The organism is Bacteroides sp. AM32-11AC (assembly GCF_003603515.1).
In the GTDB taxonomy this organism is placed as follows: Bacteria; Bacteroidota; Bacteroidia; order Bacteroidales; family Bacteroidaceae; genus Bacteroides; species Bacteroides uniformis.
The window spans coordinates 110,135-167,805 of the sequence record NZ_QTNH01000001.1 but is presented as its reverse complement, the minus strand read 5'-3'; the positions used below and the strand labels follow the sequence as shown (position 1 = coordinate 167,805).

Below are 57,671 nucleotides of genomic sequence, written 5' to 3'. Positions count from 1 at the left end.
TGTGCTCGGCCTGCTGATTGGCGGATTGAGCAGTGGTTTCGTGCTTGCCATCTTCATGGCAAATGCCGGTGGTGCATGGGATAATGCCAAAAAGTATGTGGAAGAAGGCAACTTTGGCGGCAAAGGCAGTGAAGTCCACAAGGCTACAGTTGTGGGTGACACCGTAGGAGACCCGTTCAAGGACACATCCGGTCCGAGCTTGAATATCCTAATCAAGCTGATGAGCATGGTAGCCATTGTGATGGCAGGGCTTACGGTTGCGTGGAGTCTGTTCTAAAAAGAGTTTTTCCCCGTATCCCACCAAAGGCGGGTGGCGCCGTTATCTGCGCCACCCAGTTTTTCCGTGAGGGTGGCGTATTGTGCCGGGTCGGCAGTGGCGGCGTCCGTCGAGAACGGAAGGCGGCGGATCATGATATCCGTATCAATCACTTTTCCGGTGTTGCTTTGGACCTTGAAAAGTTTGGGGTATCCGGTACGGCGTTGCTCAGCCCATGCCTCATAACTTTCGGGCCAGCATGCCAGCCACTTCTGGGTAATAATCTTTTCGAGTTTCGTCTCTATGTCTGCATCTTCTTCCCATTTGGGGGATATGGTAATCAAGGCTTTCATGTCCTTGCCTACCTTGCCGCCCGAGACTACATCTTTATAATCGGCAGGGGTTTTGTCGCTTTCCAGATATTCGGAGGCACCAGCACAGTCCCACTGTGTAAATGAAGTACTTACCCCGTATTCATAGCATGTGCGGGGATTCTCTTTGGTATAGCCACGGAGGGCTGCTTCGGCCCTGAGCAGCCAGACTTCTGCCGCACTCATCAATACGGCTCCGGTCTTTTCGCCGATGGTACTTGTGTTGAGGGAAGAGCAAAAACTGTAAATGTTGGCGTCACCGTCTTTCATGGGTAACCCGATGGGAATGCCTAACAACTGTTTTTGATAACCTTCGAGAAGGGCGGTGTTATACCATTTCTTGCCACGCGGGTCCTCATAACCGTTGACAATGGATTCCATCGAGGCATTCATGTAGACTTCACCCCAACCGGCAACGGCACACAAAGGATTGATATAGTTCTTGCCCATTACAGCGATGGTTTCCCTTGCACCTTCCAGTACACCTTGATTGTCATTCAGTGCTTTGGTTGCTTGGTCTTTGGCAAGTGTTGCATCTACATTGGAGATGCGCATGGCAAGGCGCAAACGTAGTGAGTTGGCAAACTTTAACCACTCCTTCAAGGTCTTGCCGTTGGTCAGCATATCATACTCTTTGAATTTGTTGTTGTCACCGCCCTCGTCCAGGTATTCCCTTATCAATTGCTGCCCTTCGTCCAGGTCTGCAAAGAAGCGTGTATAGGCTTCTTGCTGTCCGTAAACCCGGGGTGTCTCACCCAGTTGATGGTAGACCAGCGGACCGTATGTATCGGCAATGCGGTGCATCAGTTCCACTTTCAAAATTTCGGTAATGCCGAGGTAGCCTTTCAAGTTGTCATTGCCATAAAAGTTCTTTTCTGCCTTCTGCACCTCCGTGTAGACATATCCGTAAGTACATTGCCATGCGGCATTGGTCCAGCCTGAGTTCAGGTTGTAGCAGGCGTTGGATTTCATGAATTTAGGAATAGGGTCCATGAAGTAGCCGGAGAACATGTCATGGTTCAGGGATTGTGTCATCTGCCATACCCAATTTAAGCCAACAGAACCTATATTGAAGTAGATACCCGACTGTATGGGTTCGAATGGAGCAGTTAGGTTCTGGAAATCTATTTCCTTTTTGTCGTCCGAGAAACCTCCCTTGATTTCGTTGTCGTTCTCAAAACCGCCGGTGCAAGCTGCAAGCAGCAATATGCTATGGCAGAAAAGGAATATGATGCACTTGTTTTTCATAAGGTATTCATTTTAAAAGGTTAATCTTAGGTTAAAGCCGATATTCCGGGTAGTAGGCATGCCAAACACGTCTACTCCTTGATTGTTGTTGCCTACGGACATTACTGCATCGGGGTCGAACGGTGCTTCCTTCTTTAAGAAACACAAGTTGCGCGCTGCCAATGATACGTCGATTCCCTTTATGAATCTACTGTTTTCCAGTATCGTTTTCGGGAAAGAATAGCTCAGTGATACTTCACGGAGTCTGATGCAGGTTGCGTCGTACATATAATATTCGGAGATGGCATTTCTGCCGCCTACTGCGCTGTAAAATGCTCTCGGGTCGTTGAACTTCTGTCCCTGGTATTCTACATATCCCCGGGTGCGGGCATCTTCGGTGACTTTGGTCACGCCGTTGGCATCCAACTCAGACTGTGTCAGTGACATGACTTCGCCGCCAAAGCGGAAATCTATCAGGAAATAGAGCTCCAGGTTCTTGTAGGTAAGTGTGTTGCTCCATCCCATGGTGAAGTCAGGATTGGCATTCCCAAGCAAATCCTTGTTTCCGGTATTTCCTAAAGGCCTTTTGCTGGTTTCATCAACCATGATGCTGCCATCCTCGTTACGGCGGAAAGCATTTCCATAAATATCCCCCAGGCTGCCTCCTTCTTTGACGCGCATCTGATAGCCTGCGTTGAAACCTTCTTCGTAGTAGGAAAATTCTGGATAGTCAGGATGCAGGGTCACTACTTTGTTCTTGTTGGCGGACATGTTGATGAGACTCTTCCACGAAAAGTTTCTGTATAGTAGCGGAGTGGCGTCTACCGTCAGCTCAAAACCCTGGTTACGTATTTTTCCGGCATTGACATACCGGTATTTATAGGTGGAGCCCGTAGGATTGTCCATTCTCAACAACTGGTTCTTGGTATTGGTCTGATACCAAGTGAAGTCTATCCCGAAGCGGTGATGGAAGAAGCGCCATTCTGTACCGAATTCGATGGAGCTGCTGATTTCCGGTTTCAGGTCACCGCGCTGTTCTACGGTATTTACATTGATACTGCCGCCTACCATGATGATGTCTACCGGATTGGTGATTCCTATCGGGAGGTCATTACCGACTTCCGCCCATGAAGCGCGCACTTTTGCAAAACTTATCCATTTGGGCAGGGAGCAGGTTTTGTTAAGAATCCAGGTAGCTCCTATGGAGGGATAGAAGAATCCGGTATTCTTGCTGTCTGTGTGGGCTAATGTGGATGACCAGTCGTTACGTGCGGTAATGTCCAAGTATAGTAGTCCTTTCCAGCCCCACTGCATGGTGGCAAATACTGATTGGAGCGTGCGTTTGCTGTCGATGCTCTGATTTACGGCTGCTTTGGAGTCCATCACTACATTGGGGACGGTAAATACATTCGGTTTGTAGAGGGAAGCAAGCCTTGAGTCTATCGTCAGTGAATTGACTTTACTCATGTTGATGCTGGCTCCCAGTGCCGTATTGAGGGAAAAGTCATCAAATTCCTTGTTGAACAAGACCATTGCGTCACCGTAGACTTGGATTTCCTGGCTGTCCGACCAGATGTAACGTCCGTTTTCCTTGTCCTCGTATTTGCCGGCGATGTTGGGAGCTGTAGTGGCATACATCTTATTGTCGAATTTATCACTGATATAATCCACATTACCCCGTACCTGCAGGTTGAAGTAGTCCGTAATGTGCAGATTGGCTCTGGCCGATGCCACAGCGCGATAACGCTTGTAGCCACTGAGCACGCGGTTTTTCAGCCAGTAGGGATTCTGTCCCCATTCACTGACGGTACCATCTCCATTCTTTTCAATCCAGTTTTGTGTCATCATATTGCGGTCGGCATTCCACGTTTCAAAGTTTTCTCTGTAAGTGCTCATGTCTACGCCACGTGGGAAACTGTACAAGCTGACCAGCGGATTCAGATAATAGCCGCCGGTAGCAGGGGAGTTCTTGACGGTTTGGGTCATTAGTGTTGCAATGCCGTCCAGTTTCAGCTTGTTGTTGAAGAGGCTGGCCGTTTCGTGTAGGTTCAGGTTATTCTTCTGTAGTTTGTTATTGTCCACAATTCCTTTAGCCGTGGTGTTGGCGTATGAGAAATAAGTTTGTACCTTTTCATTTCCGGTAGTGATAGCCAGCGAATTGAAAGTGGTGATGCCATTGCTGAAGAACTCGCCTATGTTGTCATAGTCCGTTACATTGCCTTTTGTACCCCAGCTTGCCGTACCGCCATCTTCGTTCCGGCCGTATGTATTTTGGAATTCGGGGGTACTGATGGCGTGACTTACGGTCAGGTTGGAGGAGAATGTAACGCGCTGCAGTCCGGCCTTTCCCTTTTTAGTGGTGATCAGAATGACGCCATTAGCTGCCTGCGAACCATAAAGCGCGGCGGCAGAAGAACCTTTCAGGATGTTGATGCTTTTTATGTCGTCCGGATTCAAGTTGGAAATCCCGTCACCGGCATCACGGTTCAATCCATCGTAGTTACCGCCGATTACGGTGGAGGTGGATTCTGTTGAGCTGTTCAGCATAGGAACACCGTCAATTACGTACAAGGGCTGGTTGTTGCCGCTGGCAAATGCAGAGCGTGCACCGCGAATGACGACTTTGGCAGAACCTCCTAAATTGGCGGTTTTATTGATTTGTACTCCGGCCGTCTTTCCTGCCAGTGTATTAATCATGTTCGGCTCTTTGGCACGGGTCAGCTCATTGCTGCTTATCTGTTGGGTAGAATAGGTCAATGAGGACATTTTCTTCTGGATACCCATGGCGGTTACCACTACTTGCTCCAGGGCGAGGTTCTTTTCTTCCATCCGGATGTGGAGATTATTTCTACCGTTCAGGGCAATGGTTTGCGGCTCATAACTGATGTAGGATACGACAATAGTGGCATAAGGAGGGATATTCATACTAAATTCTCCTTCGGTATTGGTGATAACACCATTGGCGGTCCCTTTTTCAAGAATGTTGGCACCGATAATCGGTTCGCCTTTGGAGTCCGTCACCTTTCCTCTTACAATAGCCATTTCCTGCAGAGTGTTTGTCTTATCCTCAGCACTCCTGCTGTTTTTGGTTAAAACGATGTTTTTGCCTTCCATCACATACTTGATGTCTGTCCCTTTGAACATTTGGTCAAGTACTTCGGAAACAGTTTGGTTGCTTGCATTGATGTCGACGGTACGGCGTACATCGACGTTCTGTTTGTTATATACAAATAAGTATTCTGTTTGCGATTCAATTTGCTCGAGAACTTGCCCTACCCTCAGCCGGGCATTTTGAATGCTGACCCTGGCATTCTGAGAGTAGCAGTTCCCGCTGTACACCTGAAATATAACAAGCAGGAGAAGGAATAATGTGATTTTCATAGGTTTGCAATAATTGCTTAAAATCTAATTTTTTTAGATAAAAAAGCCTCATCAACAAAATTTTTCTCATATCTTTGTCACTGTGTTAAGTTAATAAATTGATTAAGGTCGATTTTTGACTGTTTCGGATCGGAAAGTATGGGGGTACTTTCCGATCTTTTTTTCTTACTCATATATAACAATTGAATCCTTTTCTTCGTTGATGCGGAACTTGAAAGGATGGTCTTTCGAGATGGTCCGCAGTATATGTTCGATGCCGTCCTGCTCTCTGAACTTGCCGGTAAAGCTGCCGTAGTTCAGCAGTTGAGGACTGGCAACGGTTATCTTTACATTATAGTATTTCTCCAGTCTACCGAGGATACCGCTGAATGGAGCGTCGTCAAAACAGTATAGTCCCTCTTTCCAGCGTAGATATTCATAGGAAGGAAGGACGGCCTTTCTACATTTTCCGTTTTCATTGAGAAATACCTCGTCTTTCTGCAACCTGGTGATTATCTGGCTGCTGTTGGCCGGATAGATATCGACGATACCTTCCACCAATGTGGTTCCGAACTCATGGCTCCCACTGTAGGCACAGACGTTGAAACTCGTTCCTACAACTTTTACCTTGTTCGTTTCTGTATGTACATAGAATGGGATATTCTTGTTTTTGGCTACTTCAAAGTAGGCCTCTCCGTCCAATTCCACATTTCGTTCGTTGCGTCCGAAGTTGGCGGCATATTTCATGGTGGACTTGGAGTTCAGCCATACGCGTGTTCCATCGGCGAGGATAATTTGGGCCCGTTGTCCGGCAGGCACAGTGACTGTTTGCAACTGCACCTCCTTGTTATATAAAAAGTCGGAGGTGATGAAATAACCGGCAATGGCGACAATGGTGACGGCGGCTATACGGGCCGCCCAGCGGAGCATCGGCATGATGTGCACCGTTTTCTTTTCATTGTTTCCCTGCTTGTCCGAGAACAAGGAAATGTCGTATATCATGCGCTCTTTCAGGAAGATGTCCCGGTTTTCATCCGAGGCGTCTATCCAGTCGAGTATCATCTTTTCTTCTTCAACGGAAGTAATACCTTTGAAATATTTATATAATAGCTCTTGGTTCATTGTCAATAATTTATTTCTTTTCTAAAACGTGCTCTTTTTACCTTTTGTATATATAACCGGAAAGTGGGCGGTAACCCTATTCCGTAGAAGCATTTTTTAGGATATTAATATTATGAGTATGGTAACAAGATAATCTTTCAGTCTCAGCCGGAGAATCCGCAGCACTTTGGTGATGTGTGCCTCTACGGTTTTAAGTGATATGTCCAGACTATCGGCAATCTGCTTGTTTGCCAGGTTCTGGTATCGGCTCAACATGAATATCTTCCGGCTTTGCTCGGGCATTTCCTGTAAGGTCTTATTTACGATATGCTGTATTTCCGTGTTGAATATCTGGTCCGGTTCGCAGGCTTTCAAGGTGGAGATGCGTAAGTCCAGTTCGCGCAGGTTGTGGCTGCTGATGGTTTCTTCCGCTCGCAGACGCACCTGCTTGTGCTCGAGTACGTGCAGGGCTTTGTTCTTTATGATGGTCAGCAGCAGGGCATGCAGGTTACTGTTTTCTTCCCAGCGGTCTCGGTTTTCCCATAAGGCAATCATGGATTCCATCACAACGTCTTCCGCTTCTGCTTTATCCCTGAGATAAGAATAAGCAAAAGCCAAAAACTTTTCTTGGTTTTCCTGGAAAAAGCGTGAGAAAAGATTCATAGTATGTAGGCTCCTTAAACCGGACATTAATTGAGGTTCTTTATGGAATATAAGGCTTTACATAGCAAAAAAACATAATCTTTTTGGAATATGCAAGCATTATGCCTTGTTTTTTCAGAGCCATTTCTGGCAGTATTGACAAAAAGAAAGCCTGATGGGGTTCCACCAGGCTTTATATACTTAAAGAATAAGAAATTTCTTATTTCTTTTCCGGTCTTTCTTGTCTTTCCGGTCTCGGAAGCAATACTTTGCGTGACAGCTTAAATTTTCCGGTCTTCGGGTCGATGTCGAGAAGTTTTACGTCAATTTCATCACCTTCCTTGATACCGGCTTCTTCTACTGTTTCCAGACGTTTCCAGTCGATTTCGGAGATATGGAGCAAGCCGTCCTTACCCGGCAGGAATTCAACGAATGCACCGTAAGGCATAATGGAGCGTACCTTGCCTTTGTAGACTTCGCCTACTTCGGGGACAGCTACAATCCCTTTGATGATACGCATAGCATCATCGATGCTCTTCTTGTTGGTACCGGCGATTTCGATTCTACCGATGTTGTCCACTTCTTCAATAGTAATGGTAGCACCGGTTTCTTCCTGCATACCTTGGATAATCTTTCCACCAGGGCCGATGACAGCACCGATGAATTCCTTGGGAATGGTCATTGTCTCGATACGCGGAGCGTGAGGTTTCAGGTCTTCGCGAGGCTCGGCAATGCACTCGGTGATTTTGCCCAAGATATATTCACGGCCTTCTTTAGCCTGCAGCAATGCCTTTTCGAGGATTTCGTATGACAGACCGTCCACTTTGATGTCCATCTGAGTGGCGGTGATACCGTCTTTTGTTCCGGTCACCTTGAAGTCCATGTCGCCCAAGTGGTCCTCATCACCGAGGATATCGGACAATACGGCATATTTGTCTTCGCCTGCATTCTTAATCAATCCCATGGCGATACCTGATACCGGTTTCTTGATTTTCACACCTGCATCCATCAATGCCAGAGTTCCGGCACATACGGTAGCCATGGAAGAAGAACCGTTTGATTCGAGGATATCGGATACCACGCGTACTACATACGGATAGTTTGCAGGAATCTGACCCTTCAATGCACGCCATGCCAGATGGCCGTGGCCGATTTCACGACGGCCTACACCGCGCTGTGCCTTGGCTTCGCCCGTAGAGAACGGAGGGAAGTTGTAGTGCAGAAGGAAACGTTCTTTTCCGTGTTCCAATACGTCGTCGATAATCTTCTCGTCCAACTTGGTGCCTAAAGTCACAGTAGACAAAGACTGTGTTTCGCCACGTGTAAAGATAGCGGAACCGTGAGGGCCGGGCAGGTAGCTGGTCTCACACCAGATAGGACGGATTTCGGTCGTCTTACGTCCGTCAAGGCGCTTGCCTTCGTCCAGAATGGAACGGCGCATCGCCTCTTTTTCCACATCGTGATAGTAACGGTCGATGAGGGCTGCCTTTTCTTCCAGTTCTTCTTCGGAGAACTGTGCCTTGAATTCTTCGCGGATGGCATCGAAAGCATCCATGCGTTCGTGCTTGTTCTTGTTTCCGGAAGCGGCAATGGCATAAGCCTTGTCGTAGCAAGCGTCGTGAACGGCCTTACGGAGTTCTTCGTCGTTCACTTCGTGGCAATATTCGCGTTTCACGGTAGAGCCTACTTCTTCTGCCAGTTCCATCTGTGCCTTGCACTGAATCTTAATGGCTTCGTGTGCGGCCTTCATCGCTTCCAGCAAGTCCTGCTCGGAAACCTCGTCCATTTCGCCTTCCACCATCATGATGTTTTCATAAGTGGCGCCCACCATCAAGTCCATATCGGCTTGTTCTAGTTGTTCGAAGGTAGGGTTGATGACGAATTGTCCGTTGATGCGTGCTACGCGTACTTCGGAAATAGGTCCGTTGAAGGGGATATCTGAAACTGCAAGTGCGGCAGAAGCTGCGAGTCCGGCCAGAGCGTCGGGCATATCTACGCCGTCTGCTGAGAAAAGAATGATGTTTACGTATACCTCTGCATGGAAATTATCAGGGAATAAGGGGCGGAGAGCACGGTCAACGAGGCGGCAAGTGAGGATTTCGTAGTCAGAAGCGCGTCCTTCGCGCTTTGTGAAACCGCCGGGGAAACGTCCGAATGCGGAGAATTTTTCTTTGTACTCTACCTGTAATGGCATGAAATCTGTTCCGGGAACTGCGTCCTTGGCGGCACAAACAGTAGCTAAAAGCATGGTGTTGCCCATACGAAGCATTACAGAACCGTCTGCCTGTTTTGCCAGCTTTCCCGTTTCGAGCGTGATGGTTCTGCCATCAGGAAGCTCGATCGTCTTAACAATTGGGTTAATCATAAAAAATGTTTTATATCTAATTTTCTTTCAAAATTCGTGCAAAGATACATAATTTATTCATGTAAAATGGTGGGAATGAGATAAAAAGTTTGTATTTTGTTGTTTTTTGCAGTTTTCTATATGGAAGAACGAGGGAAAATGCTTTGACTGAACTTGAAAAGAAGTATATTTGCAGGCACGTTTGCAAAACAAAACTGAAGATACGATATGAAGAAAATCTTTTTTATGGCACTTGCTGCAATAGCATTGGGTGCATGTAATTCCGAACCGAAATTCAAAGTAGAGGGTGAAGTGTCTGGTGCCGACGGCAAGATGCTTTATTTGGAAGCCTCGGCATTGGAAGGTATTGTTCCTTTGGATTCTGTAAAGCTGGAAGGGGATGGCTCTTTCCACTTCGAGCAGGTACGTCCGGTGTCTCCGGAATTTTACCGTCTGCGGGTAGACGACAAGGTTATTAATTTCTCGGTAGATTCGACGGAAACGGTTTTGGTAAAGGCACCTTATACCGATTTCGCCACTGCCTATACAGTGGAAGGTTCTCCGAATAGCTCGAAGATAAAGGACTTGACGCTGAAGCAGATGAAGCTTCAGGATAATGTGAATGCATTGCTGCAGTCGGTGCAGGCACATAAGATAGGTGCCGATGTTTTTGAGGACAGCCTTGCCTCTTTATTGAAGAACTATAAGGATGAAGTGAAAATCAGCTATATTTTTGCCGCTCCCAATACGGCTGCTGCCTATTTCGCCTTGTTCCAGAAGTTGAATAATTATTTGATTTTCGACCCTCTGAACAATAAGGAAGACATTAAGTGTTTTGCAGCCGTGGCAACCAGCCTAAACAATTATTATCCGGATGCCGACCGCTCCAAGAACCTCTACAATATTGTGATAAAGGGAATGAAGAATACCCGTACTCCGCAGCAGAAGGTGGTGGAAATCCCAGAAGAGGCAATTTCCGAAACCGGCATCATCGACATTAACCTGCGTGACATGAAGGGCAATACACGTAAGTTGAGCGAACTGAAGGGCAAGGCTGTTATTGTGGACTTCACTGTTTATCAGAGTGCCGTTTCTGCTACACATAATTATATGTTGCGCGACTTGTACGACAAGTATGCCGCCCAGGGATTGGAAATCTATCAGGTTTCTCTGGATGCAGACGAGCACTATTGGAAAACAACTGCCGACAATCTGCCTTGGATTTGTGTGCGCGACGGCAATGGAATTTATTCGTCTATAGCGGCTTCTTATAATGTGAAGAATGTGCCTTCTGTGTTCCTGGTCAACAAGAACAATGAGTTGAGTGCCCGTGGAGAGAGCATTAAAGACCTGGAGGCGGCAGTGAAAGCATTGCTGTAACATGTTATAAATAAGAAGTTTTCGTTTAAATATGTTATAAAGCAGCCTTTTATGCTTGACACGCATTGTATAAAAGGCTATCTTTGCAAAGGAAAATCGGAAAGAGGGTTCCAGCATGCTGACCATGTTGGAATTCTTTTTTGTTTATAGTACCATTAAAAACTAACATAACATTTAAGGAGGAAAAAGTATGGCTTATATGTCAGAAGACGGCTACAAGAAATTGATGGCCGAATTGAAACACCTGGAGACGGTGGAACGTCCCAAAATATCGGCTGCCATTGCCGAAGCGCGTGACAAAGGTGATTTGTCGGAAAATGCAGAGTATGACGCTGCCAAGGAAGCTCAAGGTATGCTTGAGATGAAAATTAACAACTTGAAGCTGACCATTGCCGACGCTAAGATTATTGATGAGTCGAAGTTGAAAACCGATTCTGTACAGATTCTCAATAAGGTAGAGCTTAAGAACGTGAAGAATGGCATGAAGATGGTTTATACTATCGTTTCCGAAAGTGAAGCCAATCTGAAGGAAGGAAAGATTTCCGTCAATACTCCGATTGCACAAGGTCTGCTTGGCAAGAAAGTAGGTGACATCGCAGAAATTAAAGTTCCGCAGGGCATGATTAACCTGGAAGTAGTGAACATATCCTTTTAAAGGAAGGCAGGTCCGCATACGGGCTTGCCTTATTTTATAATTTATAGCTATGGCAACAATATTCAGTAGAATTATCGCAGGTGAAATACCTTGCTACAAGGTGGCGGAGGATGACAGATTCTTTGCGTTCCTTGACATCAATCCGTTGGTAAAAGGTCATACATTGGTCATTCCCAAGCAGGAAGTGGATTATATCTTCGATTTGAACGATGAGGATTTGGCGGCGATGCATGTTTTCGCCAAGAGAGTGGCACTTGCCATCGGCAAGGCCTTTCCGTGTAGAAAGGTAGGAGAAGCGGTATTGGGGCTGGAAGTGCCTCATGCGCACATACATTTGATTCCTATGCAGAACGAAAAAGATATGCTTTTCTCCAATCCCAAACTGAAACTGACGGACGAAGAATTCAAGGCTGTGGCAGAAGCTATCCGTGCAGTGCTTTAATCGGTTTATTTTCCTCCCCTAAATAAACGGAAGCGGGAGTTGGACTTCATCCAGCTCCCGCTATTTTTTTGCCTTCGGCACCTATCCTTTAATTTTTAATTTAAATGTATTCCTCTCCCAGTTTTATCTGGGCATCATTCACATATTTGCGGATGGTATGTTCTTCATCTTTCTTGCAAATCAGTAATACATTGTCCGACTCGGCTATGAGATAACCTTCCAAACCGTCGATAACTGCAAGTTTGTTGTCGGGCAGCACCACGATATTGTCTTTGCTATTATAGATGAGGGATTTACATTTTAAGGCTACATTGCCTGCTTCATCTTTGGGAGACAAATCATACAAAGACCCCCAGGTTCCTAAATCAGACCAGCCGAAATCGCCTAATGACACATATACATTGTCTGCCTTTTCCATGATGCCGAAGTCTATGGAGACATTGGGGCAAGCAGGGAAGTTCTCATCAATGAATTGTTTCTCTTGGACTGTTCCATACACATCTTTGCCGGGGGCCAGTTTGGAAGTCAGCTCGGGCAGCAGGGCTTCGTTTGCCTTGATGATGGTATTTACGTTCCACATGAACAGACCAGAGTTCCAATAGAATTCTCCACTTTCCACGAATACTTTTGCCAGTTCCAGTTCGGGCTTTTCAGTGAAGGTTTTTACCTTGTAGAAATTATCACCGGCGGCTTCGGCTATTTGTATATAGCCATATCCGGTTTCCGGACGGTTGGGCTTGATGCCGAGTGTCAGCAGATTGTCCGATTGGGAAACGAAGTCCAGCCCTTTTTCGATAGCTGCCAGAAATTCGCCTTCCTTCAGGATTAAGTGGTCCGAAGGAGCTACCACTATATTGGCGTTCGGATTCAAGGCGCGGATATGATAGGAAGCCCACGCAATGCAGGGGGCTGTATTCCTGCGTGTCGGCTCCAGTAGAATCTGTTCGGGTTTAAGTTCGGGAAGCTGTTCTTTTACAAGGTCGGCATACAAGTCATTTGTTACGATAAGTATATTTTCCATGGGGATTACCTGCTTGAAGCGGTCGAAGGTTTGCTGCAGCAAGGAACGTCCTGTACCGAAGAAATCCAGAAACTGTTTTGGAAGTGTCTTGCGGCTGAATGGCCAGAAACGGCTGCCGATTCCTCCGCCCATAATTACACAGAAATTATCCTTATTGGTTACCATGCTATTGATTTTAAAAGTTTCTGCTAATGTACTGCATATTTTACAAACAAGGAATGATTCAAGCAGGTTTTATCGTTTTTTTCGCCTTTTTTTAGGAAAAGTATTGCAGGTTTAGAAAAAAGCTGTATCTTTGCACCGCATTTGAGAAGTCAAACATGCCCAGATGGCGGAATCGGTAGACGCGCTGGTCTCAAACACCAGTGGATTCACTTCCATCCCGGTTCGACCCCGGGTCTGGGTACGAAATAAAGAAGCGGGGAAAGTTTTAATGCTTTTCCCGCTTTCTTTTTATACTTATCTTTTATGCTCTTTGCTCATGGGAACAGATATCTGGCAAGAGATAGAAGTACTGAATCAAGAATTTGTGAGGCTTGGTATCAGTCAGTCGGTAGACTATGAAAAGTACTACCTCTATTCGCTTATTACCCATTCTACTGCTATTGAGGGCTCTACACTTACCGAATTGGATACCCAGTTGCTTTTTGATGAGGGGGTAACAGCCAAAGGAAAGCCGTTGGTCTATCATCTGATGAATGAGGATTTGAAGAAGGCATACGAACTCGCCAAAGAAGAAAGTGCACAAAATGCGGAAATTACGCCTGTTTTCTTACAAAAATTGAATGCTGCTCTAATGCGTACTACTGGGAGTGTATATAATGTAATGGGCGGTTCTTTTGATTCTTCTAAAGGTGAATTTCGTTTGTGCGGCGTTACTGCTGGGGTGGGCGGGTGTTCTTATATGAGCTATCCTAAAGTTCCCGCTAAAGTAGAAGAACTTTGTTCTATATTGAGAGAAAAGCAAAAGAATATGGAAACATTTCGGGAACGATATGAATTGAGTTTCAATGCTCATCTCAATTTGGTAACCGTTCATCCGTGGGTAGATGGCAATGGGAGAACGGCTCGTTTGTTGATGAACTATATCCAGTTCTGCCATCATCTTTTTCCGACGAAAATCTTTAAAGAAGATAGGGGCGACTATATTCTTTCTTTGCGGCAGTCGCAAGAAGATGAGAACAGTCAGCCTTTCTTGGACTTTATGGCAGCGCAGCTGAAAAAATCATTTGCGTCAGAGATTGAGAAATACAATACTGGACGTAAAAAAGGTTTTAATCTCATGTTTTGAAAAGCGACGATTCCTTCCTGATAAGCTCATATAGGCATTAGCTGATTGTGCTGTATCATCCTTTTGTATTGGGTTATTCTCAAAATATTCTCTTCTCGGCATTAAATACAAAATAATGGGTGTAAAATGCAAATTTATTTCGTAGATACTGTTTTCGCATTTATTTTTTTCTAAATTTGCAGTAGCTGGAATCTTATCTAACTATTTAATTATTAAATGTTTGCCAATTATGACAAAACATGTTCCTCTTTTTTTACCTCTCGGAAGTATTCGGTTACTGACGATATTCTTCTCTTTTTGTATAATCTTTGTTCATCCGGCATTGGCTGACAAAATGGCTGAAAGCCCCGAACTTTTCGATACTGCTTTCACCTTGCAGGAAAGGCTTGATATTCCCGACGGGTTTGTTCAAAGAGAGATGGTCTATATTTCCATTCTTTTAGGTACATTGGTGCTGTGCCTCTTCTTTTTCTTCATGCAGAGGCGGATGAAGAAATTGAGGGAAAGGGACCGGGAGAGGTATCTGCAACTGTTGGAAGGCATTCTTGATAATCTTCCCATTGCGGCAAAAGTGAAGGATGTGAATGATGGGATGCGCTATACTTTTTGGAATAAAAAGGCAGAGGAACTCTTTGAATGTTCGGCCAGAGAGGCTATAGGCAAGACGGATTTTGAAACAATGCCAGAGGCTGCGGCTTTAATTAGGAAGGAGGATGAAGAGTTGGTCAAGACGGGGATTCCACAAGAAGGTATACGACGTTTTTTTACCAAGAAGAACGAGGAGCGGTTTACCTTCCAGAACAATAATTTTATAAAGCTTTCTGATGGTCGCAAGTGGATTGTTTATACTGCTTGGGACATTACTGATTTGAAAATCATGGAGCGCAAGCTACGTCTGGCCAAAGAGGAGGCTGAGGAGTCCAACCGGATAAAATCGGCTTTCCTGGCCAATATGAGTCATGAGATACGTACTCCGCTCAATGCAATAGTTGGTTTTTCGAGTATTTTGGCCACGGAAGTGTCTGAGGAAGAACGGGTGGAGTATCTCGATATTATAGAGCGGAATAATGAACTGCTGTTGCAGCTCATCAATGACATTCTGGATTTGTCGAAGATAGAAGCCGGTACATTGGAGTATGTCTATGCTAACGTGGATATCAATAAAATGGTGTCCGAGATAGAGCAGGCTACAAGTATCAGGCTGACCAATAAAGACGTGCGTCTGGTCACGGTTACGCCATTGCCCGGTTTGCTGCTGTATACCGATCAGCGCAGAATTACTCAGGTATTCAATAACTTCATCAGTAATGCGCTGAAGTTTACTGCTGCCGGTAGTATTACCATTGGTTACGGAATGCCCGAAAATAGCTATATCCGTTTTTATGTCACCGATACCGGGACGGGGATATCATCTGAGAATGCGCAGGGGATTTTTAACCGCTTTGTGAAGCTGGATTCCTTTAAGCAAGGTACCGGACTGGGACTGGCCATTTCGCAAAACATTGTGAAGGAACTGAAAGGAGAGATAGGGGTGGAGTCACAGTTGAGCAAGGGCTCCACTTTCTGGTTCACGTTGCCTTTTTATAAGATGGACGCGCACCGTTCTATCTTTCCTTGATGCTGCAAGCTCAATCCAATGAAGGGACATCGATTGTCTGGCTTTCCTCGTTCCAGTTGTCAAGGGTGAATTCTCCGGATGATTCTTCGGAAAAGATGTCTCCCAGAGTGAGGGTCAGGGTCAGTTTGGAGTTTGCTTCCAAAGGTCCGTTCAATGTTTGCTTGAAACTTTTCACGTTTCCATTTTTCAGTATGATGCTCATCTGGAATTCCGGTTTCCCGAAAGAAGGGAAGAGCATGACGGTGGCGTTGCTCATTTGTGTACCGTCGACGGAACGGACCAGAGGGAAGGCTACTGTGCGTGGGCTTCCTTGAGGAGCGGCGGTGTAGAAATTCAGTTCTCCAGCAATATTGGTGATGCGCACCACCATGCTGTCGATGCTCGAACTGAGGATGCCGTTGTTCTTGTCCTTGATGATTACTTTCAGTCCGGTCACTACCCGTTTGAGGGATGCTTTCAGGTCCTCACTTCCAATGTTGGCAGGCTGGACGGCGTGTACCAGGTCGAATACCGGATAATAGGTTGTGTCCGCTTCCATTTTGAATAGGGAGAAGTGTTGCCGGGACATGTCTTCGCCTAAGATGTAGACCGGGTCCCTCATGAGAGGATGTGCATAAATCGGCTCCTCGTATTTAGGGGTTCCCCAATAAATCATGTTATAGAGACCTGCGGGTAAGGATAACTCTCGATTGACGCCATCGTTATAGAAAGCTCCGTCTTTAACTTGGTAGTAACCGTAAAAAGGTGTCAGCTTCCGGTTTATGTAGTTTCCATAATAAATAGAGGTGCCCGCCTTGCAGGGCATGATGGTCAGTATGCCGGTCAGCGGGCTTTGTCCGCTTTCTGTGGACACGTCCATCAAAAGTCGTGGTGATACCAACTCACTGCTTTTTTCTATCTGGGGCGGATTGTCATCGGCGCAGCTTGCCACGATTGCGGCAAGTACTGCAAATACTACTAATTTTTTCATTATCTGTTAAGCTTTAGGTTGTTCTTCCTTGAGAACGTTTTTAGAAAGAAATGGTTCTTTGTACTCCGGAGAAAGTATATTGGGGATGGAAAAGTGAGGTGAAACCAATCCCGGCATTGAGGGGAATGGAAAGAATAACCCCTCTTCAAAAGGCTTAGAGAAGGGATGGAAAACAAATTATACCTTTTTTAATAACATTTTAGAAGCCTTGATTAACGAAACCATATACTCTTCGTAACAATTTCTCGACATTCTTTTCTTGTTCCTCCATACATTTGCATCCGAGTTCTTTGGTATTAATTGAAGAACACAATGAATCTTTGATATTAACCATTAAATAATGTACAATGAGAAAAACATTCTTGGAAAAGTGCATAAATCTGCGTTTATGCCGTGTTGCATTGGTACTTTTGTTTCTTGTACCTGCAATCAGTAGCCTGCAGGCTAATCCTTCTCAAAACAAGACCATTTCGGGTGTTGTGACATCGGCTACGGATAGTGAGCCGTTGATAGGTGTCAGCGTGCAGGTGAGAGAAACCGCTACGGGTGGAATTACCGACATTGATGGCCGGTATTCGGTAAGTGCCCAACAAGGACAGACACTGGTGTTTTCTTACATCGGTTATCAATCACAGGAAATCAAGGTAGGTACTTCTTCCGTCATCAATGTGGTGCTGAAGGAGGACACGGAAATGTTGGATGAAGTGGTTGTAGTGGGCTATGGTGTCCAGAAGAAGAAATTGGTGACGGGTGCCACTGTTCAGGTGAAGGGTGACGAAATAGCCAAGATGAATACAACCAATCCCTTGCAGGCTATGCAGGGACAGACACCGGGTGTAAGTATTGCTTCGACTTCCGGTCAACCGGGTGCTGACATGAAAGTGAGTATCCGTGGTCTTGGTACCGTGGGAAATAGTGCTCCTCTTTATCTGATTGATGGTGTGGGTGGTGATATTTCTACTTTGAATCCTGCCGATATTGAAAGTATAGATGTACTGAAAGATGCGGCTAGTGCGGCTATCTACGGTTCGGCCGGTGCTAATGGTGTAGTGCTTATTACTACCAAGCAAGGGCGCGAAGGTAAAGCGCAGATTAGTTTCGATGCTTATTATGGAATACAGAATGTAGCTCGTAAGGCTAATATGCTGAATGCAAAAGAGTATATGGCCATTATGGATGAGCAGGCTTTGAATAGCGGACTTTCGGCTTACGATTGGAGCCAATACCAGTCTATTTACGATGCCAATGGCAATGTGTATGATACGGATTGGGTAGATACTATGTTCAAAGATAATGCCACAACGGAGAGCTATACGCTGGGTGTCACTGGTGGAAGCGCAACTTCCACTTATGCCCTTTCGTTAGGATATATGAGTCAGGAAGGTATTGTCGGCGGTTCGGATGTGTCTAACTATTCGCGTTACAATTTCCGTGTGAACAGCGAGCACAAACTTTTCAAGGATATTTTGAAAGTGGGCGAGCAGGTGAGTTTTGTATATAAGATGAATAACGGTATCAGTGTAGGCAACCAATATAATAATACCTTACGCGGTGCATTCGGAACATCGCCTATCGCTCCTGTCTATAGCGATAATAATCTTTATGATTCGCCTTACAATGACACCAGTACCAGTGACTGGAATAAAGGTGATGGAAACCCTTATGGTTTAATGATGACCGACAGCAACAATGAGAACAAAACGGCTACTTTTTCCGGTAATGTTTATGCTGAATTGCAGCCTGTCAAGAATTTGAAGATAAAGTCTGTATTCGGTGTGGTTTATGGTTCCAGCGAATACCGTAGTTTCAAGCCTCTCTACAAGTTCAGCCAATATATATATAATGAAGAACGTACTACCGTATCTCAAAATGCCAATCACTCTTTGGGTATGACATGGACCAATACGGCTTCTTATGACTGGACTATGGGAGAACATTCGTTCAACGCCTTGCTGGGTATGGAAGCCTATCGTTACGAGGGCACTTATATCGAAGCTAAAAATGGTATGTTGAAAGAAGGTTTTGATGATTGGGAGCATGCTTTTGTGGGCAACGGAACGGCCTCCGATTCGACCAACGGCTTGGGTGCCAGTGGCAATCCGCATACCGAGAGCCGCAAGGTGTCCTATTTCGGCCGATTGGGTTGGAACTGGAAAGAAACTTATATGGTCAATGCTACTTTGCGTGCAGACGGTTCGAGCAACTTTGCCAAAGGCAACCGTTTTGGTTACTTCCCTTCGGTATCGGCAGGATGGACCATTACTAACGAAAAATTCATGGAAAGTACGCAAAACTGGCTCGACTTCCTGAAAATACGTGCCAGCTGGGGACAAGTGGGTAATGCCAACATTGACGCATTCCAATATCTGGCTCCTATCAAGAGTACCAATACACACTATCTTTTCGGCAGCGGTTACGGCGACTCGGATGCTGCGGCACAGCTCGGAACCAACTGGGGAGCTTACCCTAGTCGTCTGGCTAATGCTGACATCAAGTGGGAGACTTCACAGCAGACCAATATCGGTCTTGATGCCCGATTCCTCAACAGTCGCCTGGGTGTTAATTTCGATTTCTACATTAAAGATACTAAAGACTGGCTCGTGGTGGCTCCTATTCTTGCTACTGCCGGAGCAGGTGCTCCTTATATTAATGGCGGTGGAGTGAAAAACACCGGTGTGGAACTCAATCTTACTTGGAATGACCAAATAGGCAAAGACTTTAGTTACAATATCGGTATCAACGGTGCCTACAATAAGAATAAGGTCGGAGAGATTCCTAACGACGATGGTATCATTCATGGCTCTACCAACCAGTTGTATGACAATACTCCTGAATTCTATCGTGCCGAGAATGGTAAGCCTATCGGTTATTTCTATGGTTTCAAGACAGCAGGCATATTCCAAAACAATCAAGAAATAGAGGATTGGATTAAGGCTGGTAACGGTGTGCTGCAAGCTGACGTACAACCAGGTGACGTGAAGTTTGTGGACATCAACCATGACGGACGGGTGAACGAGCTTGACAAGACCGATCTTGGTAACGGTATTCCTGATTTCACTATGGGCTTCAATCTCGGTTTCAACTGGAAAGGACTTGATTTCTCTGTAGTGGCCAACGGTGCTTTCGGACAGCAGATTGTCCAGAGCTATCGTAACCATACCTCCAAGCAAGCCAATTATACTACTGCAATTTTAGGACGTTGGACAGGAGAGGGAACCAGCAATCGCATACCTCGTGTCACAGACCAGAATCTCAACTGGCAGTTCTCAGACCTCTATGTGCAGGATGGTGATTACCTGCGAATCAGTAACATTACTTTGGGCTACGACTTTGCCAAGCTACTGAGATGTAAGGTCATCAGCCAGTGCCGTATCTATGCTCAGGTACAGAATGCGTTCACATTTACCAAATATGACGGCATGGATCCGGAAATAGGTTATGGTCCCGAAGGAGATAACGGACAAGGTTGGGTATCGGGCGTTGATTTAGGTTATTACCCCCGTCCCCGTACCGTATTGTTTGGTGTTAACTTGAAATTTTAAAATATAGACTGATATGAAGAAAAACAAAAATATATTTATGGCAAGTGTCCTGCTCCTGAGTTTGGGACTGGCTTCGTGTACCGACAGTTTTCTCGATGTTACGTCGAAGACTGAATCTTCAACCGGTACATTCTATAAGACTGAAAAAGATGCTTATCGTGCTCTGATAGGTTGTTATGATGGTTGGCGCCAGACTTCATCAGCCATGATGGTAGGGTTTTATATGGCTTCCGAGGTGATGAGTGCCGAGTGTTTTGGCGCTACCGGAAATGCCGATGGACGTGGCTATCAGGCCATTGACCGTTTTGACATCTCCCAATCGCCGGCTGACCTCAACCTATACGAAGGTGACTGGAAAAATTATTATGCGGGCGTCTATCGTTGCAACGAGCTGATAGCTCATGAAGAGCAGATTGTATGGAATGAATCGGATAGCAAACGTGGTATCTATATGGGCGAATGTCGTACGTTGCGTGCATTGCTTTATCTGGATATGGTTCGTTTATGGGGGAATATCCCACTCTTTCTGGAACCGGTAAACGAAAATCGCGCTCCTTCACCTGCCAAAGAGGTGTTCAGTGCCATATTTACTGACTTAAAATATGCTATCGAGAATATTCCCGGTGACGCTTATCCCAAGGCCGACTATACCAAGAACGACGGACATATTACAAAATATGCCGCCGAGGCTTTGCTGGCACGTGCCTATCTTTTCTATACCGGATATTACGGTGAAGAACCTGCAGAGGTGACTCGTGCCGAAGCTTTGGCTGCTGTAGAAGACGTAATCGCTTCAGGAGAATATGGTTTGGTACCGCAATTCAAAAATTTATGGCCGGCTTCTTCTGCAAAAGTGGCCGAAAAAGGAGACTATGAAACTTTGAAGGGTACATATGCCGGTGATGGAAACAAGGAAACCATTCTTGCGTTGAAATTTACCGCTACTCAGGATTATAACGGGAATAATGACTCCAACCGTTGGCAGGTGATGTTGGGTATGCGCCAGCTTAATGCTGCTCCCTATTGCAAGGGATGGGGCGCATTGACGGTAAATCCTGATTTTGTGGAAGCGTTTCCCACTGGTGACCTCCGCCGTTCGGCTTCTATCATTGATTTGGTAGGGGAAGGAATCACCGGTTCGGCCGACTTTACCACCAGTTTTAATGACTGGCGTGAATATACCGGCTATGCTGTGAAGAAGTATGCTCCCCTTTGCTATGCCGATGGAAGCCATGCCGGTAAGCAGGATGGTAGCGGTGACTTCCAGACACAGAACCGCCAAGACTACGTTATTATCCGTTATGCCGACGTATTGTTGATGGCCGCAGAACTGGGTAGCCCCAATGCGCAAACTTATTTCGACCAAGTGCGTAAGCGTGCTTATCAGGTTGATGACAACGGAACAGTATCGGCCAACTATCAAGCTAAGAGTGTGTCTCAACAAGCTATTATGGAAGAACGTCGTCTTGAATTTGCTTTTGAAAGCATTAATTATTGGGATCTCCTGCGTCAAGGTATAGACGTGGCAGCCGAGAAGCTCGCCTTGAATGGTGTCAAGGTGAAGAGTGGAGGCGCTGATGATGCAATAACCATACGGGCCGACCGTGTGAAAGCCACCAAAGGCTTGAGCCAGATTCCTTATAATCAAATTAACCTTTCACAGAGTGTACTTGTGCAGAATCCCGGATGGTGAGTACCATTAATAGAGTAAATAAAAAATAAAAACAATAAGATATGAGACTTAAATCATTCTTTTCCATATTGGCAGGAGCGGCTTTGATATTTTCCGCTTGCTCGCCCGAAGAGTACGAGATGGGGGCAAAAACCTATGTTTCCGATGATTTGGTGGAAGGTATCGCCTATACGGTGACCCCTGATGCCAATGATCCTAATACGATTCATCTGACTTCGCTCATCAAGGGAGCCACTCCCTTGTGGGTCACTCCAAGCGGTCCTTCTCAAAAGACCACTCTTGACTTGGCACTTCCTTTTGCCGGAGAATATAGCGTGACTTTCGGCGCTTCCACACCGGCAGGTCCGGTATATGGCGAACCATATACCTTCAAGGTAGAGACCAATAACTTTGCCATGCTCGAAGACCCTATCTGGGCTAACCTTGCAGGTGGAGTGGGCAAGAGCCGTAAGTGGGTTCCCATTGACAAGAACTTTGGTATTGGCCGTTGTTCGGGACCGGTGATGTACATGAGCCACACTGATGTGAAAAATGATGGAAGCAATATTACCGACCTTATGATTGGTAGCGCCAATTGGGCTCCCAACTGGGATCCGGGTATCCAATCGTGGCTCATTCCGGCAGACGACCCCTATTTCCAGTCGTACATCACTTTCGGCCTGGATGCTGTGAAAGGCTGTACGGTGGAACTTCATCGGGTGGCTGCTTCGGGCACGACGGATGCCACCGGAACTTTCAACTTGAATGTGTCTGACCCGAAACGCCCTGTCATATCTTTCTATGGCGGTACCTATTCATTGCATAACGAGGGTTTTGATGATGTCTGTTCCAACTATACCAACGACATCAAGATTATAGAATGTACTCCTTATCTGCTGCAGGTAGCTACGATGCGTACCAATAGCGAAGGTCCGTGGTGGCTGGTGTGGAACTTCATTTCCGAAGAGGCTTATAATGACCCCAGTATCATACCGACTGAAGATCCGGGTTTGCTTCAGCCTGCCGAAGTACAACAGCCTGCCATTGAAGATTTGGCAACCAAACTGTTCACTACTGAAATCAACGGTGTCACCTATGTGGGCAATGAGGCACGCTTCCTCATCAATGATGAAGAACCTTATGACTGGACATGGTGGAATGGTGGCTCTGCTGCTTGGGAAAGCGTAGTGAAGGGACAGTACGGTTCTTCATGGGCACCTGTGGCCGATGCTTCCATTGCCGACTATGAGCTGGTATTGAGCAGCACGGCCGATGGCTACAAATGGGATGACGGTACCAATGCCGGTAAGCTTGCCATTGAAGACGGCAAATTGAAATTTATGGATGCCGACGGCAATCCGGTTGAGATAACCGTCCTCACCGCTACCGGTGATAAGCGCACGGTGGAAGTGAAGGGAAGCGAGTTTACCGTAATGGCTTGCGATGTCACCAGCTCTTTCCAGATGGGTGTGCCTGCAACGACCAATGACAAGGGAGCCGTGGATTCTTATCTTTGTGCCAACCTCAACTACAAACCTATCGCTACCGGACCTACCGGGCCTACTGAAATCAAGGTAGACAACAGCAAGGTACAAATTCTTTTCGGTGACGGAAATCCCGATCGTTTGCGCTTGCAGTTCTACAATCCTTGGGGCGGTGGTGACGCGGGATGGCCGATCGACATCACGAAGGTGAAGTTGAAAAAGAACCAGAGGCTGAAGATACAGTACAAAGTGCTGAGTGGAATCACTTGGAACGAGGGCGCGACTCCTAAGACCGTGATTATGGACAATAACATCGGAAATGCTTGGGAAGATGACTGCTACAACCTGGCTCATGCCGTGGCCTTTGATACTGCCGAAGGAGCTGTACAGACTGTGTCCGTGACCAATACCACCGGTGCCACTGTGACTTACGAAGGAAGCAGTTGTATCTGTATCGGTATCCAGAATAAGGGACTTGCTACTGTGGCTGCCACCGAAGACGGACAGCCGGATGTGAAGGTTGAGATAATTTCGATGACCATTGAATAACCACTTAAATGAATTTAGTATATATGAAGACAAAGATATATTTAGGAATACTTTCACTTGTACTGGGTCTTTCGCTGGCTTCGTGCAGTGAAGATGACGACTATACTATCCACACCACCCCGATTCTGAACGAATCGTCGGTGGTGACGGGGTCGTCCGATGTGACCGCCACTACCGCTACACTCCATGCCACGCTCTCCGGGTTGGATGGCATGGATGCCGGAAGCTATAAGACCGGCTTCTTCTATGGTTTTGCGCAAGACAACCTGCCCGAGGACGTGCAGGCTGCTTATGACGGCAGCGCCTTCAGTGCTCAGTTGAACGGGTTGAACAATAACTCTACGCTCTATTATCAGGCTTATGTATGCTTGCAGGGTAAGGTGTATTACAAAGGTGAGGTGAAAAGCTTGCTCACCACCGATGCCAAGGTGGCTACTGCCGATGCCGCATCTGTCGACTTCGCCTCGGCTGTATTGGGTGGGACATTGACCGATGCTACGGCCGATGCTACTTGTGGTGTTGTTATCTCTACTTCATCCGATGTAGAAGCGGTTCGTGCAGGCCTTATAGTGAAGAGTGAGGAACTTAAGGACAGCTATTCATTCGTCCATGAAGGGTTGGTGCCCGAAACGCAATACTATTATGCGGCTTACCTCAATCTGGGTAGCGGCATTGTGTATGGTGAGGTGAAGAGCTTCACTACTCCTGCCTATGACTTCGATCTCGACAATGACCTTGTCGACCTGGGACTCTCCGTGATGTGGGCTCGCTTCAATGTGGGTGCCAAGAGCGAGACTGGACTGGGTGGCCTTTTCGGATTCGGTGACCTGACCGGATGCAACAATAGCATCGACCCTGCCGACTATGCTTCGGCCGATACTTATAAAACGGCTTCCGACTTGGCTTTCCGTGCATTTCAAGGGCGTGCCACACTGCCTACTGCCGATGATTTCGAGGAACTCTTCACGTTGTGCCAGAAAGAGTGGACTGAGCAGAATGGAGTGACAGGTTTCAAGTTCACCGGTCCTAATGGTAATTCCATCTTCCTGCCTGCAGCCGGTACGCGTGTGGCAAACGATGTGACGGCGCTGGGTACTGAAGGATATTACCTCACCGGTACTGTCAACTCTTCCAATACAGAATTTGCGGTAGGTTACCAGTTTGCAGCTTCTGTCAATCACCGTATCACTGCCGCAGTTTATCAAGGTATGGCTGTACGCGCTGTTTCCACAGCCAAGAACGTACCGTTCAACAAGGCTCTGCTCTATCAGAAGTGGTATCTTGACAATGGCCAGGACGGTAAGCAGCACGTGTTTGAAGGACCTTTCACGCAGTGGGGTGTTACGGACAACTGGAGTACAGTTTCCAACGGACAACCCAACATTGAACAGCAGATTCATTGGGAGATGGGTACGGATAATGGCTGGATAGGTTATACCTACGGAAAGGACTACGGCTATATGGAACTCAAGGAAGACGGTACGGTGAACATTCATCGCATTGCCGAAGACGGCACCGTGACCGATGAGACAGGTAAGTTTACGATTGACGAGGCGAACAAGGTGATTGACATCGATATAAACGTGCTTTGCGCCAATACTTCGATTGGTACAAAGAGCGGTAAGCTGAACATTCTGTCGTTGACTGCCGACGGCTTGCAGATTGCCCTGCCCGATGGCGACTATGGCTATTCGTTGAACTATTACAGCCAGGCCAAGGCCGATGCCGATGCGCAGGTTCCTGTATTGCTCAATATCGCCGATTCATCATGGGGAGGAAGTTGGGATGCACCGCTTGCAGCCATTTCACCCGAAGACTTGGCTGGACAGCACACGTTTGTTTTCGATGGAACTTGTACCGATGCTATGGTGTTTACGCTTGACTTTGCCGGTATGGCGAAGCGCTATCCCAATTCGTTTGTACGCATTGACGACATCAAGCTGGACGGTACTTCCATCCGGTTTGATGCCAACCGCTTCTATTATGGCGACATTGAAGGAAACGGCAAGTATCGTGTTCAGTTGTTCAATGCTTATGGGGCGGGTTCTGTAGGCAATGCTGTTCCTCTCAGTCCGTTCAGCAATGTAGAAAATCAAGGTACCGAGCCTGCCATCCATTTCAAGGAGAAGCTTGAGATTGTCTGCACCGTCATTACCGACGGTACCGGTGCAGGTATTTATACGCCCAATCTGGTTACTGTCAATCCGAATTGGGGAAGTGCATGGGGATATAACGCAGGAGCTACGTTCGAGGTGAAATACGAGAACTTCCAGTACAGCCTTGTGGCTTCTCAGTTCGACATTAAGTACGAATCTGCCGACTATGCGGCAGGTTCCATCATGACCTTCGTTGAAGTGGCTGACATTTACAAGTATTTCCCCGGTTTACATGCCACACTTGACAACCTCTATCTGGATGGCAAGGAAGTGACATTTGATGCATCCAAAGTGCTCGATGCCAATGAATCCCCGAAGTATCGTCTGGAACTTTGGAATTGCTATGGGGCAACAAAGGATAAAGGGTGCGCTTTCGGTACTCCTGATGGTGATGTTATCAAGGAACTTGGTTTCAGCAGTTCTATGGAAGTGAAGTTCACGTTCCACACTCTTTTCTCTGTTCCTGAATGGTAAGAGGGATAGACGGAAATATACTGGTTAGATAGGAAATCCGGGATGCAGGCCATCCCGGATTTTTTGTTTTGCCCTCACCGGTGTGCATCGTTCTGATATAGATTGAAGAACCATAGAGAGAATAAAATAAAGGAGGTGGTCCGTAAGGCGGCGCTTTGATAGCTCTTTGCCTTGTACTTTGTTCGGACGGGATGGGTACTTATTGCGATAAACATAGTGATTTTATGGTATCTCCACTAAAGTGGTCCGCCTTGTTCATAGTAGTGAACAAATCAGCCCACTTAGGTGAACAAACTTGTTCACCTAAGTGGGCCGTTCATGAATCTTTGTACTGAACCGGACAGACAAAAGGGCGGAAGCGGAGAAAAGCAGGGGCTTTCTCTAAGATTGGCTGCTATTTTCCTTCGTAATCAAAGTATTCAAAGTCTGCATATGCTTTTGAGGTTTGAGAACCGGAGACGGCATACAATCCCAGCATGATTCCCGTAAAGCCACCGGCAGTTTCTGTACTGATATAGCGCGTATTCATTCGGCCCAGTTCTTTGAAGTCCTTTCCGTTTGTGGCATACTCGAACGAATAGATTTCGTTGCTGCCTTTTACACGGAGTTGTACTTTCCCCTGGGGCAGAATAACTTCCTTTTCCGTATGGGTCAATTCATTCAATTGGTAGCGCAATACTACAGCTTGTTTCCCGTCTGCCAATTGCTTGACTAATAAATCGTAATGGGACGATTCGAACATGTAGACCGTCAGGCCGGCTTCGTCGCCACTGGCGGCTTTTTTCAGTTGCATGGAAGTGGTGGCTGTGAAGTCGATATGTTCTTGCCGGCGGCCGGCAAAAGTAGGACTGCCTTTCCCGTTGTTCAGGTTTACGGGGGTTGCTTTCAGACGGAGGTTACCGGAAGCAAAGGTATAGTTTTCCGGATGATAGTTTCTGATATGAACCCATTCGGGACCTAATTTGCCGTTTTTGAAATCGGTGCGTGCAGGCTTGGGGGCAAGAGGATGTTGCGGTAGGGTTGGCACATCCATTTGCAGGGCTATTGTGCCATCTCCGTTTACTACCGGCCAGGCATTCTTGTCCCAGCGCACGGGAGCAAGGAACGTTTCGCGTCCCAGCAGGTGATGGTTGCCGCTTTGCGGACGGAAAGCGAGACACACCATCCACCACGAACCGTCAGGGGCTTGTATCAGGTCGGCATGGCCGGTTCCTTGTATCGGGCTGTTTTGTGCATTCTTGTTGATGTGGGTCAGGATGGGATTGGCGGGATTCTCTTCGTACGGGCCGTCTATATCGCGGCTACGGGCTATTGTCACTTTGTGGCCGTATTCCGTGCCGCCTTCGGAAATCAGCAGATAATACCAGCCGTCTTTCTTGTAAATATGCGGCCCTTCAGGGTGCCGTCCGCCCGTGCCGTTCCAGATGCGTTTGGACTCGTTGAGTTGTTCGCCGGTTTTGGGGTTGATTTCGCACAGATAGATACCTACGCCCGGATTGCTGACGAGGTAACACTTGCCGTCTTCAAAATAGAGGGACGGGTCTATACCGCCTTGCTTGAGCCATACGGGTTCTGACCATTCGCCACGCGGGTCGGTAGTGTGTACAAGGAAGTTGCCTTTGTCGGACACGTTGGTGGTAATCATGTAGAATGTACCGCTGTTGTAGCGGATGGTAGGTGCATAGATTCCTCCCCATGGGCCGGCGTCGTGAAGCGGCAGTTGTGAGGGGCGCGTCAGGCAGTGTCCGATTTGTTCCCAGTTGATGAGGTCTTTGCTGTGGAACAACGGTACGCCCGGGAAATATTGGAAACTACTGTTGACCAGATAAAAGTCATCTCCTGCGCGGCAGATACTCGGGTCGGGATGGAAACCGGGAATAACGGGATTTTGATAACTTTGCCGGTTTTGTGAAAAGCAGGACAGGCTGAGCGCCAGTCCTAAAAGTAACATCATCTTTCTCATAAATACATTGTATTTTAAATAGTTTATCAGATATATGAATCAGGGTAGTTGAAGGAAGTGTTTATACACAAACATAAAGTATTCTTTCGGTTCAAGCAAGCCGGATGTGTCTGATGTCATTCAATGATAACTTTTGAGCCCTATTCGGAAACAAATGATACCGTTGCAGATAACATGGCATCGGTGTGTTTTCCGCCTTTTCCGCTACTTTTGCTCTCACTGATTTAACCATTATTTTTAATACGTAAAGACATGATGAAGAATATCATTGAAAAATTCCAAATTTGCCTGGTGCTGTCGGCACTGCTTTTCTCTTCTTTCGTTGCCGCATGTTCCGGCAATGATGATACTGTGACTCCAGAAATAACGATTCCCGCGAACATTCTGACGGATGGAATGACTTTCTCCAAGACCGGAGGAACAAGTACGCTGAACATCAAGTCGAACGTTGCATTGGAAGTTACCAGCAGTGCACCGGAGTGGTGTAAGGTTACTGCCGAAAGTTCTGCTTCGAGTAGTATTTTGAAGTATACCGTTATGGCAGAAGCCAATACGGACACGAGTGACCGTGAAGCCAAGGTAACGGTGAAAGCCGGAGGCAGCGAAGTAGGGAGCTTCACAGTGAAACAAACGGCTGCGGACGGATTAATCATATCCAACTCTACCTCTTTCGACCTGCCAGCTGCGGGAGGAGATGTTTCTGTGGTGGTGGAAACCAATGGTGACGTACAAGCCGTTTCCGATGTTTCTTGGATAAAGGCGGTCAATACCCGTGCCATGGAAGACAAGATTTTCAAGTTTACCGTCTCTCCCAATCCTCTGGGAGCGCGCGAAGGCCATATCACTTTTACTTTGGGTAGCCTGACGGAGACTGTGACCGTAAAACAGGCTGCGGGCGAGGTCGGCAATATGGGAAGCGACGCCAGGACACTTGCCGCCAAGATGTATGCAGGTATCAATATCGGCAACACGCTGGAAGCTTGTGATAACAAGAACAAGATAGCGAGCGAAACGTTATGGGGAAATCCTAAAGTGAGCGAGGCATATATCAAAGGGCTGAAGGCATTGGGATTTAATGCGGTGCGCATCCCTTGCGCGTGGGATTACTACATTGTGAATCCATCGACCTATGAGATAGATGCTGCATGGCTCGACCGGGTGAGCGAAGTGGTGGGCTACTGTGTAGCCAATGATATGTATGCCATTGTCAATATCCATTGGGATGGCGGTTGGCTTGAAGAGAGTATCACCCATGGTTACAGCAGCGAAGTAGATGCCAAGCAGAAAGCTATCTGGACACAGATTGCCAATAAACTGAATGCTTATGACGAACACCTGCTCTTTGCCGGATGTAACGAACCCGGACAGCAAGACCAGGGGAACGTTGGCACATCGGCCATAGATGTCATCTTGAAATACGAACAGACCTTCATTGATGCCGTGCGTGCCACCGGAGGAAATAATGCGAGCCGTTGTCTGATTGTGCAAGGTCCTTATACCAATATTGACAAGACGGTGAATGACTACACGATGCCCAAGGATGAGGTACCCGACCGTCTGATGGTGGAAGTTCACTTCTATGATCCCTATCAGTTCACCATGATGAACCATGACGAAACCTGGAGCAATGTATTCCTTTATTGGGGTAAGGATAATCATGTATCCGGTTCCATTCATAATGCCACCGGTTACGAAGAAGATTATGTGAAGCAGCAATTCCAGAAGATGAAAACGGCCTATGCAGATAAGGGAATTCCTGTGATTGTAGGCGAGTATAGTGCCATGAAGCGGGCAAAAGAAGACAAGATAGAGGGGACTTCTGAACTTGCCTATCCTGATATTGACCAGGAGATGCATAACAAGAGCCGCTCCTATTGGAATGAGGTAGTCACCCGAGAGGCGAAAAAACACGGTTGTGTCCCCTTCTATTGGGAAACCGGCGGTGACATGAACCGTGGTACGGGTACGGCGAAGGAGGCTTATGCCATTGAGGGCATCATGAAGGGAGCCGCAGCCGGTCAATACCCTTATTGATTGAGTGGTGGATAGAATAAAAGACAGTTTTTAAAAGTATCATACAAATAGGTTTTATAGGTTACAAGGATTGTTGATATAGTTTTTTTGATTGGTTACGGAGAAGTATGTCCGCGAGGGATATGCTTCTCCTTCTTTAAAAATCCTTGCCTTTTCTTGCTTTTCTGTTCGTTTTTCACTTCATTTGCAATAAAAATAACTTCCCTTAGCTCTGATAGTATGAAAAGACTGCAACTACTGCTCTTGTGGGTTTGGATGGTATGTTTCTCTGCTGCTTCACACGACTACATGTTTAAACATTTGGAAGTGAAAGACGGACTTTCCAATAATCAGGTTAATGCTATTTATAAAGATTCAAACGGATTCATGTGGTTTGGTACAGCTTCGGGGCTGAACCGCTATGATGGTTACAATATAAAGATTTATCGCAGCCAGAAAGATGACGAGAAATCTCTTCCCGATAGTTATGTCGAGGATATACAAGAAGATGCGTCCGGTAATTTGTGGATACGTACGGGAAGTGGGTATGCCATTTACAACTCGGCTTCCGATGTTTTTGACCGTAATGTGGAAGCTTGGATGTGGAACGTCGGTCTGACCGGAAATCCTTCGCTTATCTATATTGATAAGGAAAAGACTTTCTGGATCTATATTAATGGTAAAGGTGTTTACAGCTATAGAGAAGGACAGAAAAATGCCGTGGCAGTAAAGGAGGCGGATGAACTGCTTGCGAAAGCCGAAGTGTCCGACATGAAAGAATGCGGCGAAGGAATCCTGTTGGTTTTGAGTAACGGTATCTTGGTTTGTATAGATGAGGAAAAGCAAAATATCAAGTGGACCAATCCGGACATTGCCGAAGATTGCAGGGAAGTAAAGAATGCTACCTTTGATTTGTTTGTCGACCATAGTGGGCGGGCGTGGATATTCAGTGTGGAGGGGATGTGGATTTATAGCCTTTCTCGGAAGGTTTGGGAACAGCGTTCTCCCCGAACGGACACCTACAATACCGTACGTGCAGTGGCACAGGATAAATACGGATGTATATGGGTAGGCAGGGATCAGGATGGCGTTGAATTGATAGAACCGGCGGGACGGAAAATCCGTCTGGCGAACGATCCTAATAACGGGCGTACTCTGTCCAACAATACAATAACGGCTCTTTATGAAGATGAGGCCGGTACGATGTGGGTGGGAACCTACAAGAAGGGTGTCTCTTTCTATAATGAAAGTGTCTTCAAATTCGGCATTGCCGATGTAGGCGACATCAATTGTGTGGAGGACGGAGGCGGTGATATCGTATGGGTGGGGACCAACGACCGCGGGTTGATTCGCTGGAATAGCGTGACGGATGAACGTATGTTTTTTTCGCATACGGCAGATCCCCGCTCTATCTCGAGTGATGTCATAGTCTGCCTTCTTCGGGACAGTAGCGGCAGAGTGTGGGCTGGTACTTTCTGGGGTGGACTGAATTGCTATGATGGAAACCGCTTTATCCATTACCGGTCCCGTAAGGGAGACAGTAACTCGCTGGTCTATGACAATGTATGGGCATTGGCAGAAGATGCGGACAAAAATATCTGGATCGGTACGTTGGGGGGAGGATTGCAATGCCTGAATCCTCAGACGGGGATATTTACCACCTATTCTACAGGTAATTCAAACCTTGTGTCGGACTATATCTCATCCCTCTGCATCAGCTGTGACAATAATCTGGTTATCGGTACTTCGGCAGGGATGGCTTTCATGGACCTGAGGACCGGCGAGATTACAAATTTTGCAGGTACAAAATCGGGTAAGACCAGACTTTCCAACCAAAATATCAATCAAGTTTACGAAGATAGTCGCGGTTTGCTATGGATAGCCACGCGTGAAGGCTTGAATGTATATGACAGCAAACGGGATGAATTGTACGAAGTACCTATCAAGCCCGGTTTCTCCAAACTATTGATATTAGGTATTACGGAAGATGAAAACAAAAGTATATGGATCAGCACCGGAGGAGAACTGATAAACGTGGTGTTGTCCGTTGACAGCAAGACGGAGCAGCCCGTGTTCCGTTGCTATACCTATAATGACAAGGACGGGTTGCAGAGTTGTGACTTCAACCAGCGTTCCCTCAAACGACTGCATACGGGCGAGATTGTAGTGGGAGGACTGTATGGGCTGAATCGCTTCCAGCCGGGCAACATAAAGTATAACCGTACGTTGCCCAAGGTTATGTTTACCGGTTTCCAGTTGTTCAATGAAGACGTGAAGGTGGGCAAGGAGTATGCAGGACGTGTCATCTTGAAGGAAGCTTTGAATGAAACAGAAGAAGTTGTCTTGGCTTATAAGCAGAATGTGTTCACGGTGCTGTTCGCGTCGGACAATTTCGTGCTGCCCGAAAAGACACAGTATTTCTATAAATTGGAAGGGTTTAATGAGAACTGGCTGACGAGTATGTCCGATATGCATCGCGTTACCTATACCAATCTGGCTCCGGGGACTTATATCTTAAAAGTGAAGGCTACAAACAGTGACGGATATGCGGGCACTGAAGAGGCTTCTTTGAAGATTGTCATTCTTCCACCTTTCTGGATGACTCCGTGGGCATATATTGTTTATGCCCTTCTGATAGTAGGAGTTGTCTTCTTTTCACTGTATGTCGTACAACGAAGGGAACGCAATAAGTTCAGAATCCGCCAGATAGAGGAAGATGCGAAGAAGAAGGAGGAGTTGAGCCAGATGAAATTCCGCTTCTTTACGAATGTCAGCCATGAGTTGCGTACGCCGCTTACGCTGATTATATCGCCGATGGAAAGTATGATGAAGGAGATTACGGACGAAAAGCTGCATGGCAAGCTGCAACTGATGTACCGCAACGCACAGCGTTTGTTGAATCTGGTCAACCAATTGCTCGATTTCCGTAAGAATGAGATGGCAGGACTGCATCTCACCTTGTCCGAGGGAGATATAGTGGCGTATGTGCGTAGCATCTGTACTTCTTTCCTGATGCTTTCTGAAAAGAAACATGTACATCTGACATTTTTTTCGGCCATGGAATCGCTGAATATGTCATTCGACGAGGATAAAATTGGTAAAGTTGTGATGAATCTTCTATCCAATGCCTTCAAATTTACCCCGGACGGGGGACGTGTGGATGTGGCATTGGAAATGTCGAAAGAGATGTCCGGAAGATTGCTGATAAAGGTATCGGATACCGGTGTTGGCATTAGGGATGAAGACAAGGAGCGAATTTTTGAACGTTTCTATCAGGTGGAGCAGGAAGAACCGGAACACCAGTCAACGGGTAGCGGTATTGGCTTGAGCCTGGTACGCGACTTTGTGACGCTGCATGAGGGCACGGTGCGCGTTGTTGACAATGTGGGGTCCGGTAGTGTGTTCCTGATTGAGCTTCCGGTTAAACATGTGCATGTAAGTCCTTCCAAGCCTGCACCGCTTGCAGAAGAGGTGGAAGAGCATGAGGAACTTTTGCCGGATATGGAAGAGGAACCGCTTCCGGATGATTTGCCGGACGATATGGAGGAGGATAATGAAGATGAAAAAGAGAAGCCGTTGGCCCTGATTGTGGATGATAATGAAGATTTGGTTGCCTTCATGAAAGATAGTCTGAGCTTGTATTTCCGTATACAGTCAGCTTCTAATGGCCGGGAAGCTTGGCAGAAAATACCGGAACTGATGCCGGATGTTATTGTCAGCGACGTAATGATGCCCGAGATGGATGGAAATGAACTGTGTCGCTGGGTGAAGACCGATAAACGCACGAGTGACATTCCGATGATATTGCTCACTGCACGGCAGGCTGTGGAAGATAAAGTGGAGGGGTTGACCATCGGTGCAGATGATTATGTGACGAAACCTTTCAATGTGGAAATCCTTATTCTGCGTATGCGCAAGTTGATTGACCTGAGCAAGAAGCGCAAGGCAAAGTCGCTCATTGACCCCGAACCAAGTGAAATAGCCATTACTTCGTTGGATGAAAAGCTGGTGGAAAATGCCATCAAATATGTGGAGGCGAACATCGGTCGGTGTGACTTGTCCGTAGAAGAGTTGAGTCGGGGGTTGGGTATGAGCCGGGTACATCTTTACAAGAAACTCTTGCAGATAACCGGTAAGACACCTATTGAATTTATCCGTGTCATCCGTCTGAAAAGAGCGGCGCAGATGCTGCGCGAGAGTCAGCAAAATGTATCGGAGATAGCGTATCAGTTGGGCTTTAACAACCCCAAGTATTTCAGCAAATATTTCAAGGATGAATTCGGTGTTTTGCCCTCTGTTTATCAGGAAAGAGAGGGTAAATAACAAAAGATACCCCTTACGGAAACATATTGTCTTTTGGGGTAATCAAAAGCGCCCTTTTGTTTCAACATCGGGAGGACTCGTTTTTGAAGTAAACTTTCTATTTTTACATCGGAGAAAATTCACTTTAAAAACAGTAATATGAAATTGAAAAACACTTCAGTTTATTTGCTTGCCGGATGGATGCTCGCCGCATGTTCCGGAGGCGGATTCCAAAAGACCGAGAACGGTGTTGTTGTGGAAGTCAAGCAGCAGCAACCGACGGATGTGCGTAAAGTAAGATTAGAAGTAATGGGCGAGAAGCTCATTCATGTATCGGCTACTCCTGAGAAGGAATTTTCAAAGGAGCAGAGTCTCATTGTGATCCCTCAACAGAATAAGACCGACTTTAAGGTCGAAGAGCAGGGCGATGAAGTGACTGTCAAGACATCGGAATTATGTGCCATTGTGTCCAAGACAACGGGTGAGGTACGCTTCACGGATGCCGACGGCAAGCAGATTCTGGCTGAAGACTCTGACGGGCGGACCTTTACTCCAGTGGAAGTGGAAGGTACGAAAGGATATACAGTACGTCAGGTATTCCAGTCGGCAGGCAATGATGAGGCTTTCTATGGCTTGGGCCAGCACCAGGCAGATGAGTTCAACTATAAAGGTAAGAATGAGGAACTGTTCCAGTACAATACAAAGGTGTCTGTACCCTTCATCGTGTCTAATAAAAACTACGGTGTGCTTTGGGACAGCTATTCGCTCTGCCGTTTCGGTGACCCGCGTGACTACTCACAACTGGGTGATGTCTTCAAACTTTATGATAAAGAGGGCAAGGAAGGTGCTTTGACCGGTACATATATTCCGGGCAAGAAAGATGTGGAAACCCTTGTACGTCGTGAGGATTCTCTTTATTTTGAACATCTGGACCGTGCCGCACATCTGAGTAAGGTGATTAATTTGCCTGCGGGTTTCCCGTTCGGAGGGTCTGATGTAGTTTATGAGGGAGAAATAGAACCGGCAGAAAGCGGTTTATTCCGTTTCATCCTTTACTATGCAGGCTACATGAAAGTATATATTGATAATGAATTGGTGGTTCCCGAACGTTGGCGTACGGCTTGGAATCCTAACAGTTATAAGTTTGCTGTCAATCTGGAAGCGGGTAAGCGCGTTCCGTTGAAGATAGAGTGGAAGCCTGATGCCGGTGTTTCTTACTGCGGTCTGCGGGTATTGAGTCCGGTGGCTGATGAAGAACAGAACAAACTCTCTTGGTGGGGTGAAATGCAGAATGAAATAGACTACTACTTCGTTTATGGTGATGATATGGACGATGTGATTAGCGGCTACCGTACATTGACAGGTAAATCCCAGATTATGCCGAAATGGGCGATGGGTTACTGGCAGAGCCGTGAGAAGTACAATACGCGTGAGGAGGTTCTCTCCACCTTGAAGGAATTCCGTGAACGTCAGATTCCTATCGACAATATCGTAATCGACTGGCTGCACTGGAAGCAGAATGCATGGGGAAGCCATGAGTTCGACCCTGAACGTTTCCCCGACCCGAAAGGAATGGTCGACTCCATCCACGCCATGAACGGACGTCTGATGATTTCCGTATGGCCCAAGTTCTATGCTACGACCGAACACTTCAAGGAATTTGACGAAAAAGGTTGGATGTATCAGCAGGCTATCAAAGACAGCATCAAAGACTGGGTCGGTCCTGGCTATCTGGGCTCTTTCTATGACGCATACGATGCCGATGCACGCAAGCTCTTCTGGAAGCAGATGCAAGACCATTACTATCCTCTCGGCATAGATGCCTGGTGGATGGATGCCAGTGAACCGAATATACGCGACTGTACGGATTTGCAATACCGCAAGGACCTTTGCGGCCCGACGGCACTCGGCCCCTCTGCCAAGTTCTTCAATGCATACGCATTGATGAATGCTGAAGCTATCTATGACGGACAGCGCGGCGTGGAACCGGATAAACGCGTCTTCTTGTTGACACGTTCCGGCTTTGCAGGGTTGCAACGCTATTCTACTGCCACCTGGAGTGGTGACATCGCTACCCGTTGGGAAGATATGAAAGCACAAATCTCTGCCGGCTTGAACTTTGCTGTCAGCGGTATCCCTTATTGGACCATGGACATCGGTGGATTCTGTGTAGAGAACCGTTATGTGGCTGGTCAGATGGAATTCAACAAGACTGGACGTGAAAATGCTGATTATAAGGAATGGAGAGAGTTGAATACCCGTTGGTATCAGTTCGGTGCTTTCTGCCCGTTGTTCCGTGCACACGGCCAGTATCCGTACCGTGAGGTTTGGAATATCGCTCCGGCAGGACATCCGTGCTACAACTCCATCGTTTACTATACGAAGCTGCGTTACAACATGATGCCGTATATCTATTCTTTGGCTGGTATGACTTACTTCAATGATTATACCATCATGCGTCCGCTCGTAATGGACTTCACAGCTGATGCAAACGTCAACAATATAGGTGACCAGTTCATGTTCGGTTCTGCCCTAATGGTGGCTCCGGTTTACGAATATGGCGCACGCAGCCGCGAGGTTTATTTCCCGGCAAGCTGTGGTTGGTATGACTTCTACTCCGGCAAGTATGTGGATGGCGGCCAGAAGCTGACAGTAGATGCTCCTTATGAACGTATTCCGCTCTACGTATGCGAAGGTGCCATTGTACCTTATGGTCCGGACATGCAATACAGTGATGAAAAACCGGCTTCGGAAATCACCCTCTATGTTTATACGGGTAAGGACGGCGCATTTACGCTCTATGAGGATGAAGGTGTGAACTATAACTATGAGAAGGGACAATATGCCACTATACCGTTTGCCTATAACGATGCTGAGGGTACACTGGTTATCGGCGACCGTACGGGTGACTTCCCTGGTATGCTGAAGGAACGTACTTTCAATGTAGTGAAGGTAAGCAAAGACCAGCCGCAACCGTTCGACTTAAAGGCTAAAGGTACAACGGTGAAGTATGACGGAAAAGCACAAACCGTAAAATTATAATCAGAATGATAGACGACGGTGCCAGGGAGAGAAATCTTCCCGGTACCGATCTCGTCGTTCCTCGGTGCCGAATGATGCCTTCCCCGGTGCCAGGAACTTCCCTACTTCTGAATAGCTGTGAGAGAGGAATAGGCACTCGATAATCTTTTAGATATTTATTACTATGAATAAAATCATATTGTCTTTGGCCATCGGGCTGTCCCTGCTGGCCGGTTGCAATGCTCCTAAAGAGGTAGCTGGCGATGACCGTAGCTTGGATTTTACTGCCGACTGGGCCTTTCGCTTGGGAGACGATACGGCGGCAGCCCGTCCGGATTATAATGACGCAGACTGGCGGAAACTGAACTTGCCCCACGATTGGGCCATTGAAGGAGAATTCAGTAAAGACAATCCTTCGGGAACGGGTGGAGGTGCACTGCCTGGTGGTATAGGCTGGTATCGCAAGACTTTTACTGCCGATAAGGCCGATGAGGGCAAACGCTATCGCATAGATTTCGATGGTGCCTATATGAACTCCACCGTTTATATCAATGGCCATGAATTGGGGACACGTCCCTACGGGTACATCTCGTTCAGTTATGACCTGACTCCCTATATCAAGTGGGGAGTGGAGAATGTGTTGGCGGTTCGTGTGGACAATGCCGAACAGCCCAATTCGCGCTGGTATTCCGGTTGCGGCATCTACCGTAATGTATGGCTGACAAAGCTGAATCCAGCTCATATAGCGCAATGGGGTACCTATGTTACGGCAGAAGATGTGTCGAAGAACAGTGCCCAGTTGAAGATACGCACCAAACTACAGTACGATGCAGAAGCACAGATGGCCGATGTCGTCCTGCAATCCCGGTTAGTGGATGCTGACGGCAATGCGGTGGGTGAGGCTGTGTCGGAAGCGCAGTTGATGCCTCTTACTCCGGCAGAAGTGGAGCAGGAGATACACTTGAAGAATCCCCGTCTTTGGAGTATTGATACGCCCTATATGTATAGGGTAGAAAGCATCCTCAAGGATAAGCAGACCGGCGAGGTACTCGACCGTTACTATACTCCTACCGGCATCCGTACTTTCCGCTTCGATGCACAAAAAGGATTTATCCTGAATGGTGAACAAGTGAAGATAAATGGTGTCTGCATGCATCATGACTTGGGTTGCCTGGGAGCTGCGGTGAATACGCGCGCCATCGAGCGCCAGTTGGAGATTCTGAAAGAAATGGGTTGCAACGGCATCCGCTGCTCCCATAATCCTCCCGCACCGGAGTTGCTCGACCTTTGCGACCGTATGGGCTTCATCGTGATGAACGAAACCTTTGATATGTGGCGCAAGAAAAAGACCCGCCACGATTATTCACGCTATTTCAACGAATGGCACGAACGCGATTTGACTGACCTTATCGTGCGTGACCGCAATCATCCTTCCATCTTTATGTGGAGCATCGGCAACGAAGTGCTGGAGCAGTGGACGGATGCCAAAGCCGACACCTTGAGTCTGGAAGAGGCCAACCTGGTCTTGAACTTCGGCCACAGTGCGGATATGCTGGCAAAGGACGGAGAAATGTCCGTCAACTCACTGCTGACAAAGAAACTGGCGGATATGGTGAGAAAGCTCGATGCCACGCGCCCCGTGACGGCAGGCTGCAACGAGCCGAACCCGAACAATCATTTGTTCCGTTCCGGTGCGCTTGATATTATCGGCTTCAATTACCATGACGACTGGTTTGCAGGTGTTCCCGAGAACTTCCCCGGCAAGCCGTTCATCGTGACGGAAAGTGTTTCCGGCCTGATGACACGCGGTTACTACCGAATGCCGAGTGATTCGATGTTTGTCTGGCCCGAACGTTGGGACAAGCCTTTCTATGATGCCTCGTTCTCTTGCTCCTCCTACGACAACTGTCATGTTCCTTGGGGCAACCGTCACGAAGGTACTATGCGTCATGTGAAGAACAACGACTTTATCAGTGGACAATACGTCTGGACGGGCTTCGATTATATCGGTGAGCCTACTCCTTACGGTTGGCCGGCACGCAGCTCTTACTTTGGCATTATCGACTTGGCTGGCTTCCCGAAGGACGTCTACTATATGTATCAGTCCGAGTGGCGTCCGGACAAGGCGGTGTTGCATCTTTTCCCACATTGGAATTGGACGGAGGGACAAGACATAGATTTGTGGGCATATTATAACAATGCCGACGAAGTGGAGCTTTTCGTGAATGGAAAGTCGCAGGGTGTGCGCAACAAGGGAAAAGACGATTTCCACGTCATGTGGCGCGTGAAGTATGAGCCGGGTACGGTAAAGGCTGTTTCCCGCAAGGAAGGAAAGACTGTGGCCGAGCAGGAAATCCGGACAGCGGGTGAACCTGCACAGATTCGTCTCAGCCCTGACCGCAGTACCATTCAGGCAGATGGCAAAGACTTGAGTTTCATTACGGTTGAGATTCTGGACAAAGATGGAAATTTGTGTCCGAATGCCGAAAACGATGTGACCTTTGCCGTAGAAGGTGCCGGCTTCATAGCCGGAGTGGACAACGGAAGCCCTATTTCTATGGAGAAGTTCAAGGACAACCACCGCAAGGCTTTCTACGGGAAGTGCCTGGTGGTACTGCAGAACAACGGTGAACCGGGTGGTGTCAAGGTGACGGCTACGGCTGATGGACTGGAGAAGGCGACGACAACGATTAAAATTAAATGATAATTTAATGTGCCAATTAAGATATGAAGAATAAATTTTTAGCAACCCTATTATTGACATGCTCCATCAGTACCGTGTCTGCACAGACACCGGTCTATATGGACGATGCACAACCTATTGAAGCACGTGTAAAGGATGCTCTCAGCCGGATGACACTGGAAGAGAAGGTAGCCCTTTGCCATGCGCAGAGTAAATTCAGCAGTGCGGGTGTTCCGCGGCTCGGCATTCCCGAGCTTTGGATGAGCGACGGCCCTCACGGTGTCCGTGCCGAAATCAACTGGAATGACTGGGGATATGCCAACTGGACCAATGACAGCATTACCGCTTTCCCGGCCTTGACTTGTCTGGCCGCTACCTGGAATCCGGACATGTCTGCCAAGTATGGCAAGGCCATCGGTGAGGAAGCGCGCTATCGTGAAAAGGATGTGTTGCTGGGCCCCGGCGTCAACATCTACCGCACTCCGATGAACGGGCGTAATTTTGAATATATGGGCGAGGACCCTTATCTGGCCAGTGTGATGTGCGTACCTTACATCCAGGAGTTGCAGAAGAACGGAGTGGCAGCTTGTGTCAAGCACTATGCGCTGAACAACCAGGAACTGTGGCGCGGACATATTGATGTGAATCTTAGCGACCGTGTTCTGTATGAAATCTATCTGCCGGCATTCAAGGCTGCAGTAGAAGAGGGAGGTGCTTGGAGCATTATGGGCGCTTACAATAAGATTCGCGGCCAGCACGCCTGCCATAACGATTTCACACTGAACAAGATTCTGAAAGATGACTGGAAGTTCGACGGCTGTGTCATTACCGACTGGGGCGGTGCCCACGACACCTATGAAGCTGCCGTCAACGGTCTGGATATTGAAATGGGGTCTTACACCAACGGTCTGACGTCCGAGAGTGTATTTACCTATAACGATTATTACCTTGCCAGCCCTTACCTCCAGATGTTGAAGGATGGCAAAGTGCCGATGTCTACGATAGACGACAAGGCTTCCCGCATTCTTCGTCTGATATTCCGTACGGCGATGAACCGTCAGAAACCCTATGGTTCGGTAGCTACGGAAGAGCATTATGCCGCTGCCCGCGAGATAGGCAATGAGGGCATTGTGCTGTTGAAGAATGCTCCGGTGGTAAAGAAAGGTGCCCCGTTGCTGCCGATTGATGCAGCCAAGTATCAGAATATCCTGGTGGTGGGCGATAATGCCGTACGCTTGCTGAATCAGGGAGGAGGCTCTTCCGAACTGAAAGTGAAGGATATGGTATCTCCGCTGGATGGCTTGCGTGCCGTTTATGGTGATAAGGTAGCCTATGCGAAAGGCTATGCCGCCGGTCGTCCGATGTACGGCCGTGCAGATGAAATTCCGCAGAATGTGGTAGACTCACTCCGTGCAGAAGCCGTGGAAATGGCGAAAAAGGCAGACTTGGTGGTACTGGTAGGCGGATTGAACAAGAACCACTTCCAGGATTGTGAAGGCGGCGACCGTCTGGAATACGGCTTGCCTTTCGGGCAGGATGAACTGATTGAAGCTTTGCTGGGTGTAAACAAGAATCTCGTTCTGGTGCTTCTCAGCGGTAATGCGGTGGAAATGCCGTGGGTATCCCGGGTTCCTGCCATTGTGCAAGGTTGGTATTTAGGCTCCATGGGTGGCAAGTCTCTGGCTGACATCCTGAGTGGTGCGGTGAATCCAAGCGGAAAGTTGCCCTTCTCTTTCCCTGCCAAGTTGACGGATTGCGGTGCACATGCTTTTGATGAACTCAGTTATCCGGGCGACAGCATTAAGCAGGAGTATAAGGAAGATATTCTGGTGGGCTATCGTTGGCACGACACCAAGAAGGTTCCGGCACTCTTCCCCTTCGGTCATGGCTTGAGCTATACTACCTTTACATATGGCAAACCGGTGGCTTCTGCCAAGGCCATGGCTGCCGACGGTACGCTGACGCTGACGGTTGCCGTGAAGAATACGGGTAGCGTGGCCGGAAAAGAGATTGTACAGCTTTATATAGGCGATGATAAATGCAGTGTGCTTCGTCCTGTAAAGGAGTTGAAGCATTTTGCAAAGGTCGCTTTGGCGCCGGGAGAGGAGAAGAACGTGACTTTCACCCTTACTCCGGATGATTTGAAGTTCTACGATGAGGCTTCCGCAGCCTGGAAGTACGAACCGGGCAAGTTCAAGGCATACGTTTGCGCTTCGTCTGCCGACGTCCGTGGTGTAGTTCCGTTCGAAATGCAATAATCTTATAATCAGTGCGTAACCACTGCAAAATCAGTGCAACTATTTTGCAGTGGTACTGCATACCTTTTGCAGCGCTACTGCAATTGCTTTGCAGCGTCACTGCAAAAGGTATGCAGCAATGCTGCAAAGTGTATGCAGTAATGTTGCAAAATGTATGCGGTAAGTTTGTAGCCTGAAATCAGAATCAAAAAACAATATGAAGACACTTGCCACTCTATTTCTGCTTGCAGCCTCGTTGCTGCTTCGTGCTGCCGATACCCCTGCCGACAGTTGTAATCATCAGCTATACTATACATCGCCCGCCGCTATCTGGGAGGAGACTCTTCCTTTGGGCAACGGACGCTTGGGCATGATGCCCGACGGGGGCATTCTCCGTGAGCACATTGTGCTGAATGAAATATCATTATGGAGCGGAATGGAGGCGGATTATAGTAATCCGGATGCCTCGAAGAGTCTGCCTGCCATCCGGCAACTGCTGTTTGAGGGAAAGAACCGCGAAGCACAGGAGCTGATGTACAGCAGTTTCGTTCCGAAGAAGCAGGAGACTGACGGGAGATATGGAACCTATCAGGTATTGGGTGATTTGGATATAGATTTTACCTACAATTCTTCATTATCCATTCTCAATTCTCCATTAAACAACTATCGCCGTTGGCTCAACTTACGCGATGCGGTGGCATACACGGCTTTTAGGCTGGAAGATGTCGATTACCGCCGTGAGTATTTTGTTTCCCGTGACCGTGATGTCATGCTGATTCATCTGGTTGCCGGACGTGAAGGGACTCTGAACTTCTCTGCCCGTTTGAGCCGTGCAGAACATAGCCTGGTGACTGTCCAAGGGAACACCCTTTTGATGGACGGCATGTTGGAAAGCGGTAAACCCGGTTTGGACGGTATGAAATACCGTGTGGCGATGCAACTCGTGCAGAACGGTGGTGAATCATCTGTCAGCCCGGAAAATGGTATCTGCTTGAAGAACGGGCAGGAAGCCTGGTTGATACTTTCTGCCGCTACCTCCTATGCCGCTGCCGGTACCGACTTCCCGGGCGAACGCTATGCGGAAGTCTGCGACAGCTTGCTCCGTCCTTTCACCACCCCCGCTAATTCTCCATGTTCCATTCTCCATTCTTCATTATCCAACCATGTCACTGCCCACCGTTTCCTCTACGACCGTGTTTCCTTGACGCTTCCTGCCACGCCGGATGATACGCTCCCGACGAACGAGCGCATCCTCCGCTTCACACAGCAGGAGTCGCCGGCATTGGCTGCTCTGTACTATAACTACGGACGCTATCTGCTTATCAGCAGTACCCGTCCCGGCAGTCTGCCGCCCAATCTGCAAGGACTCTGGACAAATGGAGTATCGACTCCCTGGAACGGGGACTACCATACGAACATCAATATCCAGATGAACCACTGGCCCTTGGAGCAAGCCGGACTTTCCGAACTCTATCAGCCGTTGACAACGTTGATGGAGCGCCTTGTCCCTTCGGGAGAAGCAAGTGCGCGTACTTTCTATGGCGATGAGGCAGATGGCTGGGTGCTCCACATGATGACCAATGTATGGAATTACACCGCTCCCGGTGAACATCCTTCCTGGGGAGCGACCAATACCGGTGGTGCGTGGCTGTGTGCCCATCTGTGGGAACACTATCTGTATACGCAAGACAGGGATTATCTGCGTCGTATTTATCCCGTCTTGAAAGGTGCCGCCCGGTTCTTTAGTTCCACCACCGTGCAGGAGCCTTCTCATGGCTGGCTGGTAACTGCCCCCACTTCTTCTCCGGAAAATAGTTTCTATGTGCCGGGTGACAGCGTGACTCCCGTCAGCATCTGTATGGGTCCCACTATGGATGTGCAACTGCTCACCGAGCTTTATACCAATGTCATTGCCGCCGCCCGCCTGCTGGATTGTGATGCGGACTATGTGGCGAAGCTTGAGGCAGACCTGAAGAAGTTTCCGCCCATGCAAATCAGTAAGGAAGGATACTTGCAAGAATGGCTGGAAGATTATAAGGAAGTGGATGTGCACCACCGCCACGTTTCCCATCTCTACGGCCTGCATCCGGGAAACTTGATTTCGCCGGAGTCCACCCCCGAGCTTGCCGAAGCCTGCCGGATGACCTTGAACCGTCGTGGAGATGAGGGTACCGGTTGGAGCCGTGCTTGGAAGATAAACTTCTGGGCTCGTTTGGGTGACGGAAACCGTGCTTGGAAACTTTTCAAGAGTTTGCTGCATCCTGCTGTCGATGCTGCGACGGGAGGTCATGGTAGCGGCACTTTCCCTAATTTGTTCTGTTCGCATCCTCCTTTCCAGATTGATGGCAACTACGGTGGCGCGGCGGGAGTCGGCGAAATGCTGCTGCAAAGTCATGAAGGCTTTATCCATCTGCTTCCTGCCCTGCCGGATAGCTGGACTACCGGTAACTTCCGTGGAATGCGCGTACGCGGCGGTGCTTCCATAGACCTGGACTGGAAGGATGGACGGGCAACGAGGGCTGTTGTTACCGCTCTTGTTCCGGGTAAATTCATCCTAAAGATGCCCGCAGGCGCCGTTCGTGCCCAAGTGAAGATAGGAGGACGTACGCATACTTACAAAGAACCGGCATTTCCGTTGGATTTGAACAAGGGAGAGGCGGTGACCATACATTTCTTATAGGAACGTTCCCCTCCGACAAAATTATCAAGTTATTTGTCTTTCGCGTCCGAATGCTGTACATTTGCAGTGCATGTAGAACAAATATCTTAGATAATTATGAAAAATAGAGTACGTTTTTTCTTCTTGTTTCTCGGCTTGCTGGGAGCGTTGGCAGTTCATGCACAAATCAATGAGTTGCCACGTTCCACACCCGAGGCAGAAGGAGTCCCTTCCAAGGCTGTCACTGCCTTGTTTGATTCACTGATGGCATTGCCGAAAACAGACATCCACAGCGTGGTGGTGGTGCGTCACGGCAAGGTCATCGGAGAAATCTATCCGGCTCCGTTCGCGCCGGAATATCGCCATACCATGTATTCCTGCTCCAAAACCTTTGTCGGGGCTGCCGTAGGACTTGCCATTGCGGACAACCGCTTGCGTTTGACAGACCGCGTCGGTGCTTTCTTCCCGGAGCTTCTTCCGGATTCGGTTTCCACTAATCTGGCAGACATGACTGTCCGTGACCTGCTTACCATGACATCGGGTGTCACTCCCGACTGGAATATGCGCAACCTCACTCCCGACTGGATACGTACCTTCCTTGCCAAACCGGTGAAAACTCCGGGCAAGAAGTTTGAATATGATTCGATTAGTACCTATATGCTTTCTGCCATTGTGCAGAAGGTGACGGGCATGACCTTGCTGGATTATCTGAAGCAGAAGCTTTTCATCCCGATGCATATCACGGACGTTGCGTGGGAGATAAGCCCTGAAGGCATCAATACCGGTGGCTGGGGACTGCATATCCAGAGCGAGTCATTGGCAAAATTCGGATTGCTGCTGCTGAACCGGGGTGTTTGGGAAGGCAGGCAGTTGCTTCCGGCTTCCTGGGTGGAGCAGATGATGACCAGACAGATAGGAGATTATGGCTATCAGATGTGGCTTTGCGAATATCCGGGTGCTGTACGTGCTGACGGGGCTTTGGGACAATACATTCTGATTGTTCCGGATAAGGATATGGTAGTGGTCATTACCGAATGTACATTGATAGACGGTCGTCGGCAGCGTCGTCTGGTCTGGAACCGCTTGTTGCCGGAGACAGGTGACCAGGCATTAGTGCCCGGTAAGGACTACAAGCGCCTGCAGAAGAAACAGCGTTCTTATCAACTGCCGTTGGTGCAAGGAAAGGCTGCTTCCTCCCTTTCACAGAAATACGCAGGCAAGCGCATCCTGCTCGGAGAGAACAAATACGGATGGCAATCCATCGAACTGCAATTCAAGCAGCAAGAAGTAGTGATGACTGTGGTGGAGAAAGACGGAAAGACATACAGTCTTCCGTTTGGCTATAAGCAATGGTCGAAAGCGGCAATTGATGGCTATCCTCCGTATTCGGTTGCTGCAAAGGGGCGTTTTAAGGGTATAGAAGGCCCTTTCCAGGTGGCAGGCAGTTATGCGTGGGCGTCACCTGATGCTTTGCAACTGAAAGTACATTATGTCAACTGGATAAGCGCTCTTGGGCTTACGCTCTGCTTTGAGGATAACAAGGTACTCCTGACTGTTACGGAGAATTATTCTTCGGGTGAAGGGGTGACTTTCGAAGGTACATTAGCGCATTAAAATAATGAATCGTATTTTGCTTACTCTAAAACGGCCTTTTATCTGGCTGTACCGTTTCCGGCACCGTTGCGGCTACGGTGTACATTCTCCTTTTGCCTTTAACCTGATTACGCATGTAATTTACGAAAGTACGGCTTATTATAAATATGAAGAGCTGGCCAAGGCACAGAAGCAACTGGAGCTGGAGAAAGATAAACGTTGGAAGTACGAATCGAAGAAAGTAAAACGCCTTCTGTTCCGTCTGGTAAACTATACCCAGCCGGAGACCATTGTAGATGCCGGTACGCTTGCCGCTTCTGCCCTCTATCTGAAAGCGGGGAAGGAGGGAGCAGATTATACTTCGGCTTCCGACCTTTCCGAGCTCTTTCTGGAGAGTGGCGTTCCCGTTGATTTCCTTTATTTGCACGATTATCGTCATCCCGATTTTGTAGAGGAGGTCTTCCGCATCTGTTCCACCCGTACCAGGGGAAAGTCTGTTTTTGTAATTGAAGGTATCCGTTACACTCCGCAGATGTTTGCCCTCTGGAAGCGCATGAAGCAGGACGGACGGGCGGGCATTACGTTCGACCTTTATGACCTTGGTATCATATTCTTCGATAAAACAAAGATAAAACAAGACTATATTGTCAACTTTTGATTATCTTTAGGCGTTTCAATAGTGATTAGCGGTTAGTGATTAGTGCTTAGCTCCACTTACTGGCTGCTAAACATTAATCCCTAACCCCTAAACATTAATTCCTTATGAAGATATACACCAAAACCGGAGATAAAGGAACCACCTCTCTTGTAGGCGGAACCCGTGTACCTAAAACGCATATCCGCCTTGAGGCATACGGTACGGTAGATGAGCTAAATTCCAATCTGGGTCTTCTCATCACGTACCTGCTTGACGGAAAGGATAAAGATTTTCTGCAGCAAGTGCAAGACAGACTTTTTGCCGTAGGCTCTCATCTGGCCACAGACCGGGAGAAAATGGAGCTGAAAGAAGCCAGTATCATCAGCTCGGAGCAGGTGGAAATGGTGGAGCGGGAGATAGACCGTTTGGATACTCTTTTGCCTCCTCTTTCAGCCTTTATTCTTCCCGGCGGAAGTCGCGGTGCGGCACTCTGCCACGTTTGCCGTACGGTTTGCCGTCGTGCAGAGCGTCGGATTCTTGCTCTGGCCGAACAAGTGGAAATCGCTTCGGAATTACTGGCTTACGTGAACCGCTTGTCTGATTATTTGTTCGTTCTTTCCCGTAAAATGAATCAAGACGACAAAAAAGGTGAAATATTTTGGAATAATAGTTGCAAGTGAAATAAATTGTTATACTTTTGCCGAAAAATAGAAATAGGACTTAATATTCACAATTTTAATACTAGAGACTATGTATTGGACATTGGAATTAGCATCTAAATTGGAAGATGCTCCTTGGCCGGCAACTAAGGATGAATTGATAGATTATGCCATGCGTTCGGGTGCTCCGCTTGAAGTGATTGAGAATCTGCAGGAAATGGAAGATGAAGGCGAGATTTATGAAAGCATAGAAGATATTTGGCCCGATTATCCCAGCAAAGAGGACTTTTTCTTTAACGAGGAGGAATATTGATACGCTTTGAAAGAAAAAACTTACCGGTATGTCTGGTAATATTTTGAAACATAGGGAGAAGTAATTCCAAAACCGATAACTATGGTTGAAGAATTACTTCTTTTCTTTTTAATACCCCCACACTACAATAATAATGAATGTACAAGAAGCAACAACACGCCGGTTACCGGATTTGAAGGAAAGGCATCTGCCTGAAAACTGCCGCGAAACCATAAACACGATTTTAAAGGAGACTTACGGCTACGAACAGTTTCGTAATCTTGAGATTTACGATGACTTGTCCAAGGGAAAAGAGAAACTCTGCATTTCGCAGGGACAGCTGATAGAGAACGTTATACTGGAGGCTGAAAAGGCTTGGAAAGGTGAAACGCAGGTAGACAATATCTTGCTGACTGCCCCTACCGGCTCCGGAAAATCTTTGTTGTTCCAGCTTCCTGCCATCTATCTGGGGAAGGAGTATAATCTGCTTACCATTGTGGTTTCCCCTTTGAAGGCGTTGATTGTAGACCAGGTGGAAAGTCTGCAAGAGCTGGGGTATATGCGTGTGGCATACGCCTCGTCCGATTTATCGCCGGAACAGAAGATGGAGGTTTACCGGCAGGTGCGTGAGGGGGAGATTGATTTGTTCTATCTCTCGCCGGAATTGCTTCTCTCTTACGACATTAAGCATTTTGTAGGCGAGCGCCGCATCGGTCTGGTGGTGGTCGATGAGGCGCATACGGTCACTACGTGGGGCAAGGAGTTCCGCGTGGACTATTGGTTCTTGGGGCGCTACCTGACTGCTTTGAAACAGACTCTCGGCTATAATTTCCCGTTGTTTGCATTGACTGCTACGGCTGTCTGGAACCCGAAAGGAGGTAATGATATGATATTCGAGACTATTCGTTCCTTGCAGATGGAGCCTTGCGTGCTTTATGTAGGTACAGTGAAGCGCCGGAATATTAGCTTTGACATCCGTCAGATGGAGATGGAGGATGGGGAGACATACGACAAGGCAAAGCAGCGCGTGGTGGCTGCGCGGGTCGAGGACTTCCTGGACGGGCACAAGACATTGCTCTATTATCCTTTTGCGGGTGGCATCGACATGCGTCTTAAGACGTGGGTGAAGCCGGTAGACTGGCGTCTGGTGGCTTCCTATTATGGCAAGAAGGACAAGGAACAGAAAGCTGCCATTGTGCAGGAGTTCAAGGAAGGAACCAAGAAACTGATTGTGGCTACGAAAGCCTTTGGTATGGGAGTGGACATCAGTGATATAGACCGTGTATACCATGTGGCGCCATCCAGTACGTTTGTCGACTATATTCAGGAGATAGGGCGTGCCGCGCGTGATACGGAGATACAGGGTATTGCCGCTACCGACTACCATGAGCGTGACTTCTATTATATGAAGCGTCTGCATCAGACGGGGAATATTGCCCAGGAACAGTTGGTGCTTATTCTGAGAAAGCTCATGGAAGTGTACCGCATGAAAGGGGAAAAACCGGAAATCATGGTGTCTTTGTCCGATTTTGAGTTTGTGGTGAAACTGCCGCGTACAAAGAACAAGCTGGAGTATGAAGCAGAGTTGGGACAGCTCATCAAGACCGCCTTGCTTTGGCTGGAAGACGATTTGATGCAGCGTTATGGAAGGCATCTGCTTGAAATCAGCCCCAAGAATCTGTTGACCGAAGGATATGTCCAGGACAAGACGGGTGATGTCTTTGCCCGTGAATTCCATAGCTATCTGACAAAGGTAGAAGGGGAGGACGGGGTTTACGTCGCACGTCTGGAAGCGCTTTGGGAAGAGCGTTTCCCTGAGCTTGGCTACAAGGAATTCAAACAGAAACTGAATAATGGAACGTTGTGGGAGGGAGCCCGTGCCGTGTCTGTAGGCAAGCATGAGGTGTTGTTGAAGGAAGATGCCACTGTCATCCGTGAGCGGATGGATGCCTTGTTCAAGAGCCTGACAACGATGCTGAAAACGTCATTGATAAAGTCGAAAGGACGTTTTGATGAAGAAGAACTGCGGGCTGTTTTTGCCGAGCATGACATGGACGTGCGCTCCGCCAAACGCTTTATCGGTTCCCTGCTGGAGAGCCGCACGGAGGAAGGCCGCAGTGTGAGCTATATCAGTAGCGTGAAAAAGAAGGACTCCAATGAACTCTCTTTTACGGTGACCAAAGGCTTTGATTTGCTTTTGTCGCGCTATCAAAAACTGTTTAGCCAACGTATGGTGGGTAGTAAGGGAGACCGCCTGCTGTTTTATTGCACTCCTTTCTCGGACTTGAATATGCTGCTTAATCTGCTTTCTATGCTCGGCTGCCTTTCGTTCAGTGTGGAGGGTGGCGGTACGCCTTGCGTATTTGTCCGTTTCAATGACCCCGAAACTCTGCAGGAACTTGCGCTTGGCGATGATTACCGCAATCTGATTCTGGATACCAACGAGCAGATATTCCAGGAGCAGATTGACTTGTTCTCTTTCTTCTTCGGAACAGATAAGCTGACGGATGAACAGCGCTGGGACTTTATCGAGGATTATTTTACGGGAATGGGAGTGGACGACTTGAAAAAGAAGTTTGTGTCCTTGTAGCACCAATTCGTTGAACAGCCTTTCCAGAGTTACAGTTCATCTTTGCTTTTACTGTAAAGATTGTGAGTAATTAGTCTAAGTGCTCCTGCAGAAACCGTTGCAGGATGCGTGCATGGTTGTATATCGGTGCTTTGGAAGCATATAGTAAGGTTATGGTATGGTGGTGTTTTATGGTGTCAATGAACCTAAGGGCGGCTTCCGAATTTTCCAGTTCCTTGCGATACATGGCTGCAAACCCCTCCCAGTGTTCCGCTTGGTCTTCGTGAAACCATTTTCTTAATTCAGGTGAAGGGGTAATATCCTTTTCCCAGACATCGTATTTCAGATGTTCCTTTTTTATGCCGCGAGGCCACAGCCGGTCCACCAATACACGGTAGCCGTCTGTTGCATCGGGTTCTTCATATACCCGTTTGATTCTGATTTGTGTCATGGCTGTTCTCTTAATTTTGCTTCCATTTTGATGGAGCGTGGGAAAACGATATTATTTTCTAGATGGATGTGCTGGTGCAAGGCCTCTTCAAATGCTTTAAGCTGTTGGAGTACGAGGCGGTAACTGTTGCAGGCATCTTCTGGAGCTGTATAGCCGTTGGTCAGATGCTCTATGTGGCGATAGCGTTCTCCTTCAATGTCATGTTCTGCCATCATGACGGATATGGGAGCTTCGATGCTTCCACAGTGGAATTCGGGCAGGGGAGTATTTTCCAGCTTAGCCTTTACCATCTCATAGATGTAGGGAAACAGTACCAGTTCCTCTTTGTCGAGATGGGCATTGAGGTCGGAGAGGGAATCATGAAAGAGAGCCTGCACATTGTAGAGTGACGGATGTTTTTCACCGTGTACGCGACATATTTTATCCAGCAGTTCTTCAATCTCGGGACCTTGTGTACGGATATTACGGTGGTGGATTTTGAGAATATAGTCCACCAATAAGTCCAGAGGCCAACTCTTGAAATCAATATTTTCGGAGGTTGTCGGAGCCAGATGCTCTATTTCTTCTATCACCTTCTCCATATCGGCTCCGGCAGTTTTACTGGCTTCGGGAAGCAGTGCGGAACCATGGCAGCAGAAATCAATGCCATATTTATCAAATATCCCGGCATTGTTGAAGTTGTCGGCTACGATTTCGCCGACTGTCATACGTTTATAATCCTTCATATGTTATCTTGTTTTTGTTTTCCACAACATTGTGGAAACCTGCTATATATACAATTATATGGCAGATAATGTTTGAAGGGTTATGATTATTTGAGTTTTCTTGCCCGGTTCTTTCATTTAAAGGAATTGGAGGAGTTATCACTTCGCTCCGCTCCGTCAGGAGTTGAAGAAGTTAAAGCCGATACTTCTGTGAATACATACGCACGAGTATTGGCTTTAACTCCTAAGCCGACTTGTCGGCTGATAACTCCTTTAAATGAAAGATTCGTGGTTTCCTTGTCTATCCTTCTACTTTTTGGAATGCCAGCCGTTCGTCTCCATTGGCCAGAAGGATGATGCCGCAATATTTGAATCCGTGCTTCTTCAGTATGTATTGCAGGATATGATTGTCCCGGTGGGTATCTGCACGTAGGTTGGGTATTTGTTCGTAGCACCATTGCAGGCAGGCATTGGCCACTCCTTTGCTGTGTTCTGTACTTGCCAGCCGGTGAATGACGCCGTAAGGAAGCGTATCTTCCACCCATTTTCCTTCATAGATATGCGTATATGTGGGGTCGTTTCCACGGATAAAGGCGAAGGTTCCGATAATTTCTTCGGTATCGTCGGTGCACACATAGCTGTTTCCTTGTTCGATGTCTGCTATGACGATTTCCCTGGAAGGGTAGTTGCCTCTCCACTGCAGCATATTTCCGTCTTTCCGCATGATGTGCTTCGCTTGTTCAAAGATGTCCATAAGGATTGCAATGTCTGTGGGTTGCGTCTTTCTGATTTTTATCATAGCTTTTTATTTTATCTGTGTGGTATCTTTCTTTGATTCAGGTTGCAAAGGTAATGCGTTTTGTGATTCATTGTTCTCGTAAATGAACAAATGCTAACATACGTTGTTTCTTTAGGAAGAATTTGCATATATTTGTCCCGTAATATTAAACACAATTGATTATGAAAAAGATTTTTAGTGCTTTCGTGATAGCTGTATGCTGTATGTTTATGGCTATGCCTGCCCAGGCCCAACTATTGAAGTGGGGTGTTAAGGGTGGTGTGAATATGACGAAAATAGATTGGGATGGCGGATATAAGGGAAACAAGGATAATTCTACCGGTTTCTTTATTGGTCCGATGGCTGAGTTTACCATTCCCATTGTAGGCTTGGGTGTTGATGGTGCTTTGCTGTTCTCTCAGCGCGGCAAGGACGAGGTGAAGCAAACAGGACTGGAAGTACCCGTAAATCTGAAATATACCATTGGCTTGGGTAGCTTGTTGGGTATTTATATAGCTGCCGGTCCCGATTTCTTCTTCGACTTCAAGAAGAAGGATTACGTAGACCGCAAGAAGGCTCAAGTGGCACTTAATCTGGGTGCCGGTGTGAAGCTGCTGAAGCATCTCCAGGTTGGCGTGACCTATCAGCTCCCGATGGGCGACTCATTTACGTGGAAGAATGCGGGTGATGCCATCGGTGCCAAGAATAAGACTTGGCAGGTGTCTGCGGCGTATCTCTTCTAAATGTAGTAAAACGATTTGTGGAATATAATATAAGAAAGGCTCTCCTACAAAAAGGAGGGCCTTTCTTGCGTTTTTGATGGGAATTGAAAAGTTTATCAGATGGCTTTATCACCCATTCCTGAATCTTTCATGCATAATTTCCAATTCCCTAGATAGCGTACTGGTTTAAAGTACCAATTGGTCTTTCTAGTTTCGGTAAAGTAAACGGTGCATCTTACTTCATTATCTTCGGCTTCTTTAAATTGTATATTATCAATTTTATATCTATAGATAGGAAAGAGTTCAAATAATGTTTTAATATGTTGCATGTCTTCATTATCTAAAGGTTCTGGTGCTTGATTAGGTATTTTAGCATCCATTTTGTATAGCATGGCTACAGCTTCGGCATACTCTTTATTTTGAGCTAAAGTCATGAATCGGTTTACAAGCTCAGTCACAGTTGCTGTATCTCGCTGTGAGAGTACCATGATAGAGGATGTTTTGGGGGCAATACTTTCTACTCTTTTCTTTTCTTGTTTACAAGCTGTCATCAAAACAAGTACATACAACAGTATACTTAAAGACTTTATCGTTTTCATTCTTTTATCTATTTTTGTTAGGTGATTTTGGGGGCATATTATTATGATTGGTATCAATAGGCTGGAGCTATATTAAAATATATAGCGAAAAAATGAAAGAGAAATAGCTTCTTCACTTCACTCCAAGTGAACTGACCACATAATTTCAATATGTAGACGTCTTTATAGATTAAAAAGAGTGCCCTCTTTTGAAGGCACTCTTTCTATTGGAGATTTCTATTTAATCTAATGATTAGACAGTTCCGTGAACATCAATAACAATATTAACTTCAATAACACCCCATTTATAAGTTACTTTTACAGGAACTTGAATTTGGTAGTTACCAACTTCATTACCATTGTTCTTATAGTTTAGAATACCCATATGTGTACCATCAATAGGCTCTGTAGACGGAGTATATGTTATTTCGATATTATTACTCTTAGAGCTCAACAATGTTTCACCCAATGTTCCACCATTCAAATTAGTTGTGATATTAGCTTCATCTACTTCAATCTTCTCAACTCCATAGTAAGTATAGTAGTTATATCCTTCCGGACTGAACTCATTTTGTTCCTTGTTATTACGCCAGTCCGTAAATGCTAATACCTTGCTGAAGTCAAGCTTGTCACCGTCATTAATAGCATCTTTCAAGCCTTCATTATCCTTAGAAGTTACATTAATAGGGCGTATAAATTTCACATCAAATTCATAATTGCTCAATTTCAAGTCCTTTTTGCATTCGTTTGTTGCAACAACTTTAACACGACCGCAAAGAGTTTCACCATCTTTCATTTCAGTGCGACCAGCATAGTTCAAGATATCTTTTGCGTAATCAGTTTCTTGATATGTCACAGCAGAATTGCTAATTACTGCTATCTTTTGAGAAGCTCCGGTTGGTTGATTGTTCTCCAGCTTAGTTGCAGATAAAGTTAATCCATCCGTAGAAACAGATAATCTGTACTTGTTATGTTTAGAAACGCCATAAACATCCTTTATGCGCGGAGTAACGAACTGGAATGTTTTAGTTAATTTATTATCTTGGAAATCTGCATAAACTGCATCTACTCCACTGATAGTAACCTTATTGCCTTCAAATACATTCAAAAGGTCATTTACATAAGTACACTTATCTGCGCCTTCACCCTTATTGGGTACTTTTACGTTCTGATGGATTTCATCATAACCGCTCTTAGCTTCTGTACTACCACTTGCAAACCAAGCATAGTCAAGTTTTGTAGTATTGGCAATAGTACCGGCTGGAGTAACATTGCGTGGACTCGGTGTCCAGTTGAATGTTACATACACATAGTGTGCAGTTTTATTGCTATTCTCCTTAACAAAACGAACGACAGCATTTATACTTGCTTTTTCTGTGAAAAGTTCATAAGCGTCATTAGCTCCTATTGTCCACTGCAATACTTCTGTCATATGGCCTTCCGTATCAGCAGTTGTTTTAGAAACTACCCCAATCTTCTTCGCAACTTCTACTGCATCTGCACTTGCCCCAGTGAATTGCTTTGCATCGCTATCCGTAGCGTCAAGTTTATAAGTATTTTCAAACTCTTCCTTAGAAATATCAAGTTTAGCTAAAATTTGTTCTTCCACTTGATCCCAAGTTAATTTCTTAATCAAATTATCTTGAGAGCAATTAACGGTATATCCTTCAGTAAAGTTGAACGGATCAATAACAGTAATTTCATTCTCTTCCGGAGTTGTTGTAATTTCAGCTTTAATATAACCAACGGCTACATTTTGGTTCTGTACAGTATCTTTCAAGATGACACGAATCAACGGCATACGACCTATGGTTGCTTTGCTTTGTTCAGCACCAAATGCCTGTTGCTTACCACCTTTGGTTATTTGAGGTCTCAATATAGCACCCTTCCAATTTGCATGGGCACTTTCTGAAGTCTCATTTTGTCCGGCAAAATAACCTACCAATTCATAAATATACTTGAAACCATCTTTCTCAACAAGACCTTCATTTGCATTTTTATCCCAAGCGATATCTTGATTGGTAGTTGTTGTATAGTGTGTTTGAATATATTCAGCAACATCTACACCTTCGCTGTTCCATGCAACTTGAATTTGAGGTTCATTCTGAATAGCTTCAGCTGCAGTCGTATACAAGTGACCTTCTCCGTCAGCATGATTAGGTTGTACTTTTGCGTTTGCCAATACTAAATCTTTGATTTCTTGCGCTTTTACAGCAGCGTAATCAGAAGTAATTATAGTATCTACTTTGGCATCTTTATAATGAGCTTGCAAAGCCAATACTGTTACGAGTCCATCTTTGTCAATGTCTTTAATGCTACCGTCAGTCAATTTTGCTTTTACTCTCAAAACACCTGGTTGGTTTGGAGCTAAGCTTTTACCAATAACTTCAGCTTTCACTACTGCACCTGCAGCTTTAGTGTATTTCTTATCATCGGAGATAAATGTCAGTTCTGCGATATTATTTATATCTACAGTAGACGGATTCATGTGATAATCTGCAGTCAATCCTGGAGTCAAATAAGACTGCGTAGTTGCAATTGTTGCCGCATCTTTAGAAAAATCCGCATCAGCATTAACAACTTTCAATGTCAAAGCCTTATACGCAAATGTAGACGCAGACATAGCTTCAATACCTTGATAATAGAAATCAGGCTTAAACACTAAACTAGTCAATTGACGGCCGATCAGATTTAATGCCTCATTTTGTAATTTAGCCACCTTTTCTGCAAGAGCCTTCAATTCTTCTTGACTTGCTTTACCTGCAATAGCATTGGTCAGTTCAGATTTAAGGTTGGCAATTTGTTCCTCAACATCTTTTAAAGCTGCTAACTTAGCTATTTTAGCTTCTAAATCAGTTTTTAGAGCTTCCAAGTCAGCATCTGTAACAGTACCAGCTCCTGTAGCTTTATCTAAAGCTTCTTGAGCTTTTTTCGCTGCATCTTCTGCACTTGACTTAGCAGCAGCAATTTCACTTTCCAATGCGCTTACTTTGCTATTCAAGTCTTCAGCTGTAGCTTTTTTGTCCAATTGCTCCTGCAAATTATCGATGTCATCATCATAGTCCTTGCAAGATGTGAACGTACTTGTAGTAGCCGTCATCAAGGCTCCAAACAAGATTACACTTAAAAACTTTTTGTTCATAATGAAAACTTTAAATTTATAAATTTAAAAAATGAAAAATAATAAAATCTACGATTACAGTATTTTTCCTCACATTTTTATATGTGTTTTTTCCGTTACTTCGCAGGTAACGG

35 protein-coding genes and 1 tRNA gene (1 of these 36 cut by a window edge) are annotated in these 57,671 nt (G+C 46.7%); 23 read left to right on the top strand and 13 right to left on the bottom strand.

Annotated elements, in window-relative coordinates:
• Positions 1-277 carry the final stretch of a sodium-translocating pyrophosphatase gene (locus DW800_RS00735; protein ID WP_009037367.1) on the top strand. It extends 1,928 nt beyond the left edge of the window, so the window shows 277 of its 2,205 coding nt (coding positions 1,929-2,205); its start codon lies beyond the left edge, outside the window; its stop codon occupies positions 275-277.
• On the opposite strand, the gene DW800_RS00730 is transcribed toward DW800_RS00735, so the two are convergent.
• The 5 genes from DW800_RS00730 to pnp all read right to left on the bottom strand — a co-directional run bounded on the left by DW800_RS00730 (position 274) and on the right by pnp (position 9,322).
• On the bottom strand, positions 274-1,875 hold the full coding sequence (locus DW800_RS00730; RefSeq protein WP_008661982.1) for a SusD/RagB family nutrient-binding outer membrane lipoprotein: 1,602 nt from the start codon (positions 1,873-1,875) through the stop codon (positions 274-276). The two genes, DW800_RS00735 and DW800_RS00730, sit on opposite strands and share 4 nt — an antisense overlap.
• Before the next feature lie 12 nt (positions 1,876-1,887).
• Complete coding sequence (locus tag DW800_RS00725) at positions 1,888-5,235, bottom strand: SusC/RagA family TonB-linked outer membrane protein (protein WP_117703780.1); 3,348 nt, start codon at positions 5,233-5,235, stop codon at positions 1,888-1,890.
• Positions 5,236-5,400: 165 nt separating this feature from the next.
• The gene (locus DW800_RS00720) at positions 5,401-6,336 is read right to left on the bottom strand and encodes a FecR family protein (protein ID WP_005824380.1); all 936 of its coding nucleotides are present in this window, start codon (positions 6,334-6,336) and stop codon (positions 5,401-5,403) included.
• A 96-nt stretch (positions 6,337-6,432) separates the two neighbouring features.
• The gene (locus tag DW800_RS00715) at positions 6,433-7,005 is read right to left on the bottom strand and encodes an RNA polymerase sigma-70 factor (RefSeq protein ID WP_005833682.1); all 573 of its coding nucleotides are present in this window, start codon (positions 7,003-7,005) and stop codon (positions 6,433-6,435) included.
• Positions 7,006-7,177: 172 nt separating this feature from the next.
• Complete coding sequence (pnp, locus tag DW800_RS00710; RefSeq protein WP_005824386.1) at positions 7,178-9,322, bottom strand: polyribonucleotide nucleotidyltransferase; 2,145 nt, start codon at positions 9,320-9,322, stop codon at positions 7,178-7,180.
• Positions 9,323-9,529: 207 nt separating this feature from the next.
• Here pnp and DW800_RS00705 point away from each other — a divergent pair, with 207 nt between their 5' ends.
• From DW800_RS00705 to DW800_RS00695, 3 genes are all read left to right on the top strand, one after another.
• On the top strand, positions 9,530-10,681 hold the full coding sequence (locus DW800_RS00705; protein WP_117703779.1) for a thioredoxin-like domain-containing protein: 1,152 nt from the start codon (positions 9,530-9,532) through the stop codon (positions 10,679-10,681).
• A gap of 190 nt (positions 10,682-10,871) precedes the next feature.
• The gene (gene greA, locus DW800_RS00700; protein WP_005824394.1) at positions 10,872-11,336 is read left to right on the top strand and encodes a transcription elongation factor GreA; all 465 of its coding nucleotides are present in this window, start codon (positions 10,872-10,874) and stop codon (positions 11,334-11,336) included.
• Positions 11,337-11,385: 49 nt separating this feature from the next.
• Positions 11,386-11,778, top strand: coding sequence for an HIT family protein (locus tag DW800_RS00695; protein ID WP_005824396.1), 393 nt, complete (start codon positions 11,386-11,388; stop codon positions 11,776-11,778).
• A gap of 100 nt (positions 11,779-11,878) precedes the next feature.
• Here the strand turns inward: DW800_RS00695 and DW800_RS00690 are convergent, their stop codons facing one another.
• Complete coding sequence (locus tag DW800_RS00690; RefSeq protein ID WP_005824399.1) at positions 11,879-12,964, bottom strand: mannose-1-phosphate guanylyltransferase; 1,086 nt, start codon at positions 12,962-12,964, stop codon at positions 11,879-11,881.
• Between the two features lie 157 nt (positions 12,965-13,121).
• Here DW800_RS00690 and DW800_RS00685 point away from each other — a divergent pair.
• From DW800_RS00685 to DW800_RS00675, 3 genes are all read left to right on the top strand, one after another.
• Positions 13,122-13,205 (top strand) — tRNA-Leu (locus DW800_RS00685).
• A 75-nt stretch (positions 13,206-13,280) separates the two neighbouring features.
• Positions 13,281-14,090, top strand: coding sequence for a Fic family protein (locus DW800_RS00680; RefSeq protein WP_034525383.1), 810 nt, complete (start codon positions 13,281-13,283; stop codon positions 14,088-14,090).
• 229 nt (positions 14,091-14,319) lie between these two features.
• A complete protein-coding gene (locus DW800_RS00675) occupies positions 14,320-15,708 on the top strand; it encodes a PAS domain-containing protein (protein ID WP_005824402.1) in 1,389 nt (462 codons plus the stop codon).
• A 10-nt stretch (positions 15,709-15,718) separates the two neighbouring features.
• Here the strand turns inward: DW800_RS00675 and DW800_RS00670 are convergent, their stop codons facing one another.
• Complete coding sequence (locus DW800_RS00670; RefSeq protein WP_005833650.1) at positions 15,719-16,678, bottom strand: FimB/Mfa2 family fimbrial subunit; 960 nt, start codon at positions 16,676-16,678, stop codon at positions 15,719-15,721.
• Between the two features lie 347 nt (positions 16,679-17,025).
• Here DW800_RS00670 and DW800_RS00665 point away from each other — a divergent pair, with 347 nt between their 5' ends.
• Genes DW800_RS00665 through DW800_RS00650 form a run of 4 tightly spaced genes read left to right on the top strand, consistent with a single transcriptional unit; the run spans position 17,026 to position 26,555 of the window.
• Entirely contained in the window at positions 17,026-20,220 is a 3,195-nt protein-coding gene (locus tag DW800_RS00665; protein ID WP_005824407.1) for a SusC/RagA family TonB-linked outer membrane protein, read from the top strand.
• Between the two features lie 13 nt (positions 20,221-20,233).
• Positions 20,234-21,913 carry a RagB/SusD family nutrient uptake outer membrane protein gene (locus DW800_RS00660; protein WP_005824409.1) on the top strand — a complete coding sequence of 560 codons (1,680 nt, stop codon included), beginning with the start codon at positions 20,234-20,236 and terminating at the stop codon, positions 21,911-21,913.
• A gap of 41 nt (positions 21,914-21,954) precedes the next feature.
• On the top strand, positions 21,955-23,925 hold the full coding sequence (locus tag DW800_RS00655) for a hypothetical protein (RefSeq protein WP_119957683.1): 1,971 nt from the start codon (positions 21,955-21,957) through the stop codon (positions 23,923-23,925).
• Between the two features lie 8 nt (positions 23,926-23,933).
• Complete coding sequence (locus DW800_RS00650; RefSeq protein WP_119957682.1) at positions 23,934-26,555, top strand: hypothetical protein; 2,622 nt, start codon at positions 23,934-23,936, stop codon at positions 26,553-26,555.
• 394 nt (positions 26,556-26,949) lie between these two features.
• Here the strand turns inward: DW800_RS00650 and DW800_RS00645 are convergent, their stop codons facing one another.
• Complete coding sequence (locus DW800_RS00645; protein ID WP_057097483.1) at positions 26,950-28,518, bottom strand: glycoside hydrolase family 43 protein; 1,569 nt, start codon at positions 28,516-28,518, stop codon at positions 26,950-26,952.
• 252 nt (positions 28,519-28,770) lie between these two features.
• On the opposite strand from DW800_RS00645, the gene DW800_RS00640 reads away from it, so the two are divergent.
• The 11 genes from DW800_RS00640 to DW800_RS00590 all read left to right on the top strand — a co-directional run bounded on the left by DW800_RS00640 (position 28,771) and on the right by DW800_RS00590 (position 51,204).
• Positions 28,771-30,552: a cellulase family glycosylhydrolase gene (locus tag DW800_RS00640; protein WP_119957681.1), complete on the top strand. Its 1,782-nt coding sequence runs from the start codon at positions 28,771-28,773 to the stop codon at positions 30,550-30,552.
• 219 nt (positions 30,553-30,771) lie between these two features.
• Complete coding sequence (locus tag DW800_RS00635; protein WP_243634884.1) at positions 30,772-34,854, top strand: hybrid sensor histidine kinase/response regulator transcription factor; 4,083 nt, start codon at positions 30,772-30,774, stop codon at positions 34,852-34,854.
• Between the two features lie 138 nt (positions 34,855-34,992).
• Entirely contained in the window at positions 34,993-37,875 is a 2,883-nt protein-coding gene (locus tag DW800_RS00630; protein WP_119957679.1) for a TIM-barrel domain-containing protein, read from the top strand.
• Positions 37,876-38,038: 163 nt separating this feature from the next.
• Positions 38,039-40,558, top strand: coding sequence for a glycoside hydrolase family 2 TIM barrel-domain containing protein (locus DW800_RS00625; RefSeq protein ID WP_119957678.1), 2,520 nt, complete (start codon positions 38,039-38,041; stop codon positions 40,556-40,558).
• Positions 40,559-40,581: 23 nt separating this feature from the next.
• The gene (locus tag DW800_RS00620) at positions 40,582-42,795 is read left to right on the top strand and encodes a glycoside hydrolase family 3 C-terminal domain-containing protein (RefSeq protein ID WP_119957677.1); all 2,214 of its coding nucleotides are present in this window, start codon (positions 40,582-40,584) and stop codon (positions 42,793-42,795) included.
• Positions 42,796-42,991: 196 nt separating this feature from the next.
• Positions 42,992-45,454, top strand: coding sequence for a glycosyl hydrolase family 95 catalytic domain-containing protein (locus tag DW800_RS00615; protein WP_009037349.1), 2,463 nt, complete (start codon positions 42,992-42,994; stop codon positions 45,452-45,454).
• Positions 45,455-45,550: 96 nt separating this feature from the next.
• Positions 45,551-47,047, top strand: coding sequence for a 3-succinylated cholic acid synthase (gene bas-suc / locus DW800_RS00610; protein WP_009037348.1), 1,497 nt, complete (start codon positions 45,551-45,553; stop codon positions 47,045-47,047).
• Between the two features lie 4 nt (positions 47,048-47,051).
• Positions 47,052-47,684 carry a hypothetical protein gene (locus DW800_RS00605; RefSeq protein WP_005824435.1) on the top strand — a complete coding sequence of 211 codons (633 nt, stop codon included), beginning with the start codon at positions 47,052-47,054 and terminating at the stop codon, positions 47,682-47,684.
• 104 nt (positions 47,685-47,788) lie between these two features.
• Complete coding sequence (locus DW800_RS00600; RefSeq protein WP_016272019.1) at positions 47,789-48,343, top strand: cob(I)yrinic acid a,c-diamide adenosyltransferase; 555 nt, start codon at positions 47,789-47,791, stop codon at positions 48,341-48,343.
• A gap of 70 nt (positions 48,344-48,413) precedes the next feature.
• Positions 48,414-48,635 (top strand): DUF2795 domain-containing protein, encoded by a 222-nt coding sequence (locus tag DW800_RS00595; RefSeq protein WP_002558131.1) that lies wholly within the window; start codon positions 48,414-48,416, stop codon positions 48,633-48,635.
• Positions 48,636-48,768: 133 nt separating this feature from the next.
• Complete coding sequence (locus tag DW800_RS00590; RefSeq protein WP_119957676.1) at positions 48,769-51,204, top strand: DEAD/DEAH box helicase; 2,436 nt, start codon at positions 48,769-48,771, stop codon at positions 51,202-51,204.
• Between the two features lie 70 nt (positions 51,205-51,274).
• Here DW800_RS00590 and DW800_RS00585 read toward each other — a convergent pair whose 3' ends face one another.
• From DW800_RS00585 to DW800_RS00575, 3 genes are all read right to left on the bottom strand, one after another.
• Positions 51,275-51,634 (bottom strand): DUF488 domain-containing protein, encoded by a 360-nt coding sequence (locus DW800_RS00585; protein ID WP_005824440.1) that lies wholly within the window; start codon positions 51,632-51,634, stop codon positions 51,275-51,277.
• Positions 51,631-52,359, bottom strand: a complete 729-nt coding sequence (ric, locus tag DW800_RS00580; protein ID WP_005824443.1) for an iron-sulfur cluster repair di-iron protein — start codon at positions 52,357-52,359, stop codon at positions 51,631-51,633. Before ric ends, DW800_RS00585 begins: the two co-directional genes overlap by 4 nt.
• A 280-nt stretch (positions 52,360-52,639) precedes the next feature.
• Complete coding sequence (locus DW800_RS00575; RefSeq protein WP_008661945.1) at positions 52,640-53,137, bottom strand: hypothetical protein; 498 nt, start codon at positions 53,135-53,137, stop codon at positions 52,640-52,642.
• A 161-nt stretch (positions 53,138-53,298) separates the two neighbouring features.
• Between DW800_RS00575 and DW800_RS00570 the strand changes: the two genes are divergently transcribed.
• Complete coding sequence (locus DW800_RS00570) at positions 53,299-53,859, top strand: porin family protein (RefSeq protein ID WP_008661942.1); 561 nt, start codon at positions 53,299-53,301, stop codon at positions 53,857-53,859.
• Between the two features lie 95 nt (positions 53,860-53,954).
• On the opposite strand, the gene DW800_RS00565 is transcribed toward DW800_RS00570, so the two are convergent.
• Together DW800_RS00565 and DW800_RS00560 are read right to left on the bottom strand one after the other, a co-directional pair.
• Positions 53,955-54,437: a hypothetical protein gene (locus tag DW800_RS00565; protein WP_117963040.1), complete on the bottom strand. Its 483-nt coding sequence runs from the start codon at positions 54,435-54,437 to the stop codon at positions 53,955-53,957.
• 232 nt (positions 54,438-54,669) lie between these two features.
• Positions 54,670-57,558: a hypothetical protein gene (locus tag DW800_RS00560; protein WP_120381899.1), complete on the bottom strand. Its 2,889-nt coding sequence runs from the start codon at positions 57,556-57,558 to the stop codon at positions 54,670-54,672.
• Positions 57,559-57,671: the final 113 nt, after the last annotated feature.

Bases quoted from the DNA above. Each gene is read 5' to 3' on its own strand.
- DW800_RS00705 (WP_117703779.1), top strand. From the start codon at position 9,530: ATGAAGAAAATCTTTTTTATGGCACTTGCTGCAATAGCATTGGGTGCA.
- DW800_RS00650 (WP_119957682.1), top strand. From the start codon at position 23,934: ATGAATTTAGTATATATGAAGACAAAGATATATTTAGGAATACTTTCA.
- DW800_RS00595 (WP_002558131.1), top strand. From the start codon at position 48,414: ATGTATTGGACATTGGAATTAGCATCTAAATTGGAAGATGCTCCTTGG.
- DW800_RS00620 (WP_119957677.1), top strand. From the start codon at position 40,582: ATGAAGAATAAATTTTTAGCAACCCTATTATTGACATGCTCCATCAGT.
- greA (WP_005824394.1), top strand. From the start codon at position 10,872: ATGGCTTATATGTCAGAAGACGGCTACAAGAAATTGATGGCCGAATTG.
- DW800_RS00645 (WP_057097483.1), bottom strand. From the start codon at position 28,518: ATGAGAAAGATGATGTTACTTTTAGGACTGGCGCTCAGCCTGTCCTGC.
- pnp (WP_005824386.1), bottom strand. From the start codon at position 9,322: ATGATTAACCCAATTGTTAAGACGATCGAGCTTCCTGATGGCAGAACC.
- DW800_RS00560 (WP_120381899.1), bottom strand. From the start codon at position 57,558: ATGAACAAAAAGTTTTTAAGTGTAATCTTGTTTGGAGCCTTGATGACG.
- DW800_RS00720 (WP_005824380.1), bottom strand. From the start codon at position 6,336: ATGAACCAAGAGCTATTATATAAATATTTCAAAGGTATTACTTCCGTT.
- DW800_RS00675 (WP_005824402.1), top strand. From the start codon at position 14,320: ATGACAAAACATGTTCCTCTTTTTTTACCTCTCGGAAGTATTCGGTTA.
- DW800_RS00695 (WP_005824396.1), top strand. From the start codon at position 11,386: ATGGCAACAATATTCAGTAGAATTATCGCAGGTGAAATACCTTGCTAC.
- DW800_RS00680 (WP_034525383.1), top strand. From the start codon at position 13,281: ATGGGAACAGATATCTGGCAAGAGATAGAAGTACTGAATCAAGAATTT.
- ric (WP_005824443.1), bottom strand. From the start codon at position 52,359: ATGAAGGATTATAAACGTATGACAGTCGGCGAAATCGTAGCCGACAAC.
- DW800_RS00615 (WP_009037349.1), top strand. From the start codon at position 42,992: ATGAAGACACTTGCCACTCTATTTCTGCTTGCAGCCTCGTTGCTGCTT.
- DW800_RS00635 (WP_243634884.1), top strand. From the start codon at position 30,772: ATGAAAAGACTGCAACTACTGCTCTTGTGGGTTTGGATGGTATGTTTC.
- DW800_RS00640 (WP_119957681.1), top strand. From the start codon at position 28,771: ATGATGAAGAATATCATTGAAAAATTCCAAATTTGCCTGGTGCTGTCG.
- DW800_RS00690 (WP_005824399.1), bottom strand. From the start codon at position 12,964: ATGGTAACCAATAAGGATAATTTCTGTGTAATTATGGGCGGAGGAATC.
- DW800_RS00590 (WP_119957676.1), top strand. From the start codon at position 48,769: ATGAATGTACAAGAAGCAACAACACGCCGGTTACCGGATTTGAAGGAA.
- DW800_RS00660 (WP_005824409.1), top strand. From the start codon at position 20,234: ATGAAGAAAAACAAAAATATATTTATGGCAAGTGTCCTGCTCCTGAGT.
- DW800_RS00665 (WP_005824407.1), top strand. From the start codon at position 17,026: ATGAGAAAAACATTCTTGGAAAAGTGCATAAATCTGCGTTTATGCCGT.
- DW800_RS00625 (WP_119957678.1), top strand. From the start codon at position 38,039: ATGAATAAAATCATATTGTCTTTGGCCATCGGGCTGTCCCTGCTGGCC.
- DW800_RS00605 (WP_005824435.1), top strand. From the start codon at position 47,052: ATGAATCGTATTTTGCTTACTCTAAAACGGCCTTTTATCTGGCTGTAC.
- DW800_RS00725 (WP_117703780.1), bottom strand. From the start codon at position 5,235: ATGAAAATCACATTATTCCTTCTCCTGCTTGTTATATTTCAGGTGTAC.
- DW800_RS00630 (WP_119957679.1), top strand. From the start codon at position 34,993: ATGAAATTGAAAAACACTTCAGTTTATTTGCTTGCCGGATGGATGCTC.
- DW800_RS00730 (WP_008661982.1), bottom strand. From the start codon at position 1,875: ATGAAAAACAAGTGCATCATATTCCTTTTCTGCCATAGCATATTGCTG.
- DW800_RS00585 (WP_005824440.1), bottom strand. From the start codon at position 51,634: ATGACACAAATCAGAATCAAACGGGTATATGAAGAACCCGATGCAACA.
- DW800_RS00565 (WP_117963040.1), bottom strand. From the start codon at position 54,437: ATGAAAACGATAAAGTCTTTAAGTATACTGTTGTATGTACTTGTTTTG.
- DW800_RS00570 (WP_008661942.1), top strand. From the start codon at position 53,299: ATGAAAAAGATTTTTAGTGCTTTCGTGATAGCTGTATGCTGTATGTTT.
- bas-suc (WP_009037348.1), top strand. From the start codon at position 45,551: ATGAAAAATAGAGTACGTTTTTTCTTCTTGTTTCTCGGCTTGCTGGGA.
- DW800_RS00670 (WP_005833650.1), bottom strand. From the start codon at position 16,678: ATGAAAAAATTAGTAGTATTTGCAGTACTTGCCGCAATCGTGGCAAGC.
- DW800_RS00655 (WP_119957683.1), top strand. From the start codon at position 21,955: ATGAGACTTAAATCATTCTTTTCCATATTGGCAGGAGCGGCTTTGATA.
- DW800_RS00600 (WP_016272019.1), top strand. From the start codon at position 47,789: ATGAAGATATACACCAAAACCGGAGATAAAGGAACCACCTCTCTTGTA.
- DW800_RS00715 (WP_005833682.1), bottom strand. From the start codon at position 7,005: ATGTCCGGTTTAAGGAGCCTACATACTATGAATCTTTTCTCACGCTTT.
- DW800_RS00575 (WP_008661945.1), bottom strand. From the start codon at position 53,137: ATGATAAAAATCAGAAAGACGCAACCCACAGACATTGCAATCCTTATG.